50 protein-coding genes, 1 pseudogene and 1 riboswitch (1 of these 52 only partly in view) are annotated in these 57,230 nt (G+C 72.4%); of the genes and pseudogenes, 34 read left to right on the top strand and 17 right to left on the bottom strand.

Features of this window, described 5'->3' with window-relative positions; translation table 11 throughout:
• Positions 1-226: 226 nt before the first annotated feature.
• Complete coding sequence (locus ACZ7G3_RS09995; protein WP_470924593.1) at positions 227-1,003, top strand: endonuclease/exonuclease/phosphatase family protein; 777 nt, start codon at positions 227-229, stop codon at positions 1,001-1,003.
• 22 nt (positions 1,004-1,025) lie between these two features.
• On the opposite strand, the gene ACZ7G3_RS10000 is transcribed toward ACZ7G3_RS09995, so the two are convergent.
• Positions 1,026-1,649 carry a hypothetical protein gene (locus tag ACZ7G3_RS10000; RefSeq protein WP_470924595.1) on the bottom strand — a complete coding sequence of 208 codons (624 nt, stop codon included), beginning with the start codon at positions 1,647-1,649 and terminating at the stop codon, positions 1,026-1,028.
• The gene (locus ACZ7G3_RS10005) at positions 1,642-2,445 is read right to left on the bottom strand and encodes an alpha/beta hydrolase (protein WP_470924597.1); all 804 of its coding nucleotides are present in this window, start codon (positions 2,443-2,445) and stop codon (positions 1,642-1,644) included. Before ACZ7G3_RS10005 ends, ACZ7G3_RS10000 begins: the two co-directional genes overlap by 8 nt.
• Before the next feature lie 223 nt (positions 2,446-2,668).
• On the opposite strand from ACZ7G3_RS10005, the gene ACZ7G3_RS10010 reads away from it, so the two are divergent.
• The 5 genes from ACZ7G3_RS10010 (at position 2,669) to ACZ7G3_RS10030 (ending at position 7,601) form a co-directional block, all read left to right on the top strand.
• Positions 2,669-3,454, top strand: coding sequence for a lysophospholipid acyltransferase family protein (locus tag ACZ7G3_RS10010; protein ID WP_470924941.1), 786 nt, complete (start codon positions 2,669-2,671; stop codon positions 3,452-3,454).
• Positions 3,455-3,498: 44 nt separating this feature from the next.
• Positions 3,499-4,740: a MacS family sensor histidine kinase gene (gene macS, locus ACZ7G3_RS10015; protein ID WP_470924598.1), complete on the top strand. Its 1,242-nt coding sequence runs from the start codon at positions 3,499-3,501 to the stop codon at positions 4,738-4,740.
• Complete coding sequence (locus ACZ7G3_RS10020) at positions 4,737-5,414, top strand: response regulator (RefSeq protein WP_426598410.1); 678 nt, start codon at positions 4,737-4,739, stop codon at positions 5,412-5,414. Before macS ends, ACZ7G3_RS10020 begins: the two co-directional genes overlap by 4 nt.
• A gap of 57 nt (positions 5,415-5,471) precedes the next feature.
• Positions 5,472-6,500: a 6-phosphofructokinase gene (locus tag ACZ7G3_RS10025; protein ID WP_426598409.1), complete on the top strand. Its 1,029-nt coding sequence runs from the start codon at positions 5,472-5,474 to the stop codon at positions 6,498-6,500.
• 105 nt (positions 6,501-6,605) lie between these two features.
• Complete coding sequence (locus tag ACZ7G3_RS10030; protein ID WP_426598408.1) at positions 6,606-7,601, top strand: 2-hydroxyacid dehydrogenase; 996 nt, start codon at positions 6,606-6,608, stop codon at positions 7,599-7,601.
• Here ACZ7G3_RS10030 and ACZ7G3_RS10035 read toward each other — a convergent pair.
• Together ACZ7G3_RS10035 and ACZ7G3_RS10040 are read right to left on the bottom strand one after the other, a co-directional pair.
• Entirely contained in the window at positions 7,553-9,445 is a 1,893-nt protein-coding gene (locus ACZ7G3_RS10035) for an anthranilate synthase family protein (protein ID WP_470924599.1), read from the bottom strand. The two genes, ACZ7G3_RS10030 and ACZ7G3_RS10035, sit on opposite strands and share 49 nt — an antisense overlap.
• 101 nt (positions 9,446-9,546) lie before the next feature.
• Positions 9,547-9,885: a trp operon leader peptide gene (locus ACZ7G3_RS10040; RefSeq protein WP_470924600.1), complete on the bottom strand. Its 339-nt coding sequence runs from the start codon at positions 9,883-9,885 to the stop codon at positions 9,547-9,549.
• On the opposite strand from ACZ7G3_RS10040, the gene ACZ7G3_RS10045 reads away from it, so the two are divergent.
• Both ACZ7G3_RS10045 and ACZ7G3_RS10050 read left to right on the top strand, forming a co-directional pair.
• Positions 9,840-11,195, top strand: a complete 1,356-nt coding sequence (locus ACZ7G3_RS10045; protein ID WP_426522952.1) for a class II 3-deoxy-7-phosphoheptulonate synthase — start codon at positions 9,840-9,842, stop codon at positions 11,193-11,195. The two genes, ACZ7G3_RS10040 and ACZ7G3_RS10045, sit on opposite strands and share 46 nt — an antisense overlap.
• A 179-nt stretch (positions 11,196-11,374) precedes the next feature.
• Complete coding sequence (locus tag ACZ7G3_RS10050) at positions 11,375-11,608, top strand: (2Fe-2S)-binding protein (protein WP_392144363.1); 234 nt, start codon at positions 11,375-11,377, stop codon at positions 11,606-11,608.
• On the opposite strand, the gene bfr is transcribed toward ACZ7G3_RS10050, so the two are convergent.
• A complete protein-coding gene (gene bfr / locus ACZ7G3_RS10055; RefSeq protein WP_019327969.1) occupies positions 11,609-12,112 on the bottom strand; it encodes a bacterioferritin in 504 nt (167 codons plus the stop codon).
• A gap of 182 nt (positions 12,113-12,294) precedes the next feature.
• Here bfr and ACZ7G3_RS10060 point away from each other — a divergent pair, with 182 nt between their 5' ends.
• Positions 12,295-12,942: a sulfite oxidase-like oxidoreductase gene (locus tag ACZ7G3_RS10060; RefSeq protein ID WP_426598404.1), complete on the top strand. Its 648-nt coding sequence runs from the start codon at positions 12,295-12,297 to the stop codon at positions 12,940-12,942.
• 16 nt (positions 12,943-12,958) lie between these two features.
• Here ACZ7G3_RS10060 and ACZ7G3_RS10065 read toward each other — a convergent pair whose 3' ends face one another.
• From ACZ7G3_RS10065 to thiO, 5 genes are all read right to left on the bottom strand, one after another.
• Complete coding sequence (locus ACZ7G3_RS10065; protein ID WP_470924603.1) at positions 12,959-13,855, bottom strand: deoxyribonuclease IV; 897 nt, start codon at positions 13,853-13,855, stop codon at positions 12,959-12,961.
• 47 nt (positions 13,856-13,902) lie between these two features.
• The gene (gene pknB, locus ACZ7G3_RS10070; RefSeq protein ID WP_470924604.1) at positions 13,903-15,849 is read right to left on the bottom strand and encodes a Stk1 family PASTA domain-containing Ser/Thr kinase; all 1,947 of its coding nucleotides are present in this window, start codon (positions 15,847-15,849) and stop codon (positions 13,903-13,905) included.
• Positions 15,850-16,070: 221 nt separating this feature from the next.
• Positions 16,071-16,868, bottom strand: coding sequence for a thiazole synthase (locus tag ACZ7G3_RS10075; RefSeq protein WP_470924606.1), 798 nt, complete (start codon positions 16,866-16,868; stop codon positions 16,071-16,073).
• Between the two features lie 2 nt (positions 16,869-16,870).
• Positions 16,871-17,071 (bottom strand): sulfur carrier protein ThiS, encoded by a 201-nt coding sequence (gene thiS / locus ACZ7G3_RS10080; RefSeq protein ID WP_055416502.1) that lies wholly within the window; start codon positions 17,069-17,071, stop codon positions 16,871-16,873.
• Positions 17,068-18,267 carry a glycine oxidase ThiO gene (gene thiO, locus ACZ7G3_RS10085; protein ID WP_470924607.1) on the bottom strand — a complete coding sequence of 400 codons (1,200 nt, stop codon included), beginning with the start codon at positions 18,265-18,267 and terminating at the stop codon, positions 17,068-17,070. The genes thiS and thiO overlap by 4 nt, the downstream gene beginning before the upstream one ends.
• Positions 18,265-18,376, bottom strand: a riboswitch (TPP riboswitch). Its footprint overlaps the gene before it by 3 nt.
• Positions 18,377-18,428: 52 nt before the next feature.
• On the opposite strand from thiO, the gene ACZ7G3_RS10090 reads away from it, so the two are divergent.
• From ACZ7G3_RS10090 to ACZ7G3_RS10115, 6 genes are all read left to right on the top strand, one after another.
• The gene (locus ACZ7G3_RS10090; protein WP_470924609.1) at positions 18,429-18,779 is read left to right on the top strand and encodes an avidin-fold protein; all 351 of its coding nucleotides are present in this window, start codon (positions 18,429-18,431) and stop codon (positions 18,777-18,779) included.
• A gap of 89 nt (positions 18,780-18,868) precedes the next feature.
• Positions 18,869-20,083 (top strand): NAD(P)/FAD-dependent oxidoreductase, encoded by a 1,215-nt coding sequence (locus ACZ7G3_RS10095; RefSeq protein ID WP_426598462.1) that lies wholly within the window; start codon positions 18,869-18,871, stop codon positions 20,081-20,083.
• 133 nt (positions 20,084-20,216) lie between these two features.
• Positions 20,217-20,582, top strand: coding sequence for an Rv2175c family DNA-binding protein (locus ACZ7G3_RS10100; RefSeq protein WP_055416498.1), 366 nt, complete (start codon positions 20,217-20,219; stop codon positions 20,580-20,582).
• Between the two features lie 274 nt (positions 20,583-20,856).
• A complete protein-coding gene (thiE, locus tag ACZ7G3_RS10105; RefSeq protein WP_426598397.1) occupies positions 20,857-21,513 on the top strand; it encodes a thiamine phosphate synthase in 657 nt (218 codons plus the stop codon).
• A gap of 186 nt (positions 21,514-21,699) precedes the next feature.
• The gene (gene metF / locus ACZ7G3_RS10110; protein ID WP_426598396.1) at positions 21,700-22,623 is read left to right on the top strand and encodes a methylenetetrahydrofolate reductase [NAD(P)H]; all 924 of its coding nucleotides are present in this window, start codon (positions 21,700-21,702) and stop codon (positions 22,621-22,623) included.
• A gap of 56 nt (positions 22,624-22,679) precedes the next feature.
• Complete coding sequence (locus ACZ7G3_RS10115; RefSeq protein WP_470924612.1) at positions 22,680-23,693, top strand: SCO2102 family sporulation regulator; 1,014 nt, start codon at positions 22,680-22,682, stop codon at positions 23,691-23,693.
• A 55-nt stretch (positions 23,694-23,748) separates the two neighbouring features.
• Here ACZ7G3_RS10115 and ACZ7G3_RS10120 read toward each other — a convergent pair whose 3' ends face one another.
• Positions 23,749-25,269: a phytoene desaturase family protein gene (locus tag ACZ7G3_RS10120; RefSeq protein WP_470924614.1), complete on the bottom strand. Its 1,521-nt coding sequence runs from the start codon at positions 25,267-25,269 to the stop codon at positions 23,749-23,751.
• Between the two features lie 490 nt (positions 25,270-25,759).
• Complete coding sequence (locus tag ACZ7G3_RS10125; protein WP_426598393.1) at positions 25,760-26,389, bottom strand: TetR/AcrR family transcriptional regulator; 630 nt, start codon at positions 26,387-26,389, stop codon at positions 25,760-25,762.
• A gap of 296 nt (positions 26,390-26,685) precedes the next feature.
• On the opposite strand from ACZ7G3_RS10125, the pseudogene ACZ7G3_RS10130 reads away from it, so the two are divergent.
• The 3 genes and pseudogenes from ACZ7G3_RS10130 to ACZ7G3_RS10140 form a co-directional block, all read left to right on the top strand.
• Positions 26,686-27,207 (top strand): annotated as a pseudogene (locus ACZ7G3_RS10130) (SAV_6107 family HEPN domain-containing protein); the annotation flags it as partial.
• Between the two features lie 541 nt (positions 27,208-27,748).
• A complete protein-coding gene (locus ACZ7G3_RS10135) occupies positions 27,749-28,576 on the top strand; it encodes a methyltransferase (protein WP_426598392.1) in 828 nt (275 codons plus the stop codon).
• A 277-nt stretch (positions 28,577-28,853) separates the two neighbouring features.
• Positions 28,854-29,255: a spore wall synthesis complex protein gene (locus ACZ7G3_RS10140; protein WP_019327988.1), complete on the top strand. Its 402-nt coding sequence runs from the start codon at positions 28,854-28,856 to the stop codon at positions 29,253-29,255.
• 541 nt (positions 29,256-29,796) lie between these two features.
• Here ACZ7G3_RS10140 and ACZ7G3_RS10145 read toward each other — a convergent pair.
• From ACZ7G3_RS10145 to ACZ7G3_RS10160, 4 genes are all read right to left on the bottom strand, one after another.
• Complete coding sequence (locus ACZ7G3_RS10145; protein ID WP_470924617.1) at positions 29,797-32,187, bottom strand: transglutaminase TgpA family protein; 2,391 nt, start codon at positions 32,185-32,187, stop codon at positions 29,797-29,799.
• A 115-nt stretch (positions 32,188-32,302) separates the two neighbouring features.
• Positions 32,303-33,667: a DUF58 domain-containing protein gene (locus tag ACZ7G3_RS10150; protein WP_470924619.1), complete on the bottom strand. Its 1,365-nt coding sequence runs from the start codon at positions 33,665-33,667 to the stop codon at positions 32,303-32,305.
• On the bottom strand, positions 33,667-34,740 hold the full coding sequence (locus tag ACZ7G3_RS10155; RefSeq protein WP_470924621.1) for an AAA family ATPase: 1,074 nt from the start codon (positions 34,738-34,740) through the stop codon (positions 33,667-33,669). Before ACZ7G3_RS10155 ends, ACZ7G3_RS10150 begins: the two co-directional genes overlap by 1 nt.
• A gap of 258 nt (positions 34,741-34,998) precedes the next feature.
• Complete coding sequence (locus ACZ7G3_RS10160) at positions 34,999-35,547, bottom strand: beta-class carbonic anhydrase (protein ID WP_470924622.1); 549 nt, start codon at positions 35,545-35,547, stop codon at positions 34,999-35,001.
• 424 nt (positions 35,548-35,971) lie between these two features.
• On the opposite strand from ACZ7G3_RS10160, the gene rsmH reads away from it, so the two are divergent.
• From rsmH to divIVA, 16 genes are all read left to right on the top strand, one after another.
• Positions 35,972-36,928, top strand: coding sequence for a 16S rRNA (cytosine(1402)-N(4))-methyltransferase RsmH (rsmH, locus tag ACZ7G3_RS10165; protein WP_426598387.1), 957 nt, complete (start codon positions 35,972-35,974; stop codon positions 36,926-36,928).
• Between the two features lie 67 nt (positions 36,929-36,995).
• Positions 36,996-37,475, top strand: a complete 480-nt coding sequence (gene ftsL, locus ACZ7G3_RS10170; RefSeq protein WP_470924624.1) for a cell division protein FtsL — start codon at positions 36,996-36,998, stop codon at positions 37,473-37,475.
• The gene (locus ACZ7G3_RS10175) at positions 37,472-39,436 is read left to right on the top strand and encodes a peptidoglycan D,D-transpeptidase FtsI family protein (protein ID WP_470924626.1); all 1,965 of its coding nucleotides are present in this window, start codon (positions 37,472-37,474) and stop codon (positions 39,434-39,436) included. Before ftsL ends, ACZ7G3_RS10175 begins: the two co-directional genes overlap by 4 nt.
• A gap of 213 nt (positions 39,437-39,649) precedes the next feature.
• Positions 39,650-41,170, top strand: coding sequence for a UDP-N-acetylmuramoyl-L-alanyl-D-glutamate--2,6-diaminopimelate ligase (locus tag ACZ7G3_RS10180; protein ID WP_470924943.1), 1,521 nt, complete (start codon positions 39,650-39,652; stop codon positions 41,168-41,170).
• A 37-nt stretch (positions 41,171-41,207) separates the two neighbouring features.
• Complete coding sequence (locus tag ACZ7G3_RS10185) at positions 41,208-42,623, top strand: UDP-N-acetylmuramoyl-tripeptide--D-alanyl-D-alanine ligase (RefSeq protein ID WP_470924628.1); 1,416 nt, start codon at positions 41,208-41,210, stop codon at positions 42,621-42,623.
• On the top strand, positions 42,623-43,717 hold the full coding sequence (mraY, locus tag ACZ7G3_RS10190; RefSeq protein WP_426598460.1) for a phospho-N-acetylmuramoyl-pentapeptide-transferase: 1,095 nt from the start codon (positions 42,623-42,625) through the stop codon (positions 43,715-43,717). The genes ACZ7G3_RS10185 and mraY overlap by 1 nt, the downstream gene beginning before the upstream one ends.
• Positions 43,718-43,728: 11 nt before the next feature.
• Positions 43,729-45,144 (top strand): UDP-N-acetylmuramoyl-L-alanine--D-glutamate ligase, encoded by a 1,416-nt coding sequence (gene murD, locus ACZ7G3_RS10195; protein WP_470924945.1) that lies wholly within the window; start codon positions 43,729-43,731, stop codon positions 45,142-45,144.
• A 75-nt stretch (positions 45,145-45,219) separates the two neighbouring features.
• The gene (gene ftsW / locus ACZ7G3_RS10200; RefSeq protein ID WP_426598382.1) at positions 45,220-46,590 is read left to right on the top strand and encodes a putative lipid II flippase FtsW; all 1,371 of its coding nucleotides are present in this window, start codon (positions 45,220-45,222) and stop codon (positions 46,588-46,590) included.
• 6 nt (positions 46,591-46,596) lie between these two features.
• Positions 46,597-47,691 carry an undecaprenyldiphospho-muramoylpentapeptide beta-N-acetylglucosaminyltransferase gene (gene murG, locus ACZ7G3_RS10205; RefSeq protein WP_426598381.1) on the top strand — a complete coding sequence of 365 codons (1,095 nt, stop codon included), beginning with the start codon at positions 46,597-46,599 and terminating at the stop codon, positions 47,689-47,691.
• Between the two features lie 25 nt (positions 47,692-47,716).
• The gene (ftsQ, locus tag ACZ7G3_RS10210) at positions 47,717-48,511 is read left to right on the top strand and encodes a cell division protein FtsQ (protein ID WP_470924630.1); all 795 of its coding nucleotides are present in this window, start codon (positions 47,717-47,719) and stop codon (positions 48,509-48,511) included.
• A gap of 288 nt (positions 48,512-48,799) precedes the next feature.
• Positions 48,800-50,002: a cell division protein FtsZ gene (gene ftsZ / locus ACZ7G3_RS10215; protein ID WP_470924632.1), complete on the top strand. Its 1,203-nt coding sequence runs from the start codon at positions 48,800-48,802 to the stop codon at positions 50,000-50,002.
• Positions 49,999-50,727 (top strand): peptidoglycan editing factor PgeF, encoded by a 729-nt coding sequence (gene pgeF, locus ACZ7G3_RS10220; RefSeq protein ID WP_470924634.1) that lies wholly within the window; start codon positions 49,999-50,001, stop codon positions 50,725-50,727. The genes ftsZ and pgeF overlap by 4 nt, the downstream gene beginning before the upstream one ends.
• Before the next feature lie 6 nt (positions 50,728-50,733).
• Positions 50,734-51,453 carry a YggS family pyridoxal phosphate-dependent enzyme gene (locus tag ACZ7G3_RS10225; RefSeq protein ID WP_426598377.1) on the top strand — a complete coding sequence of 240 codons (720 nt, stop codon included), beginning with the start codon at positions 50,734-50,736 and terminating at the stop codon, positions 51,451-51,453.
• Positions 51,454-51,582: 129 nt separating this feature from the next.
• Positions 51,583-52,224, top strand: a complete 642-nt coding sequence (locus ACZ7G3_RS10230) for a cell division protein SepF (protein ID WP_426522923.1) — start codon at positions 51,583-51,585, stop codon at positions 52,222-52,224.
• Positions 52,225-52,305: 81 nt separating this feature from the next.
• A complete protein-coding gene (locus ACZ7G3_RS10235) occupies positions 52,306-52,590 on the top strand; it encodes a YggT family protein (protein ID WP_007448661.1) in 285 nt (94 codons plus the stop codon).
• Positions 52,591-52,645: 55 nt separating this feature from the next.
• Entirely contained in the window at positions 52,646-53,839 is a 1,194-nt protein-coding gene (gene divIVA / locus ACZ7G3_RS10240) for an apical growth/hyphal branching protein DivIVA (RefSeq protein WP_426598376.1), read from the top strand.
• Positions 53,840-54,198: 359 nt separating this feature from the next.
• Here divIVA and ileS read toward each other — a convergent pair whose 3' ends face one another.
• Positions 54,199-57,230, bottom strand: the 3' portion of a protein-coding gene (ileS, locus tag ACZ7G3_RS10245; RefSeq protein WP_470924636.1) for an isoleucine--tRNA ligase. The gene runs 115 nt beyond the window's last position; only the last 3,032 of its 3,147 coding nucleotides appear in the window; its start codon lies off the right edge, out of view; the stop codon is at positions 54,199-54,201.

Consider the following 57,230-nt stretch of genomic DNA (forward strand, 5'->3'; position numbering starts at 1 on the left):
CGCAGCGGGGGGGGGCAGGGGTTCGAGCCGAGCCCCCAAACCGCCCCCACCTCACCCCTCACCCCCCCCCCCCCCCCCCCCTACCCCCCCCCCGGGGCCCCCCCCCCCCCCCCCCCCCCCCCCCCCCCCCGCGGCGCGAAGCCACCCGCAACCCGCCGGCCGTGCCCGGTCTCGCGTCCCGGGCTGCCGGGCGCCCCGACCCCGGTCACCGCGTAGATTGACCCCCATGGCAACGTCGCTGCGACCGCTCCCCAACTCCCGCACCGAGCCCGACGGTTCCGCCGTTATCCGGGTCCTCAGCTACAACATCCGCTCGATGCGGGACGACACCGACGCCCTCGCCCGTGTGATCGCCGCGTGCGCCCCCGACCTGGTGCTCGTGCAGGAGGCGCCCCGGTTCTTCCGCTGGCGCAAGAAGCTCACCCGGCTCGCGGCGGCATCCGGGCTGGTACTGCTGTCCGGCGGCGGCACCGCCGCCGGGCCCGCGCTCCTGTGCTCCCTGCGCGCCACCGTCGAACGCACGGAGGACGTGCTGCTCCCGCTCACCCCCGGCCGGCACCGCCGCGGCCTCGCGACCGCCGTGGTCCGCATCGGCGGGGCCCGCCTGGGCGTACTGAGCTGTCATCTCTCGCTGTGGCAGGACGAGCGGTACGAGCAGGCGGGCCTGCTCCTCGACCGGCTCGCCGGCCTCGGCGTGACGCACGCGGTGGCGGGCGGCGACCTGAACGAGCGCCCCGGCGGCCGCACCTTCCGGCGGCTCGGCGACGGTCTGCGGGACTGCTGGACCGCCGCACCCTGGGGCGGCGAGTACACCTTCTCCGCGGCCGCCCCCGACCGGCGCATCGACGCGGTCTTCGTCACGGAGGGCGTCGAGGTACTGGGCTGCGGGGTGCCGCTGGGTCTGCCCGGGGTGGCCGAGGACGACCTGAGGGCGGCCACGGACCACCTCCCGGTCCTGACCGCCCTCCGCGTACCCGCGTCGTCCACGGACCGGTCCGCCTGACGGCCCCGCGGGTCGACACCCCCTAGACCACCGCGCCCCGCCCCGGATCGTCGTCGTCCTCGTCACCCGTCCGCATCCGCATGACCAGGGTGGCGAAGCCCCCGAGGAAGCCGCCGACGCTCGCGGTCGCCAGCCACCAGCTCATGTCCCAGCCGAGCAGCACCGCCAGCAGAAGCAGCACCGGGCCGCCGAGCACGCCCAGCCAGGCGAACTTCGCGGTGGTGTCGGCCTCGGGCAGCGGCGGAGGCTCGGGCGGTACGAAGTGCCCCTCGCCGTCCTCGCCCGGATCGTCGTCCGACGGCTCGGCCAGGGTGTGGTCGCGGGGACCGACACCGGGGGCGAACGCCACGGAGCCCCCCAGCGGCCGGGCCGAGGCCGGCCGGTCCGCCTCGGGCTTGTCGTCGTTGGTCTCCGGCTCCAGGAGCGCCAGATCCTCCACCGACTTGAACGGCTTCGCGCCCGGCGGGTCCGGCGGCTCGTCCCCGTACCCGGCGACGATCGCGGCCCAGGCGGCGTCCTCGTCGAGGGGTACGCCCTGCTCCTCGGGCCCGCGGTCCGCCGCGCGCTCCCGTCCCTCGCGGTGCTCCCGCTCCCGCTCCAGGTCCCGCTCCTCGCGGTCCTCGCGGTCGGAGTCGTGCTCAGCCACCTGCGGCCGTCCCTTCCTTGCCGAGACCGGGCTCCGGCTCCCCGACGGAACCGGGCGCGAGCCGGCCGATGAACGCGACGCTCTCCGCGAAGATCCGGTCCGCGTCGTGGTCCAACGTCGCCACGTGGTAGCTCTGTTCCAGCAGCACCTCCGTCACGTCCGTCGACGACACCCGGCCGAGGATGCGGGCCGAGTCCACGGGCGGCACCACGTGGTCCTGCGGGCTGCGCAGCAGCAGCAGCGGCTGGGTCACCTGCGGCAGGTCGCCGTCGGCGAGACGGAAGAACGCGCGCAGCGAGTGCGCCGCCTGCAGCGGCACCCTGTCGTACCCCAGCTCCGTGCCGAGCGGCTTGGCGATGTCACTGGCGATGCCCTTCGTCGCCGGCAGCAGGTGGCGCAGGACCGGAAGGGCGTGCTGGGCGACGCCGTGCATCCGGTTCGCCGGGTTGACGACCACGACGCCCGACACGGCGTCGCCGTGCTTCGCCGCGAGCCGCAGCGCCAGCGCGCCGCCCATGGACAGGCCGGCCACGAAGACGCGCCCGCAGCGCTCCCGCAGGGCGCGCAGCTCGCGGTCCACCTCCGCGTACCAGTCCTGCCAGCCGGTGACCTGCATGTCCTGCCAGCGCGTGCCGTGCCCGGGCAGCAGCGGCAGCGCGACGGTCAGGCCGCGGGCGGCGAGGTACCGGGCCCAGGGGCGCAGCGACTGCGGGGAACCGGTGAACCCGTGGCAGAGGAGGACGCCGACCTCACCGCCCTCGTGGCGGAACGGCTCGGCTCCGGGCAGGACCGGCACGTCTCGGTCTCCTGTCGTCAGGGGGCCGGCACGGCCGGCACGTCGGGTGGGGTACACGCGGGCGCGGTACACGCGGAGGTAGTGCTTGCGGGTGCGGTACTTGCGGGTACTTCACCGTACGCGACCGCACTGACACCGACCAGGGCCGTCGGGGCCATTGACGGTGCCCCGGGATAGGGTCTGATCCACAGACACAGGAGGCACTCGCTTGTTGTACGGCGCGATGAAGGTCACCGTCGGAGGTTCGCTGAAGCTCGCCTTCCGGCCCTGGGTGGAAGGCCTGGAGCACATCCCGGCCGACGGCCCCGCCATTCTGGCGAGCAACCACCTGTCGTTCTCCGACTCGTTCTTCCTGCCCGCCGTCCTCGACCGCAAGGTGACCTTCATCGCCAAGGCCGAGTACTTCAACACCCCCGGGGTCAAGGGCCGGCTGACCGCCGCCTTCTTCAAGGGCGTCGGCCAGCTGCCCGTGGACCGGTCCGGGGCACGCGGCGCGGGAGAGGCCGCCATCAAGAGCGGCATAGAGGTCCTGGAGCGCGGCGAGCTGTTCGGCATCTACCCCGAGGGCACGCGCTCCCCGGACGGCCGCCTCTACCGCGGCAAGCCGGGCGGCCTCGCGCGCGTGGCGCTCGCCACCGGCGCGCCCGTCATCCCGGTCGCAATGATCGACACCGAGAAGATCCAGCCGCCCGGCAAGGTGGTGCCGAAGCTGATGCGGCCCGGCATCCGTATCGGCAAGCCCCTCGACTTCACCCGCTACCAGGGCATGGAGCACGACCGCTTCGTGCTCCGCGCGGTGACCGACGAGGTCATGTACGAGATCATGAAGCTCTCCGGACAGGAGTACGTCGACATGTACGCGACCGCCATGAAGCGGCAGCTCGCGGACGAGGTGAAGGCCGAGAAGGAGGCGGGCAAGGCGGCGAAGGCCGCGCTCGCGCAGGCGGAGAGGGAACAGGCCGCCAAGGAGAAGGAGGCGGCCGAGCAGGACCGGTCCGGCGACCGGTAGCGGCCGGACGGGACGGAAGACGTACGGGCCGGGGACGGGGGGACATGGCCAGGCGCGAGAGAGTCATGAGGATGTCGGTCGAGCAGCCGCTGTGGCGCGCGCTCGCCGGCTACCGCGTGCTCACCATGCTGTACGCGATCGGCTTCTTCGTCACCGCCCACTCCGGCTTCGCCCGCCCCTGGCTCGCCGTCGCCTACTACGCCGTCCTCTTCGTCTGGACCCTGGCCACCCTGCCCAAGGTCGCGAGTGCGGCGAGCTGCACCAAGCGGTTCCTCACCGCCGACCTCACCATCGCGCTGACCGGCATCCTGCTCACGCCGTTCGCCGACGCGCACGAGCGGGTCATGAACGGGGGCCCGACCCTGCCGTCGATATGGACGGCGGGCTCCGTCCTGGCCTTCGCCATCAAGGGCGGCTGGCGCTGGGCGGCCGTCGCCTCCACGCTCGTCGCCGTCGCCAACCTGGTCGAGCGCGGCAGCCCGGCCCGCGACACCGTGCACAACGTCGTCCTCGTCTGGGTCGCCTCCATCGCCATCGGCTACGTCGTCGAGGTGGCCCGCGCCTCCGAGCGCACCCTCGCCCGCGCCCTGGAGATCGAGGCGGCGACCAGGGAACGGGAGCGGCTCGCCCGGGACATCCACGACAGCGTGCTCCAGGTGCTGGCGATGGTGCAGCGGCGCGGCGCCGTCATCGGCGGCGAGGCGGCCGAGCTGGGCCGGATGGCCGGTGAGCAGGAGGTGGCGCTGCGCACGCTGGTCTCCGGCGGCCTGGTGCCCGTCTCCCGCGTGTCGGAGGACACCGCCGAGGGCGCGGTCGTACGGGCCGTGGAGGAACCGGAGGGGGACGATCCGGACGGTCCCGTGGACCTGCGCGCCCTGCTGGCCCCGTACGCGGGCTCCCTCGTGAACCTCGCCGAGCCCGGCGCGCCGGTCCTGCTGACCCCGCTGGCGGCCCGGGAGCTCGCGGCCGCCGTGGGGGCCGCCCTGGACAACGTGCGCAAGCACGTCGGTGAGCAGGCGCGGGCGTGGATCCTGGTCGAGGACGAGCCGGACGAGGTGATCGTCTCCGTCCGCGACGAAGGGCCCGGCATCCCGGAGGGGCGGCTCAGCGAGGCGGAGGGCGAGGGGCGGCTCGGCGTGGCCCTGTCGATCCGGGGCCGGCTGCGCGACCTCGGCGGCACGGCCGAGCTGATCTCGGTGCCCGGCCAGGGCACCGAGGTCGAACTGAAGGCACCGAAGAAGGCGACCAGCAGTACCAGCGCGCGGGGGAAGGCAGCGGAGCGATGACCGAACGACACGAACCGATCAGGGTCATGGTGGTCGACGACCACCCGATGTGGCGCGACGCCGTCGCCCGGGACCTGGCCGAGTCCGGCTTCGACGTGGTCGCCACCGCCGGCGACGGCGACCAGGCGGTGCGCCGCGCGCGGGCCGTCGCGCCCGACGTCCTCGTGCTCGACCTCAACCTGCCCGGCAAGCCCGGCGTCCAGGTCTGCAAGGAGGTCGTCGGCGCGGACCCGAAGCTGCGCGTCCTCGTGCTCTCCGCGAGCGGGGAACACGCCGACGTGCTGGAGGCGGTGAAGTCCGGGGCGACCGGATACCTGCTGAAGTCGGCCTCCACCGAGGAGTTGCAGGACGCGGTGCGCCGCACGGCCCTCGGCGACCCGGTCTTCACCCCCGGGCTGGCCGGCCTGGTCCTCGGCGAGTACCGGCGCCTCGCCTCCGAACCGGCTCCCGCCGCGGAGACCGGTGAACCCGGGGCGCCGCGGCTCACCGACCGGGAGACCGAGGTGCTGCGCCTGGTCGCCAAGGGACTGAGCTACAAGCAGATCGCCGAACGCCTCGTCATCTCCCACCGCACCGTGCAGAACCACGTCCAGAACACCCTGGGCAAGCTCCAGCTGCACAACAGGGTGGAGCTGGTGCGGTACGCGATAGAACGGGGTCTGGACGACGCGTGACCCGCGCGGGACAGTGGCAGTGGCCTGAACCACCCGCTGTGGCAAGGGAGTTGCGCGATGAAGGTCGGAGTGCTGACCGGAGGCGGTGACTGCCCCGGGCTCAACGCCGTCATCCGGGCCGTCGTCCGCAAGGGCGTACAGGAGTACGGCTACGACTTCACCGGCTTCCGGGACGGCTGGCGCGGTCCGCTGGAGGGCGACACCGTCCGGCTCGACATCCCGGCCGTCCGCGGCATCCTGCCCCGCGGCGGCACCATCCTCGGCTCCTCGCGCACCAATCCGCTGCAGCACGCGGACGGCATCCGGCGTATCAAGGAGAACCTGGCCGAACGGGGTGTCGAGGCGCTCGTCGTCATCGGCGGCGAGGACACCCTGGGCGTCGCCGCCCGCCTCGGGGACGAGTACGGCCTGCCGTGCGTCGGTGTGCCCAAGACGATCGACAACGATCTGTCCGCCACCGACTACACCTTCGGCTTCGACACGGCCGTCGGCATCGCCACCGAGGCCATCGACCGGCTGCACACCACCGCCGAGTCCCACATGCGCGTGCTGGTCGTGGAGGTCATGGGCCGGCACGCCGGCTGGATCGCCCTCCACTCCGGCCTGGCCGGCGGCGCCAACGTCATCCTCATCCCCGAGCAGCGCTTCGACACGGAGCAGGTGTGCGCCTGGGTGACGTCCCGGTTCCGGGCGTCGTACGCGCCGATCGTGGTCGTCGCCGAGGGGGCGATGCCGCGGGACGGCGACATGGTGCTCAAGGACCAGTCGCTGGACTCCTTCGGGCACGTCCGGCTGTCCGGGGTGGGCGAGTGGCTGGCGAAGGAGATCGAGAAACGCACCGGCAAGGAGGCCCGGACCACCGTCCTCGGCCACGTCCAGCGCGGGGGCACGCCCAGCGCCTTCGACCGCTGGCTCGCCACCCGGTTCGGCCTGCACGCCGTGGACTGCGTCCGCGACGGCGACTTCGGCACCATGGTCGCCCTGCGCGGCACGGACATCGTCCGCGTGCCGATCGCGGACGCCACGGCCCGGCTGAAGACGGTCGACCCGAAGCTGTACGAGGAGGCCGGGGTGTTCTTCGGCTGACCGCTGACCGCTGACCGCTGACCGCTGACCGCTGACCGCTGACCGGCGCAGGATGCCGCGGCGCCGTATATTCGGCTCCCGGAGCCCAGCAGAACGGGAGCGGTCATGGAGATCCTGGCCTTCGGCGTCCAGGCCGACGAGAAGCCCCTGATCGAACAGGCCTTCCGGGGCCACGACCAGGTCCGCTGCCTCGACGTCTTCCTCAACGAGGACACCGCCCCCATCGCGGCCGGCCACGAGATCGTCTCCACGTCCGTCAACGCCGACCTCGGCGCGGCCGTCCTGGAGATCCTCGCGGCCGGCGGCACCCGGATGGTGGCCCAGCGCTCCACCGGCTTCAACAACATCGACCTCGACACGGCCGAGCGGCTCGGCATGACCGTCGCCCGGGTGTCGTACTACTCCCCGTACTCGGTCGCGGAGTTCGCCTGGACCCTCGCCATGGCCGTCAACCGGCGGATCGTGCGCGCCTCCACCCGCACCCGGGACTTCGACTTCCGCCTGCACGGCCTGATGGGCCGCGACATGCACGGCCGCACCGCCGGTGTCCTCGGCACCGGCAAGATCGGCGAGGCCTTCGCCCGGATCGCCCACGGCTTCGGCATGCGGCTGCTGGGCTGGGACGTCGCCGAGAACCCCGCGTGCATGGAGCTGGGCATGCGCTACGTCCCCAAGGACGAGCTGCTCGCCCGCTCCGACCTGGTCTCCCTGCACCTCCCGCTCATGCCCGCGACCCAGCACCTGATCGACGCCGCCGCCCTGAAGGAGATGCGGGACGACGCGATCCTGGTCAACTCCAGCCGCGGCGGTCTGATCGACACCGCCGCCCTGGTCACCGAGTTGCGCGCGGGCCGCTTCACCGGTGTGGGCCTGGACGTGTACGAGGCGGAGGCGGGCCTGTTCTTCCTCGACAAGTCCCTGGAGGCCATCGCCGACGACACCCTGGCCCGCCTCGTCACCTTCCCGAACGTCCTGGTCACCTCGCACCAGGCGTACTACACCGAGGACGCGGTAGGGCAGATCGTCGACGCCACGGTGCGCAACGTCCTCGACTACATCGAGGGCCGCCGCTCGGAGAACGTGCTCGTACCGCGCAGCTGACCGGTCAGCTCCCGTACGATCGCCGCCCCGTTCAGCGTCAGCACCGACTCGGGGTGGAACTGCACCCCCGCGAAGCCCTCGCCGCGCAGCGCGTGCACCTCGCCGCCCGCCGAGCGGCTCACCTCCACGCCGTGCGCGGCCAGCTCACCGGCCGTCTCGTCGTCGCAGCGCGCGGTGAAGCTGTTGTAGAAGCCCACGGTCTCGCGCCGCCCGAACAGGTCGATCTCCGTCTGCGCGCCCTGGTAGGGCACCTCCTTGCGGACGATGTCCAGCCCCAGCTCCGCCGCGATCAGCTCGTGCCCGAGGCAGACGCCGAGGACGCCGTGCCGGTTCTCCCCGATCACCTCGGCGGTCAGGGCGCGCAGAAGGCGCATCTTCGGGTCGTCCGGATCGGACGGATCACCGGGACCGGGCCCCAGCACCACCGGCCCCCCGTGCCCGAGCACCGCCTCCCGCAGCCCCGGCCCGTCGTACCGCCGCACGCTCACGGTGAGCCCCGACGAACGCAGTACGTGCGCGAGCATCGCCGTGAAGGTGTCCTCCGCGTCGACGACCAGGGCATGGCCCTCCAGCGCGTCCGACGGCTCCTGCATCCGCAGCCAGAACGGCGCCAGCGAGGCCCGGCGCCCGTCCAGCGCCGACCGCACGCGCGGGTCGTCGGCCAGCTTCGGCCGCCCGGCCTCCGCACGCGGCCGGGACGGACGTACGCCCAGAGCGGCCAGCACCCCGGCCGCCTTGGCGTGGGTCTCCGCGACCTCGCCGGCCGGGTCGGAGCCCCGTACCAGCGTGGCGCCGACCGGCACCCGCAGCCGCCCGGCGGCGTCGATGTCGGCGGTGCGGATGAGGATGGGGGAGTCGAGGGTCTGGGCGCCGCCCGAGTCCCGCCCCAGCAGCGCCAGCGCGCCCGCGTAGTAGCCCCGCCCGCCGACCTCGTGCCGCTCGATGACCCGGCAGGCGTTCTGCACCGGCGACCCGGTGACCGTCGCCGCGAACATGGTCTCCTTCAGCACCTCCCGCACGTCCAGCGAGGAACGGCCGCGCAGTTCGTACTCGGTGTGCGCGAGGTGGGACATCTCCTTGAGCCGCGGCCCGACGACCACCCCGCCCATGTCGCCGACGGTGCACATCATCTTGAGCTCCTCGTCGACCACCATCGACAGCTCCTCGATCTCCTTGCCGTCGGCGAGGAAGCGGAGCAGGTGCTCGGGGGTCGGCCCTTCGGCGGGATAGCGGTACGTCCCGCTGATCGGGTTCATCACGACCGTGCCCCCGGACATCCGGACATGCACCTCGGGGCTGGCCCCGACCAGCGTCCGGTCCCCGGTGTGCACGACGAACGTCCAGTACGCGCCCCGCTCGCCCTCCAGCAGCCGCCGGAACAGCGCCAGCGCGTCGGCCCGCCCGAACCCGGGGATCCGCCCCTCGTACGTCCGCCGGATCACGAAGTTGGCGCCCTCGCCGGCCCCGATCTCCTCGTCCAGCACGCGCCCGACGATCCGCGCGTACTCGTCGTCGCCGACGTCGAAGCCGCCGCCCTCGACCCGGACGTCGTGCGCGGGGAGGGCGGCGAGGGCATCGGCGAGCGGGATGTCGTACCGCTCCTCGGGGGTCAGCACCAGCAGCGGCGTGCCGTCGTCGCGGACGTCGAAGCCGCGCTCGCGGATCTGCCGGAAGGGGACGAGCGCCAGTCCCTCGTCGGGCAGGCCGGCGAGTCTGTCGTGCTCGGTCACCGGGCCGAGCAGCAGTTCCACGGTGGTCCCGTCCCCGGTGGCGCGGCCCGGGGTGCGGCGGCGGAGCAGGGCGAACGGGCGGGGGTCGGCCAGGAGGCCGTCGAGCGGTGTCATGGTCCGGATCCTTCTCGGTTCGTCGGAGAGGAACGGACCCCGGTCGCAAACGCCGAAGGCCGCCCCTCGGGCGGCCTTCGCGAAGTCTTGCGTACGCGCAGTCAGTGGGCCGCCGAAGGAGCGGTCCACCACCAGTTCTGGGTCGAGTGCGCGAACATGGCACGGACGGTACACCATGAGTGCCGTGTCCCGGGGCCCCATCGCGTCATTGACTGATCCTGTCGTGCTCCCGCCGGTGCGGGGGCGGCGCGCAGCTCACGACACCGCCGCCACGGGGCGCTGACCGCTCCCGGCACCGGTGGGGCCGTCGGGGGTGTTCCGCCCGCGGAGTACGCCTGTCTCACGGACTGGTCGGGGTCATGGACGCCGTAACCGACCGCGTACTGTTGAGCACGTGACCGTGAACGCTGATTCCCGAAGCGTCGCCGCTCAGGCGACATGGCGAGACCTGCCCGCGGCGCAGCAGCCCGAGTACCCGGATGCCGAGGCTCTGCGCGATGTGATCGCCGAGCTCGAAACGTATCCCCCGCTGGTGTTCGCCGGCGAGTGCGACCAGCTGCGCGCGCGCATGGCAGCGGTCGCCCGGGGAGAGGCTTTCCTGCTCCAGGGCGGTGACTGCGCCGAGTCGTTCGACGCCGTGTCCGCCGAGCACATCAGGGCGAAGCTCAAGACCCTCCTCCAGATGGGCGCCGTCCTCACCTACGCCGCGTCCGTGCCGGTGGTGAAGGTGGGCCGGATCGCCGGCCAGTACTCCAAGCCGCGCTCCAAGCCGACCGAGACCCGGGACGGCGTGACGCTGCCGACGTACCGCGGCGACTCCGTCAACGGCTTCGACTTCACCGAAGAGGCCCGGATCCCGGACCCCGAGCGGCTCAAGCGCATGTACCACGCGTCGGCCTCCACGCTGAACCTGGTGCGCGCCTTCACCACCGGCGGCTACGCCGACCTGCGCCAGGTGCACGCCTGGAACCAGGACTTCGTGAAGTCCTCGCCGTCCGGCCAGCGCTACGAGCAGCTCGCCCGGGAGATCGACAACGCGCTGAACTTCATGCGGGCCTGCGGGACGGACCCGGCCGAGTTCCAGACGGTCGAGTTCTTCTCCTCGCACGAGGCGCTGCTGCTCGACTACGAGTCGGCGCTCACCCGCGTCGACTCGCGCACCGGGCAGCTGTACGACGTCTCCGGGCACATGGTGTGGATCGGTGAGCGCACCCGGCAGATGGACCACGCGCACATCGAGTTCGCCTCGCGGATCCGCAACCCGATCGGCATCAAGCTCGGCCCGACCACCACGGCCGAGGAGGCGCTCCAGTACATCGAGCGTCTGGACCCCGAGCGCGAGCCCGGCCGGCTGACCTTCATCGTCCGCATGGGCGCGGACAAGATCCGCGACAGGCTCCCCGAGCTGGTCGAGAAGGTCACCGCGTCCGGCGCGACCGTCGCCTGGATCACCGACCCGATGCACGGCAACACCTACGAGGCGGCCTCCGGCCACAAGACCCGCCGCTTCGACGACGTGCTCGACGAGGTCAAGGGCTTCTTCGAGGTCCACAAGTCGCTGGGCACCCACCCGGGCGGCATCCACGTGGAGCTGACCGGTGACGACGTCACCGAGTGCGTGGGCGGCGGCGACGAGATCTTCGTCGACGACCTGCACCAGCGCTACGAGACGGCCTGCGACCCGCGGCTCAACCGCAGCCAGTCGCTCGACCTGGCGTTCCTGGTGGCGGAGATGTACCGGGACCAGTGACGGCCCGCCCGTCGGACGACGCGGACGGGCGGCAGGGACGAGGAATGGGGCGCGGGTCACACACGATCCGCGCCCCTTCCGCTTTTGCCGCCCCCGCCCGATGGGTAAGGTTAGGTTTGCCTCACCGAGTCGGGCCCTCCGCTCACCGGTACGGCACGACCTTGTACCCCGCCCGGGAGGTGAACCGCGTGTTCGTCTGCAGCTGCTTCGGTGTCACCGAGGAACAGGTGAAGAGCCACGCGGAAGCCGGCGCCTGCACGCCCCGGCAGATCGCCTCCGCCTGCAAGGCGGGCACCGACTGCGGCGGCTGCGTACGGCGCATCCAGGCGCTGCTCGGCCGCGGTGCCTGCCCCCGCCGGCAGCTGGCCGACCAGGGCGGACCGGTCCTGGCGGAGCTCCCGGAAGCGGCCTAGCTAGAGCGAGCCGGGACCCGACGCGTCCGGCTGGGACTGCTCGATGACCGTCGACAGGTAGAGCGACTCGCCCAACTTCTCGATCAGCTCCAGCTGGGTGTCCAGGTAGTCGATGTGGTGCTCCTCGTCGGCGAGGATCGCCTCGAAGACGTTGGCCGACGTGATGTCGTTCTTGGCCCGCATCACCTCGACGCCCCGGCGCAGCCGGTCGATCGCCTCGACCTCGATCTCCCGGTCGGCCTGGAACATCTCGGTCACGCTCTGGCCGACCCGCACGTGGAAGAGCCGCTGGTAGTTCGGCAGGCCGTCCAGGAGCAGGATGCGGTCGGTGAGCACCTCGGCGTGGCGCATCTCGTCGAAGGACTCCGCGCGCGTGTACTTCGCGAGCTTGGTCCAGCCCTTGTGGTCCTGCAGCTTCGCGTGCAGGAAGTACTGGTTGATCGCCGTGAGCTCGGCGGTCAGCTGCTCATTGAGGAACTCGATGACCTCGGGGTCGCCCTGCATCGCTTGACGCTCCTTCGAACGGGAACTGGCGTGTTGCGCCGCATGATTGCACCGGCACCGAAGATCGTCCAGTAAGTCTCGACTTAGTAAGTAAGTACAGGCTTAGTGGAATCTGTTCCTGTTTGCCCGAATGTGCGGAGGGCGGGTCGGGGGCATCGGTCCAGGTCTGTCAGGATGGAGGCATGGGTCAGCCGGCGGGAAGCGAATCGGGAGAAGGCGGTGCGGAAGGAGCATCGCGGTTCGAGCTCCCACCGGGGCAGCGACTGCAGCGCGGCTGGCCGGTCACGCACTACGGGCCCGTCCCCAAGTTCCGCCCGGAGCGCTGGGAGTTCCGGGTCTTCGGCGCCACCGCCGACGGTGAGAAGCAGGGCTGGACGCACGAGGAGTTCACGGCCCTCCCGTACACCACGGTCGTCGCCGACCTGCACTGCGTCACCAAGTTCAGCATGCTCGGCTCCGAGTGGGGCGGCGTTCCGGCCGCCGCGATCCTGGAGCTCGCCCCGCCGGCGCCCGCCGTCACCCATGTGATGGTGTGGGCCGAGTACGGCTTCAGCTCCAACCTGCGGCTGTCCGACTTCGCCGCCGAACGCACCCTCTTCGCCACCCACAAGGACGGCGAGCTGCTCACCGCCGAGCACGGCTTCCCGCTCCGGCTGGTCGTCCCGCACCTGTACGCCTGGAAGGGCCCCAAGTGGGTCCGCGGCATCGAGTACATGACCGCCGACCGCCGCGGCTTCTGGGAGGAGCGCGGTTACCACAACATCGGCGATCCGTGGCAGGAGCAGCGCTACTCCTACCAGGAGGAGCCCGGGGACGGCCCCGAGCTCTGACCGGCGTTCGCGGGGATCAGCAGTCGCGCAGCTTCTTCAGCCGCTCCACGTCCGCCGCGTGCCCCTCCTTGCCGCCCGGGGTCTCGATGACCAGCGGCACGCCCTCGGTCGCGGGGTGGGTCATCAGCGCCCGGAACGGGTCCTCGCCGATGTGGCCGGAGCCGATGTTCTCGTGCCGGTCCTTGTGCGCCCCCGCCACGTCCTTGGAGTCGTTGGCGTGGATCAGCCTGAGCCGGCCCTCGCCGACCGTGTCCACCAGCAGGTCCAGGGTCTGGTGCATGCCCGACGGGCCGGTCAGGTCGTGCCCCGCCGCGAAGATGTGGCACGTGTCCAGGCACACCCCGAGCCTCGGGTGGGCGTCCAGCGCCTCGAAGTACGGCCCGAAGTCCCAGGTCCGCGAGCACAGGGAGGCGCCCTGTCCGGCGGTCGACTCCAGGAGCAGGTACGGGTCGTCGTCGTGGGTGAGCTCGTCGAGCAGCGGAAGCATGTACTCCCGTACCTGCTTCAGCGCCACCGCCCGGTCCCGTCCGCCGGTCGCGCTGCCGGTGTGCACGACCACGCCGAGCGCCCCGATCGCCCGCCCGCGCCGCAGCGAGTGCCGCAGCGAGTCCACCGACCGCTCCACCGTCGCCTCGGTGTGCGAACCGAAGTTGATCAGGTAGGGCGCGTGCACGTAGGCCGGGATCGACCCGGCCGCGCAGGCCTCCCGGAACGCCTCGTCCTGCTTCGGGTTGCCCGCCGGGGTGGCCCAGCCGCGCGGGTTGGCGACGAAGACCTGCACGGCCTCCGCCTTCAGCTCACGGGCGTAGGACAGGCCCACGGAGTGCAGGCCGCCGGCCACGGGGACGTGGCCGCCGACGGGGTTGCGGGGGAGGCCGGAGGCGGGGGAGGGGGCGGACTGTTGACTGTTCACCCATTCAGGGTGTCACGCGCTCCCGCCCGTCCGGACCGTGAGAGCCGTCACCTGATGGTGATCTTGATGGTGGAGCCCTTGGGCGCCGTGTCCCCGCCCTCCACGGACTGCTCCTTCACGGTGTCGCCGAACAGTCCGAGCAGACCGCGGTCCTCCTCGACGTCGAAGCCCGCGTCCTTCAGCGTCCGCTTGGCGTCGCCCACGCTGTCGCCGACCACGTCCGGGACCTCGATCATCTCGGGGCCCTTGGAGACCGTGAGGGTCACCGTGTCGCCCTCGGCGGCCCGACTGCCGGAACCCGGCGTCTGACGGGCGACCCGGCCCTTGTCGTGCTCGGAGTTCACCTGCTCGTCGGCGACCTTCACCTTCAGCCCGGCCTCGGTCAGCTCGGCCCTCGCGTCGGCCAGGTCGTCGCCGGTGACGTCCGGGACGTCGATCGGGCTGCCCTTGCTGACGACCAGGGCGACCGCGGAGCCGGCGCGCACCGTGGTGCCCGTCCTCGGCTTCGTGGAGATCACGAAGCCCTTCGGCACCTCCTCGCTGAACGCCCGGGTCACCATGCCCGGCTCCAGCCCCTCGCCCTTCAGCACGGTCCGCGCCCGGTCCAGCTTGTAGCCCTCGACGTCCGGCAGCTTCACGGTGTCGGGGCCGTCGGAGACCGTGAACGACACCGAGTCGTTCTTGCGGATGCGGGCGCCCACCCCGGGATCGGAGCTGATGACCTTGCCGCGCTCCACGGTGTCGCTGTAGGCGTGCTCGACCTTGCCCACGTCCAGGCCCGCCTCGTCCAGCCGGTCCCGGGCCTGCGCCTCGGTCTTGGACAGCAGCGCGGGCACCTTGGTGAACTGGCCGGAGTTGATGTACCAGACACCCGTGCCGACGCCGAGCACCAGCAGGACGGCCACGACGACCGCCATCGGGCCGCGCCGCAGCTGCGGCCGCCGGCGCCGGGGCGGGGCCGGCTCGGGAGCCGCCAGCCGACTGGTGCGGTTCACCCCGTCCGCGGGGAACGCGCCGTCCGGGCCGTCGCCCTCGTTGACGGGGAGCGGCCGGGGCAGGGTCAGCGCGCGGGGGATCACGCTCGTGCGGTCCTCGGCGTTGTCGTGCTCCCCGGTGAGCGCCTGCGGCGGCACCGCGTCCAGCTGGTCCCCGCTCAGCGCCCCGCGGGCCTGGCGGGTCTGCGAGAGCAGGGCCACGGCGTCGTGCGGACGGATCTCCGGGTTGCGGGCGGTCGCCGAGGCGACCAGCTCGTCCAGCTCGTACGCCATCCCCGGCACGGCGGCCGACGGCGGCGGCACGTCCTCGTGCAGATGCTTGTAGAGCACCTGGGCGGGGGAATCCCCCTCGTGAGGCTTGGCGCCGGTCAGCATCTCGTGCAGCACCACGCCGCACGCGTACACGTCGACCCTCGGATCGGCGGCGCCGTGCTCGATCTGCTCGGGCGCCAGGTAGGAGACGGTGCCGAGGACGGCTCCGGTGGTGCTGGTGACCGTGTCGACGGCCCGGACCAGTCCGAAGTCGGCGACCTTGACCCGGCCGTCGTCCCCTATCAGCACGTTCTCCGGCTTCATGTCCCGGTGCACGAACCCGGCCCGGTGCGCGGCGCCCAGCGCGGCCAGCACCGGCTCCAGGATGTCCAGCGCGGCCCGCGGCCGCAGCGCCCCGCGCTCGCGCAGCACGTCGCGCAGGGTGCAGCCGGCGATGTACTCCATGGCCAGGTAGACGTACGCTCCCTCGGCCCCTTGGTCGAACACCTGTACGACATTGGGGTGGTCGAGGCGGGCCACCGACTTCGCCTCGCGGATGAACCGCTCCACGAAGGTGGCGTCGGCCGCGAGCGTCGGGTGCATCACCTTCAGCGCGAGCACGCGGTCCAGGCGGGTGTCCACGGCCCGGTAGACCGTGGCCATCCCGCCCACCGCGATCCGCGCCTCGACGCGGTACCGGCCGTCGAGCACCTGCCCGACGAGAGGGTCCTGAAGGGTCGTGTCCACGCAGGCGAGTCTACGAGTCACCACGGACACCCGGCGCCGCCGCCGAGCAGCGGGGGCGGTACTGCAGCCCATCTGTGACGTGCCCGACGCGGAGCCGGGCCCATGCCCGCGCACGGCAGGCCCCGGACGGCGACGGACCCCGAGGGCGGAACCCCCCGCCCTTGCGCGACGGGAAACGGGTGGTGCGCCGGACGGAGACGAAACGGCAGGTCAGCACCGGGTCACTGGAAAGCGGGCCGCTCAGGGTCCAGGACGGCCAGGCCCTCCGAGGGAGACGACGCCTGCGCGAAACGCCGCCGCGGGATCCGCCCGGCCCGCCGGGCCAACCGCCCCGCCTCCACCGCGCACCGCATCCCCTCCGCCATCAGCACCGGCTCCTGCGCCCGCGTCACCGCCGAGGCGAGCATCACACCCGCGCACCCCAGCTCCATCGCCAGCGCCACGTCCGACGTCGTACCGGCCCCCGCGTCCAGAATCACCGGCACGCGCGCGTGCTCCACGATCAGCTCGAAGTTGTGCGGGTTGCGGATGCCGAGCCCCGACCCGATCGGCGAGCCGAGCGGCATGATCGCGGCGCACCCGACGTCCTCCAGCTTGCGTGCGAGGACCGGGTCGTCGTTCGTGTACGGCAGCACCGTGAACCCGTCGTCGACCAGCGTCTCCGCCGCGTCCAGGAGCTCGATCGGGTCGGGCAGCAGGGTGCGCTCGTCGGCGATGACCTCCAGCTTGACCAGGTCCGTGCCGAGGGCCTCGCGCGCGAGCCGGGCGGTGAGGACGGCCTCCCCGGCGGTGAAGCAGCCGGCCGTGTTCGGCAGCACCCGGATGCCGAGCTTCTCCAGCACCGACAGCACGGACCCGTGCACCGAGGCGTTCACCCGCCGCATCGCGACGGTCGTCAGCTCCGTCCCGGCCGCCACCAGCGCCCGCTCCAGGACGTCGAGGCTGGGCGCCCCGCCGGTGCCCATGATCAGGCGGGACCCGTAGGCCGTACCGCCGAGGACGAACGGATCGTCGGCCATGGTCAGCCTCCTTGGACGGCGGTGAGGACTTCGACGCGGTCGCCGTCGGCCAGCGCGGTGGCGGACCACCGCGCGCGCGGGACGACGGTTTCGTTGAGGGCGGCGGCCACCCCGGACGGCGCCGCGGTGAGCGTGCCCACCAGGGTGTCCAGGGCGGTGCCGGGAGCCACCTCGCGCGGCTCGCCGTTGACGGAGATGTTCATGCGGGCTGCTCCGAGAGTTCCGGGAGTGCGGGGGCGGCGCCGAAGCGCCGGGGGGTGAAGGGGCGGGCCTCGGCCGGCAGCTCCCCGGTGGTCAGGACGTCCGCCATGACGTCGCCGGTGACCGGGGTGAGCAGGACACCGTTGCGGTGGTGGCCGGTGGCCAGCAGCAGGCCGTCCAGAGCGGTCGGGCCGAGTAGCGGGGCGTTGTCCGGGGAGCCGGGGCGCAGACCCGCCCGGGTCTCCGCCAGGGGCAGCTCGGTGATGCCGGGTACCAGCTCGTGGGCGTCGCGCAGCAGCTCGTACACGCCGCCCGCGGTGACCGTCGTGTCCCAGCCCAGTTCCTCACTGGTGGCGCCGACGACCAGCTCGCCGCTCTCCCGGGGCACCAGGTAGACGTGGTTGCCGCGCACCACGGCGCGCACCGTCCGGTTCAGCAGCGGCCCGTGCGTCCGCGGCATCGTCAGCCGCAGGACCTGCCCCTTCACCGGCCGCACCGGCGGCAGCACGTCGTCCGGTACGCCCGTGAGCCGCCCGCTCATGCTGCCCCCGGCCAGCACCACCCGCCCGGCCTCCAGCGCGGTGCCGTCCGCCGTGACGACGCCCGTGGCGCGTGCGCCGCCGCGCCCGACGGTGAGCCGGTCGGCCCACACCCGGTGGAAGACGACGCCCGCGCGTTCGCAGGCGGCCACGAGCGCGCCGGCGAGGCGCCGGGGGTCGATCTGATGGTCGCCGTCCACCCGGAGCCCGCCGCGCACACCGGGCGCGAGCATCGGCTCCAGACGCCGGCACTCGCGCCCCGGCAGCCACTCGGACTCCAGGCCCGAGCGCTGCTGGAGCGCGTGCAGTTCCCGCAGGTGGGCGCGGTCGTCGGCGTCCAGGGCGACGGCGAGGGTGCCGCACCTGCGGTAACCGAGGTCGTGGCCGGTGAGGTCGGCCAGCTCCGCCGCGAAGTCCGGGTACCGGCGGGCGGAGGCGAGGTTCAGGGCGAGCAGCGTCTGCTCGCCGTAGTGCAGTTCCGTGACGGCGGCCAGCATCCCGGCCGCCACCTGGGCGGCGCCACCGCCCGGTTCCGGGTCCACGAGCGCCGTGACGAGCCCGCGCTGCGCGGCCCGCCAGGCCGTGACCAGGCCGATGATCCCGCCCCCGACGACGAGGACGTCGGGGGTACGTGACGACGTGTGTGGCGGAGACGACATGGGCGTCCAGCCCCTCCCTTCGCCGGCATGACCCGGATCAGGTTCGTACGGTCGGAGGCCGCCAGCCTCCCTCTCAGCCCGGTGCGTCCGGGCTCCCGCGAGTGCTTTACGTTGGCCACCCTAGCCCGCAGCGCACCGCACTCGTAAGGGAGCCTCCTCCCATGGCACGTTCACTCGACGGTCTCGTCCTCGCCCCCGTCGCCGACCAGGCGCCCGGCCAGGTGGGCACGCGCACCCGCTTCACGTATCACGAGGAGGACGGCGCCGTATGGGCCGAGTACGCGGGCGGCGACGTCGTCCGCGGCCGCCTGGTGGGAAGCAGGGAGGGCGACCGTCTCGACTTCCGTTACGTGCAGCTCAAGACCGACCGCAGCACGTCGTCGGGCCACTGCGTGTCGACCGTCGTCGAGCTGCCGGACGGGCGGGTGCGCCTGGAGGAGACCTGGGAGTGGGAGTCGCAGCGGGGCAGCGGGACGAGCGTTGTGGAGCAGGTCACCGCGCACGGGCACTGACCGGCGAGCCGCCGGGTGTCTAAGGTGATCAGGTGAGCGAGCAGACGCAGGAGCAGACCCGGGAACGGGGAGCGGACGCGGAGCGCCGCGTGGTCGTCGTGGGTGCGGGCATGGCGGGGGTGCAGACCGCCGTCGCCCTGCGGGAGCAGGGCTTCACCGGCGCCGTGACGCTGATCGGCGCGGAGCCGCACCAGCCGTACGACCGCCCCCCGTTGTCCAAGGCCGTCCTGCTCGGCACGGCCGAGGGCTCCGCCTTCGACGTCGACTTCGAGGCGCTCGGCATCACCCTGCGGCTCGGCTGCGAGGCCCTGGGCGTCCGCCCCGGAGCGCACGTCCTCGACACCTCCGCGGGGCCCGTGCCGTACGACGTCCTCGTCCTCGCGACCGGCGCCGAACCGATCCGGCTCCCCGGCGCGGAGGGCGTGCCCGGCGTGCACCTGCTGCGCACCCTGGACGACGCCGAACGGCTGCGCCCGGTGCTCGCCCGGCAGCACGACATCGTGGTCGTCGGCGCGGGCTGGATCGGCGCCGAGTTCGCCACCGCCGCGCGTGAGGCGGGCTGCGCGGTGACCGTCGTGGAGGCCGCCGACCGGCCCCTCGCCGGTGTGCTGCCCGACGAGGTCGCCGCGAGGATGGCGGACTGGTACGCCGGTGCGGGCGCCGTACTGCGCACGCACGCGCGCGTGGAGCGCGTCGAGCCCGGTGCCCCCGGGGAGCCCGGCCAGGTGGTCCTCGACGACGGCTCACGGCTGCCCGCGGGCGCGGTCGTCGTCGGCATCGGCGCCCGGCCCGCCACCACGTGGCTCGCCGGCTCCGGGATCGGCCTCGGCGCGCACGGGGAGGTTCTGGCCGACGACCGCCTGCGCACTTCGGCGCCGGACGTCTACGCGGTCGGCGACTGCGCCTCCTTCCCCTCCCGACGCTACGGCGAGCGGCTGCTCGTGCACCACTGGGACAACGCCCTCCAGGGCCCGCGCACGGTCGCCGCCAACATCGTCGGCGCCGCCACCGACGAGCCCCCGGCGGCCTACGACCCGGTGCCGTACTTCTGGTCCGAGCAGTTCGGCCGCTTCGTCCAGTACGCCGGTCACCACACGGCCGCCGACCGCACCCTGTGGCGCGGCGACCCCTCGGGGCCCGCCTGGACGGTCTGCTGGCTGCGCGAGGACCGCCTGGTCGCCCTGCTGGCGGTGGGCCGCCCCCGGGACCTCGCCCAGGGCAAACGCCTGATCCAGGCGGGCACGACGATGGACCCGCGGCTGCTGGCCGATCCGGCGAGGCCGCTCAAGGCGGCGACGGCGTAGGCCTCCCGTCCGGGTTCTCCCGCCGTCCGCGCTCCCGGTCCGGTTCGCCGGCCCGGGGCGTGGGCCCGGTTCGCCGGCCGGGGTCGGACGGGTCCGGTTTCCGACTGTCAGTGCCAGATGGCAGGCTGGAGCTGTGACCGAGATTGACGCAAAGATCGATGCTCTCGTGCCTGCCTGGCTCACCGTCCCCGACATCGCCGAGATGCTCGGTGTCGAGGTGACCCGCGTACGCCAGCTGATCAAGGAAGGCCAGCTCATCGCCGTACGCCGCGGTGAGAACCGCGCGCTGCACATCCCCGCGGCCTTCATCGACGAGGACAAGGTCGTCAAGGGCCTGGTCGGGACCCTGACGCTGCTGCGGGACGACGGTTTCACGGCCGAGGAGATGCTGGAGTGGCTCTTCACGCCCGACGAGACCCTGCCCGGCACCCCCGCGCAGGCGCTGAGCGAGAACCGCGGCACGGAGGTGAAGCGCCGCGCCCAGGCGCTCGCCGTCTGACCTGACACCCGCTGCCCGGCGTGCCGGCACGCGGCCCGCACGCCGGGGCCGTGGCCCGGCACGCCCCATGCCCCACGGGCCGTGTGCTGCCCGCAGTACCGTTCGACGCACGGGCCGTGTGCTGCCGTGCATCCGTTCGCGCACGGGCCGCGTGCTGCCCGAGCACCTGTTCTCCGCACGGGCCGCGTCGCCACCGCGGCCCGTGTGCCAGAGCCGTGCGGCCCACGCGGCCCACGCCACCGACCTGCCGACCTGCCGACCTGGGGGAACCCGCATGCCCGACACCGACGCCACCGCCCGCGCCCGGCTCGCCGACGCCAGGCTCTACCTGTGCACGGACGCCCGCCGCGACCAGGGCGACCTGCCCGAGTTCCTGGACGCGGTGCTGGCCGGCGGCGTCGACATCGTGCAACTGCGTGACAAGGGCATGGAGGCCGGGGAGGAGCTGGAACACCTCGAGGTCTTCGCCGACGCCTGCGCCCGCCACGGCAAGCTCCTCGCGGTGAACGACCGGGCGGACGTCGCCCACGCGGCCCGCGCCGACGTGCTGCACCTCGGGCAGGGCGACCTCCCGGTGCCCGCCGCCCGGGCGATCCTCGGCGACGACGTCCTCGTCGGCCGTTCCACGCACGCCGAGTCCGAGGCCGCCGCTGCCGCCGTCCAGGACGGCGTGGACTACTTCTGCACCGGCCCGTGCTGGCCGACCCCCACCAAGCCCGGCCGCCACGCACCCGGACTCGGCCTGGTCCGTCACACGGCGTCCCTCGGCACCGAGCGCCCCTGGTTCGCCATCGGCGGCATCGACCTCGGCAACCTCGACGAGGTGCTGGAGGCCGGTGCCCGGCGCGTCGTCGTCGTCCGCGCGATCACCGCGGCGGACGACCCGGGCGCGGCGGCCGCCGAGTTCGCGAAGCGACTGCGGCAGGCATAGGGCTCGCGTCGGCGTGGCCGGCGGTCGGTGGGTCGGTGGGTCGGTGGGTCGGTGGGTCGGTGTGGCCGGGGGAGCCGGAGGCATGTGTCCGGCGAGTATGTCCAAGGGGTGGACAACAAATCGACAATACGGACAAATACCCTGCATCCGGTTGGGCGACCGCCGCCCCCTGGCTAACCTGCCCGTATGGCCCTCGGAACCGCATCCACCAGGACTGATCGCGCACGCACCGTGCGCGACATGCTCGCGTCCGGCAAGACGACGTACTCGTTCGAGTTCTCCGCGCCGAAGACGGCCAAGGGCGAGAAGAACCTGTGGAGCGCGCTGAGGCGGGTGGAGGCGGTCGCGCCGGACTTCGTCTCCGTGACCTACGGCGCCGGCGGGTCCACGCGCGCGGGGACGGTCAAGGAGACCCAGCAGATCGTCGCCGACACCACGCTGACCCCCGTGGCCCACCTCACCGCCGTCGACCACTCCGTCGCCGAACTGCGCAACATCATCGGCCAGTACGCCGACGCCGGGATCCGCAACATGCTGGCCGTGCGCGGCGACCCGCCCGGCGACCCCACGGCCGACTGGGTCCCGCACCCGCAGGGCCTGACCTACGCGGCCGAACTGGTCCGGCTCATCAAGGAGTCGGGCGACTTCTGCGTCGGCGTCGCGGCGTTCCCCGAGATGCACCCGCGCTCCGCCGACTGGGACACGGACGTGAGGCACTTCGTCGACAAGTGCCGGGCGGGCGCCGACTACGCGATCACGCAGATGTTCTTCCAGCCCGAGTCCTACCTGCGCCTGCGCGACCGGGTCGCCGCGGCCGGCTGCGAGACCCCGGTCATTCCCGAGGTCATGCCGGTGACCAGTGTGAAGATGCTGGAGAGGTTGCCAAAGCTCAGCAACGCCTCGTTCCCGGCCGAGCTGAAAGAGCGGATCCTCACAGCCAAGGACGATCCGACCGCTGTACGCTCCATTGGCATCGAGTTCGCCACGGAGTTCTGCGCGCGGCTGCTGGCCGAGGGTGTGCCCGGACTGCACTTCATCACGCTGAACAACTCCACGGCGACCCTGGAAATCTACGAGAACCTGGGCCTGCACCACCCACCGCGGGCCTAGACCGGTCGCACATACTTACGACACACTGCGTAGCGGCCACTGGGAGAGGGGCGTACATGGGCTGGACGGTCCTCTACATCGCGTTCGGCGGCGTCGCGCTGTGGCTGCTCGGTGAGGTGCTGCTGCAGTACAAGGCGCGGCTGCGCTGGCGGCTGCTCGCGTTCGGCGGCTTCCTCGGTGTCGTGATCGGTGTCCTGATCCCGTCCGTCATCGTCATCGGGCTGGGCGCGGCCGCCTTCGCGGTCGGCCAGACCTACGTCACGCTGTCGTTCCGCCGCGGCTTCGAGGCCGGCTGGGCGGTCAACGCCCCGACGGGCCTCACCGGCAGGCGCAGCCGCCCCCAACGGGGCCGCCAGGAACCGACGTTGGAGGTCTCCGGCCTCGAAGCGGCCGAGGGCGGCCCGGACGACCACGACGGTCACGACGGCTACGACGACCGTACGCGGGACCACGCGCCCGGTCAGGACGGCCTCTCGTACGGCCCCGACGACTACGACCGCGACGACGTCTTCACCCCGGCCCGCCCCGCCGACCCCGCGGCCGCGGAGACCACCGCCGTCTACGAGCCGCAGCCCATGCCGGACGACACCGGCTCCTACGGTGTGTACGCCGACGCCGACGCCGGCTACGGCCACGACCAGCAGGCCCAGGCCCAAGCCGCGGCCGCGCAGGGCACCGACCAGTCCTACGCCTACGACTACTCGGGTTACGGGCAGCAGCAGGGGTACGGCTACGACACCGGCGGCCAGCAGCAGTACGCCGCCTACTCCGACCCGTACATCGGCACCCACACCTACGGCGGGACGTCGTACGACACCGGCTCCTACGACCCGGCCGCCGGGCAGCAGTACGGCCGGCAGGACTACGGGCAGGACCAGTACGCCACCGGCACGCCCGGCGGTTACGGCGGCGAGACACCGGCCGGCGGGGTGTGGGTGCCGCAGCAGCGCAGCACCGACGAACCCCAGGGCGGCGAACTCCCGCAGGAGCAGACGTATCCGTACCAGGGCAACGGCCAGACACAGGGTCAGAGCCAGGGCCAGGGCTACGACGAGCAGTACCGCTTCTGACGGCGCGTCCGGGGACAGGCCACCGGTCCCCGACCGGTCACCGGCCCCCTGCCGGTCACTGAGAACCCCGGAACTCCGGTCCCTCCACGACGAGTCCGGCGACCAGCGCGCCCGACATGCCCGCGTGCGGCAGACCCCCGCCCGGGTGCGACCAGCCGCCGACCGTGAACAGCCCGCCGGTGCGCGTGCCGTTCGCCGCGTGCAGCAGGCGCCCGCCGGCCCCCGCCAGGGCCGGCACCGGAACCGCGCCGTCCGCCACACCGGTCCCCGCCGCGACATCGGCCGGGGTGCGTACCTCGTGCCACAGAAGACGGTCGCGCAGATCCGGTATCGCACGCTCGGCGACGCCGACCAGGTACTCGGCGTGGCGGGCGGACGCATCTGCCGCGGTCCAGTCCGGCCCGGCGCCCAGGGCGGGCACCACGGCGGTGAGTGTGACCGCCTCGTGGTCCGCGTCCGGGACCAGTCCCGGGTCGTCGGGGCGCAGAACCGTGACGGTCGGCCGCGCGGCCATACCGGGCGTGGCGCCGAACAGGCTGTCCAGCTCGGTCTCCCGGTCCTCCGCGTGCACCACCGTCCGGTGCGCCGTGCCCTCGGGACGGCCGCCCCGCAGCGCCAGCAGCACCGTCAGCCGGCTCGCCCCGCCGCGCTGCGGCGGCACCTCGCCGTCGCCCCGTACCGCCGAGCCCCCGCAGAGGCGGTCCAGCACACCGGGCGCCACACCGGCCACCACGAACTCCGCCTCCGCGACGCCGCCTCCGGCCAGCTCCACGCCCGCCACCCGGCCGTCCTTCTCGACGATTCCCGCGACCTCGGCACCGAAGTGGAACTCGACCCGGCGGGCCAGGCACCGCTCGTACACCGCCCGCGCCAGCTCCCGCAGACCGCCGCCACGCACGTACCACATACCGAACGCGTACTCCATGTACGGCAGCACCGCGGTGTTCGCCGGAGCGGTCCGGGGGTCCAGGCCGTACCCGAGCGCGTGGCTCTCCAGGAGGGCGGCGAGCCGGGCGTCCCGCAGCTCCCAGGCACCGACCTCGGCGAGCGTGCCGGCCCGGCGGGTGCGCAGCAGCCGCTTGTGCGGCACCGCCGGATAGGGCTCGCGCTCGGCCAGCACCTCCCAGTTCGGCCACAGCGGCTCCTCGAGGAGCGGGCGGCGCGTCCGGTCCCAGGTCTCGCGGGCCCGCACCAGGAAGTCGCCCCAGCGCTGCCCGGCGGCCGGGCCGAGCGCCCGGTCCAGGGAGGCTACGACCCCCGCCCGCGAGGCGTTCGGCAGTGAGACCTCCGTACCGTCCGCGAACACGTGCCGGGACGACGGGTCGACCTGCACCAGCTCGACACACGCCTCCAGCGGCTCCTTGCCGGTCTTGACGAACAGGTCGCGCCAGACCGCGGGCAGCGGGAGCAGACCGGGTCCGGTGTCGAAGGAGAAGCCGTCCCGCTCGAAGCGGCCCAGGGCGCCGCCGTACGTCCGAGTCCGCTCGTACACCGCCACCCGGTGGCCCGCGACGGCCAGCCGGGCGGCGGCCGCCATCGCGCCCATCCCGGCGCCGATCACCGCAATCCGTGCCATGCCAGGGACTTTATCCGCCGCCACCGACAGTCCGGGTCCAGGGGCCGGGCCGTGCACCTGCGGGAACGGCCGACGGCGGGCCGCGGCTGAGTACCGGGACGGGCGCGCGCGTGACCGGCCGGTGACGCGCCGCCCTGAGCCGGGGCGCGCACGACTGAGTATCCGTACCTAGCCCGGTAGATGAGTACGCACGCGGATGGGGTGCGACCTGCGGGAACGAGAGAGTGGAGACACGGAGAGGGGCACGGCTCCAAACCGGCGACACGGGGCGCCGGATCGGAGCCGGGCCCGCGATCCGCTCCTTCCGCCGGCCGCGGTCGGCGGGAGCGAGGCACGGGGGAGCCCGGGGGACCGACCGAGAACGGGGGTTCCAACGGGGGGACGTACGGGGGAGCAGGAGAAGGCGCCGGTCCGACGGTGGCCCGCGGGGGACGCGGCCACCGCGGGCCGGCGCTCTTCGTGCGCGTCCGGCGGCCCGTGCGCGATCGCTTCAGGGGCGGCCGCTCACACGTCCCTGGAGCAGGCGGGACAGGGCCGCGTGCACGTCGTCGAGGGAGCGCTCCGCCTGGAACGACTTCCAGTCCAGCGCCGCCACCAGGACCATGCCGACCAGGGCCGCGGCGGTCAGCGGTACGTCGATCTCCTCGCTGAACTCACCGCTTGCCACCCCCTCGCGCAGTACGCCCTCCACCACCGCCACGGCCTCCTGCCGGACCACCAGCAGCGTGGACTGCCAGGCCCGGTTGGTACGCCACAGCTCGGCCACGTACAGCTGGGTGAAGGCCGGGTAGCGGTCGATGAAGACCAGCCCCGCGCGGATCATCTCGTCCAGGGCGTCGACCCGGCCGCGGCCCTCCCGCGCCGTCCGCTCCGCCGCCTCCCGCAGCGATGCGGTGAGGAGCCCGACACCATGGCGCAGCAACTCCTCGAAGAGGACGGACTTGCTGGCGAAGTTGTAGTAGACCGTGCCCTTCGCGACCCCGGCGCGTTCGGCGATCTCGTCCACGGTGGTGGCGGAGAAGCCCTGCTCGGCGATGAGGGTGACGGCCGCCTCGTAGAGCTTCTGCCGGGTGGCCTCGCGACGGCTGCTGCCCTGCGAGACGGCGCTGCTGCTTTCCATGGTCCTGATTGTCACAGCCCCCTCCCCGCGGACGTCACCGCAGGGCCCGCGGGGGTCGAGGGCTCGAGTTCCGGGGACGGCCGGGTCGGGCACCTCGGGCCGCACCTCGGCCCGCACCTCGGCCGGGACCGGCGTGCCGGGCTCCGCGTCGGCCTGGTCGGCACGCATCGCGAACCGAACCTTTGATCGAGGTGAAACCCCAGGTCGGGATGGATTGTCAGTGGCATACCTCACGATGGGCACATACGGCACCTCTTGCCAGGGCGTGCCGTCACGGAGACGACAGGAGGATCGTCATGGCCCACTCGTCCGCAGCCGCCGCCCGGTGGCGCCGCGCAGCCGGCCCTGCACCCTCACTGACCGGCCCGGCGAGCGACGTGCACCCCGTGCTCCGCCGGACAAGCGCCCCGCCCGCCGCCCTCGACCTGCTCTCCCAGGCCCGGTCCGGACTGGAAGAGGCCGCCGTCCTCGAAACACCGAACGAGCGGTACGCGACGGCCCATCTCGCCGCCCTGCGCGCAGCGGCCGCGGTGCTCGCCGCACGAGGCCGCCCCGAGACCACCCCGCGGGCCCGGGCCCGCATCCGCAGCGCCTGGGAGGTGCTCCCCGAGATCGCGCCCGAGCTCTCCGACTGGAGCGCGCTGTTCGCCTCGGGCGCCCCGCGCCGGGCGCGGGCCGAGGCGGGCATCCGGGGCGCGGCCAACCGGCGGGACGCCGACGACCTGATACGCGACGTGGCGGTGTTCCTGCGCCTCGTGGAGCGGATGCTGGCCCTCCAGCCGGTCCTGCCCCAGCCCCGGCCCGACTCGGGCCAGCCGGCCACGGACCGCCTGGACGCCGCTGGGCCGGGCGCCGCCGGGCCGGGCTTTGATGGACCGGGCTTTGATGGACCGGGTTCCGCCGGGCCGGGCTTCGATGGACCGGGTTCCGTCGGGTCGGGCCCTGCCCGCCCGAGGGACGCCCGTCCCGACTCCGGATACCCGGACGCCGACCGATCCGGTTCCGGGCGGGGCCGCTTCGACCGCTCGGGTGCGGGCCGTCCCGGTTTCGACCGCCCCAGTTTCGACCATCACGGCCGTGACCGCCCCGGCCGTGACCGCCCCGGCCGTGACCGGCCGGGCGGTGACCCGCCGGGGGACGGCCGGACCGGTCAGCACCTGCCGGACGCGGGATGAGCACCTCGGGCAGCGGGAGCACAGGGCACCTCCGGGGCCGGTGGTGCGCGATGGCCGGTCGGCTCACCGGAGGCAATAGGGTGGGGGGCGCCTGAAGCCTGCCCCTTCCCGCACCCGGGCCGGGGCGGCAGCCCGTTCGCTCCGCCCCTGCCCGAGGCGGTGCCGCGCCGAGGAGTCAACTGCCGTGTCGGAGCCGATGCGCCCGCCCGTCTCCCCCCACAGCCCGCAAACGGCGTCGCCGCGCTCCGACCCGTCTCGTTCCCGCGCCGCCCTGCGTACCGCTGTGGTCTGGGACGTCCTTCAGGACGCCCTCGACCGTCGGGTCAAGGCCACGGGCCGCCAGGCGCTGGACGTCCTGGACACCGGTGGCGGCAGCGGCAACTTCGCGGTGCCCGTGGCCCGCCTCGGCCACCGCGTCACCGTCGTCGACCCGAGCCCCAACGCACTGTTCGCCCTGGAACGCCGCGCCGCCGAGGCCGACGTCGCCGACCGCGTCCGGGGCGTCCAGGGAGACGCCCACGGCCTCTTCGACGTGGTCGAGCGCGGCGGCTACGACGTCGTGCTGTGCCACGGCGTCCTGGAGTACGTGGACGACCCCGCTGAGGGCATCCGCAACGTGGTGGCCGCCCTGCGCGCCGAGGGCGTCCTCAGTCTGCTCGCCGCGGGCCTCGGCGGGGCCGTGCTGGCGCGTGCCCTCGCCGGCCACTTCACGGAGGCCCGGCAGGCGCTCGGTGACCCGGACGGCCGCTGGGGCACGGGTGACCCCGTGCCGCGCCGGTTCACCGCCGAGCAGCTCACCGGACTGGTCGAGGCCGCGGGGCTCCGGATCGGCGCCGTGCACGGCGTGCGGGTCTTCGCCGACCTCGTCCCGGGAGTGCTGGTGGACACGGAGCCCGGTGCCATGGAGGCGCTGCTGAAGCTGGAGGCCGCGGCGGCCGAACTCGCCGCGTTCCACTCCGTGGCCACACAGCTTCACGTGCTCGGTGAGACGCGAGGGGCCCAGGAGACCTGAGCCGCCCGGTGGGGTATGGCGCTGATCAGGGGCGCGACTGCAGATGGAGTACGCCACAGGCCCCCCGAACGGGGGCCAGTCGCCGTATGATCGAGGGAGACCGCCCGGCATGACGGGTCGGCCGCTGGGGAATGGGAACTTCAGCAGCCGGCACGGCCATGACGGAAACCGGTTGGCCAATTGGCGTAGAGGGGCGGGTTTCACGGGGGCGATTCCCTGCCTATCCTGAAGGGACCCCCCCGGGTCGCCCCGGCGACTGCACGATGAGGAGGACTCCGTGCCGCTCTCGGAGCACGAGCAGCGCATGCTCGAGCAGATGGAGCGAGCGCTGTACGCCGAAGATCCCAAGTTCGCGACAGCGCTCGAGGGAAGCGGGCTGCGTACGTACACCCGGCGACGGGTCTACCAGGCGGTCGCGGGCTTCCTCGTAGGTATTGCGCTCCTCATGGCCGGTATGGTCGCCCAGCAGGTCTGGCTCAGCGTGGTGGGCTTCCTCGTCATGCTGGGCTGCGCGGTCCTCGCCGTGACCGGCTGGCGCAAGGCACCGAAGCCGGGCGAGCAGCCCGCCGCCGGTGCGGGACCACAGGCGCGCCGCCAGGGGCGGCAGAAACGCTCCATGATGGACCGCATCGACGAGCGCTGGCAGCGCCGCCGGGATGAGCAGCAGGGCGGCCAGTAGCTTCCGGGGCCGCTCATCAGGACATCCGTGTGAGGGGGTGACCACCGTCCGGGTGGTCACCCCCTCACACGTGCCCATGCGTGCCCGGAGTCCGGAGATCCGGGCTGGAGCCAGTGGTCACCGGGTGGGGCAGGGACGGTGGGTACCGGACCGGAGGACGCCCGGCGCTCCCGCGCGGCCCCGGCCCGCCTGACCTGCTGTCCTGTGCGCCCCGGCCCGCCCGACTCGCCCTCCGCGCCCCGGCCCCGCGCCTCTGCCCTCCGCACCCGCGACGCCGCGCGCGCCCTGTCTCTTCGCGTCCGGGCCCCGTACGGCCGCTGTGTCTCAAGCCCGGGTCACGAGTGGCTGTGGCTCTGAATCCGGTGCCGAGCGGCTGCTCGGTGTCCGGGGCCCGGGCGGCTGTGGCTCCGGGCCCCGGCCCGGCGCCCTGTCCTCCGAGCCCCGCCCCCGCGTGGCCGTGTCCCCGCGGGGCGGGCCCGCGTGGCCGTGTCCCCGCGTGGCCGTGTCCCCGCGGGGCGGGCCGTGCCCCGCTGGGCCCCGCTCAGCCCTGCTGCCCCGATGCCTTCCGGAACGTCGGCCGGGCCGCCGCGGCACGCTGTTTCAGCTCCGCCCACCTGGCCGACACCGCCCAGGACACCCGCACGGTCGAACGCGGGGCGAACCGTGCACGCAGCCGCGTGCCCCGGCCGGCCGTGGCACGCAGACCGGCGCTCGCCCGGTGGACGTCCTCCGTGAGGCCCGCCGCCGGGCGGGGCCGGGGCGCGTACAGAACCTGCTCCACCGCATCCGCCACCCGGTGCACCGCCGCCGCGGCCGTCGGATCGAGCTGCCCGAGCCGGACGATCCGGGCCGCCGCCTTGCGCGGGGTCTGCGACTCCTCCGGCAGGATTCCGAAGTCCCATGCCGTGTCGGTCAGCTCCTGCCAGACCGCGAGGGTGTGCGGCCCCGCGTCCGCCTCGGTGCGGCCGTGCGCCCCCAGCCGTACCGACCGGGTGCGCAGCCGCCACAGCATCGGTGCGAGCGGGACCAGCAGCACCGCGAGCCCTCCCAGGACCCAGGCCGGCACCACGTACCACTTCGGTCCGTTCCCGCCCGCGACCGGTGCGGCCGCCGCGGACTCGCTGGCGCAGGCGTCCAGCTTCTTGTCCTGGGCCGTGCAGCTCTCGCTCGCCGAGGGCGCCGCCGAGGGCTCCGTCTCCGGGTTCCGGGACGGCAGCTCGGGGTCGGGCACCGAGCTGCCGGGCGTCTCCGTCAGCGTGTACGACGGGGTCGACCCACGCGTCGGCGTCGGCTCGAAGCGGGTCCAGCCCACTCCCTCGAAGTACACCTCGGGCCAGGCGTGGGCGTCCCGCAGCCCCACCGACACCGTGCCGTCCGCCTGGGGGGAACCCGGCGCGAAGCCGACCGCGACCCTGGCCGGGATGTCCAGGGAACGGGCCATCGCCGCCATGGCGAAGGAGAAGTGCACGCAGAAGCCCTGCTTGTCCGCGAGGAAACGGGCGATCGCCTGCGAGCCGCTGCCGACCTTGACCTTGGTGTCGTACTCGAAACCGCCGTTGACCGCGAAGTACTCCTGGAGCTTGACCGCCTGCTCGTAGGGGTTCGCCGCGCCGGCGGTGACCTGGCGGGCGGTTCGGGAGACCACGTCGGGCAGCGAGTCCGGCAGCTCGGTGTACTCCCGCCTCAGCGCCGAGGGCGGCTGCGGGGCGGCGGCGAGCTGGTCCGCCGTCGGCTGCACGTTCAGGCTCCGTACCTCGTACGCCACACCGCGGGTGTTCTGGCCGTGGTCGCCGACCAGGGTCATGCCGACCGGTTCGTAGCGCCAGTTGCCCGCCACCCGTACGCCGCTCGGCGGGTACGGCATGGGCAGCCAGTCCTGGGCGTACCAGTCCGCGGCCCTGATGGCGGTCCGGGTCTCCGTGCGCTCGATGCCGGGACCGAGGCCGACCGGCGTGGGGAACGTGCCGTCCGGCACGGCGGTGATGTCCCGCTTGGACGGCTTCCAGGTGGTGCCGTCGAAGTCGTCCAGCGACACGATGCGCAGGTACAGGTTCGACAGGTCGTTCGCGTCGGTCTCGACGGAGAGGACCTGCCGGTTCTCGTCGACGTTGAGACTGTCGCGCAGGGAGACCAGCGGGTTCACCGCGGAGATCGTGCCGCCACCCCCGGTCCCGGAACCGGCGCCTGTCCTGGCGCTGTCCAGCAGCCCGCCGTCCATCGCGGGCAGGGCCAGCGGTACCACCAGGGCGACGCCCAGTGCGAACGCGCCGATGCGCCGCCCGGTACGGACCGGGGCGACCGCGCCGCTCTGCTCCCCGCCCGGGGTGCGTGGCGTGCCGCCGAAGACCCGGCCCCACTGCGAGAGCCGGTCACGTCCCTCGGCCAGGAGCAGCATCAGGTAGCCGGCCGCCGCGACGAGGAACCACAGCCAGTCGGTGCCGCCCTCGGACAGCCCCGCGGCCACCGAGTACAGCGCGAGCAGCGGCAGTCCGGCGGGGGCGGCGCTGCGGAAGGTCACCGCGAGGGTGTCCACAAGCAGCCCGATCACCAGGACACCGCCGACCAGCATCAGCCGGATGCCGTCGGACTCCAGCGGCGCCGGGATCGCGTACCGGGCGATGTCGTCGCCACCCTGTTGCAGCAGGTCGGCGAAGCGCTGAACGGCCTGTGGGCCGGGGATCAGCCCGGCGAGCGCCTGCTGCCGGGCGAAGACCAGGGTCAGGAGCACCAGCGTGACCAGGGCCTGCGCGGCGATGGTCAGCGGCCGGGCCAGCGGGACCCGGCGGGCCGCCGCGCCCACCCCGGACTGGACCGCCAGCAGGAGTGCGGCCTGCAGGATCCAGGTGGCCGGGTCGACCAGGGGCAGCAGCGCGCACGCCGCCATCAGCGTGGCCGCCCACGCACACAGAGCCAGCCGCGCCCGCCCACTCATCGCGTGCCCTCCCGGCCGGTGGCCGTCGTGGAACCGGCGTGCCCGCGGCCCGCCGGTCGCTCGTGTCGTTCGGGTGCGGCCGCCGAGGCGCTCGGCGCCGGTCGTGCCGGTGCGTTCATCGCGTGCCCTCCCCGCCGCCCGCCGTCGCGAGGCCGGCGCGTTCATGGTCCGCCAGGCGCCAGAGCTCCTCCAGGGGGGCGCCCCGCGGCACGTTCACTGCCGTCCAGCCCGCATCGCGCAGCATCCGGAGCCGCTCCGCGCCCCTGTCCGACGGACCGGTCGCGTCGGCCGGCTCCCGCGCCCAGGCCGCGGAGTCCAGGACGAAGGCGACGGCGCCGCCGCTGCGCTGCCGCATCTTGGCGGCCACCGCGGCCTGCTCCTCGTCCAGGTCGCCGAGGAACGCCACCAGCAGCCCCTCGTTCCCGCCGCGCAGCACGTCGTACGCCCGGGACAGGCCCGTGCCCTCGGAGTGGTCGATCACCGCGAGGGTGTCCATCATCAGCCCGGCCGCGTCGGCCGCGCCCTGGCTCGCACCCGCGAAGCCGTCGGCGCCCTCGCCCGGCACCGAGTTCCCGGCGTCGGTGAGCAGCCGGACCGAGAAGCCCCGCTCCAGCATGTGCACCAGCACGGACGCCGCGCCCGACACCGCCCACTCGAAGGCCGAGTCGGGGCCCGCGCCCTCGAAGGCCCCGCCCCGGGTGTCCAGCAGCACCGTGCAGCGGGCGCGCTGCGGCTGCTCCTCGCGGCGCACCATCAGCTCGCCGTACCGCGCGGTGGAGCGCCAGTGCACGCGGCGAAGGTCGTCCCCGTAGCGGTACCCGCGCGGGATCACGTCGTCGTCGCCCGCCAGCGCCAGCGAGCGCTGCAGGCCCTCCCCGTACCCCTTCGCCTCCCCGCTCAGCCGCACCGGCGGCAACGCCTCCACGCGCGGGATCACGGTCAGGGTGTCGTACGTCGAGAAGGACCGGGTCAGCTCGCACAGCCCGAAAGGGTCGGTCAGGCGCAGTTGGAGCGGGCCCAGCGGATAGCGGCCGCGCAGGTCGGAGCGGACCCGGTAGGACACCTCGCGGCGACCGCCCGGCTCCACCCGGTCGAGCACGAAGCGGGGGCGCGGTCCGAGCACGTAGGGCACCCGGTCCTGGAGCATCAGCAGGCCCGTGGGCAGCCGCGAGACGTTGTCGATCCGCAGGTGCACCCGGGCCTCGCTGCCCGCGGGCACCCGCCCGGGGGAGAGCCGGCGGCTGCCCGCGACCCGGTACCGGGTGCGGTAGAGCACGGTCGCGCACAGCAGCGGCAGCACACCCAGCAGCAGTCCGACGCGCAGCAGGTCGCTCTGGCCGAGGACGTAGGCACAGACCGCGGCGGCGATACCGGCGGCCAGGAAGGAGCGCCCGCGGGTGGTCAGACCGGCCAGGGCGGTGCGGATGCCGCCGCCCTCGCCCCGGTCGTCCTGGGACCGGCCCGCCCCCCCGGCGTCCATCACAGCCTCCGCGGCGGTTGCCGGTCGTACGCCGACGAGCCGTGGCCCACGCCGAAGCCCGCCGGCTGCTGCGCCGCCGCGGGCACCGGGGTGCGCTGCAGGATCTCCTGGACGACCTGCTCGGCGGTGCGGCGGTTGAGCTGGGCCTGGGCGGTGGGCAGCAGGCGGTGGGCCAGGACGGCGACCGCGAGGGCCTGCACGTCGTCCGGCAGCGCGTACTCCCGGCCGCTCAGGGCGGCGGATGCCTTCGCCGCGCGCAGCAGATGCAGCGTGGCGCGCGGCGAGGCGCCGAGTCTGAGGTCCGGGTGGGTACGCGTGGCGGCGACCAGGTCGACGGCGTACCGCCGCACCGGGTCGGCGACGTGGACGCCCCGGACCGCCTCGATCAGCTTCAGGATGTCGTGCGCGTGTGCCACCGGCTGCAGGTCGTCCAGCGGGTTCACCCCGCCGTGCACGTCGAGCATCTGCAGCTCGGCGTCCGGGCTGGGATAGCCGATGGAGACCCGCGCCATGAAGCGGTCGCGCTGCGCCTCCGGCAGCGGGTAGGTGCCCTCCATCTCGACCGGGTTCTGCGTCGCCACCACCATGAAGGGGCTGGGCAGCTCGTAGGTCTGGCCGTCGATGGTGACCTGGCGCTCCTCCATCGACTCCAGCAGCGCCGACTGCGTCTTCGGCGAGGCGCGGTTGATCTCGTCGCCGATCACCACCTGCGCGAAGATCGCGCCCGGTTTGAACTCGAAGTCACGGCGCTGCTGGTCCCAGATGGACACCCCGGTGATGTCCGAGGGCAGCAGGTCCGGCGTGAACTGGATCCGGCGCACGGAACAGTCGATCGACCGCGCCAGCGCCTTGGCCAGCATGGTCTTGCCGACGCCCGGGACATCCTCGATCAGCAGGTGGCCCTCGGCGAGCAGCACGGTCAGCGAGAGCCGTACGACCTCGGGCTTGCCCTCGATCACGCCCTCCACCGAACCGCGCACCCGCTCCACCACAGCGGTCAGATCATCCCCCACGCTCGAATACGCTCGCGCGGGGGCACCCCCCTGGCTCGCTCGATCGTCATAGGTCGTCACCGGCCCTCCTCGGCCTTTCCCCGCGCTCCCTGGGAAGCGGGAGTACCCCAACTTGCCGGGCAGGCCCCCGCGTCGCGGACCGGCCCACCCCGAATCACGGACAGCGCGCGGAAAAAGTTCCGCGCGACACCACTTCACGCATTCTTGCTGCCGTTACCGATTCGTGTCACTCGCCTGTGGACAACTGGCCGCGGTATGTCGGGCCTTGCGGCCTTTGCGGCGCTTGCGCGGTGGGAGTCATCGGGGCGGGCGACCGGATCAGGCGGGAGTGATCTCCCGCAGCAGACCCGTCTTCACGTCGAAGACGAAGCCGCGCACGTCCTCGGTGTGCAGCAGGAACGGCGAGGTGCGCACCCGCTCGATCGACTGCCGCACGTCCTGGTCGGCGTCCCGGAAGGCCTCCACCGCCCACGCCGGGCGCTGGCCGACCTCCAGCTCCAGGTCGTGCCGGAACTCCTCGGTGAGGGACTCCATGCCGCACCCGGTGTGGTGGATGAGGACCACGCTGCGGGTGCCGAGCGCCCGCTGGCTGATGGTGAGCGAGCGGATCACGTCGTCGGTGACGACACCGCCCGCGTTGCGGATGGTGTGGCAGTCACCGAGCTTCAGGCCGAGCGCGGCGTGCAGGTCGAGGCGCGCGTCCATGCAGGCCACGACGGCGACGCGCTGGACGGGACGGGCGTCCATCCCGGGGTCGGTGAACGCGGCGGCGTAGCGCTCGTTCGCCTCGACGAGCCGGTCGGTGACGGTGCGGTCGCCGGCCTTCGCGGATTCGGAGCCGGTGGGTACCGATGCAGAAGTCGTCATATCCATGACGTTACTGTCCGACTTCCACCGCGGCCCGCTGCGAAGCGGGACAAAGAACGTCATCGAGGCTGGGTGTGAGCCAACCCACAGGGTGGTGCGAACGCGTCCGTACGAGTGAAAAGCCGCGCGGGACCGGTTTGCGGACGCCGGCGGCCGCGACGCGCAGGCCGGTTGATTGACCGGGCGACAGGGTGGACTAAAGTGACGCGAAGCGGGAGGCGAGGCTCTCACCGCTGGACTGAATTCCCCGGAGACCTGGGCGACGTCCCGCCAGATCTCCCCACGTGCGCGGCGCGTACGTACGGCTCGGCCTCCTCCCGCTCCCGGCCGGCCGACGCTCCCGGCGCCGGCAGGCCTCCCCTTCACGAGCGGGAGGGGACCCGGCGGTGCGTGACGCCGCGCCGGACCTGAGAGGCCGCCCCACTTGAGCCAGAGTCGACACGTCCCGGTGATGCTCCAGCGGTGTCTGGACCTGCTGGCACCCGCCCTGACGGAGCCGGGGGCCGTGGTCGTCGACTGCACGCTGGGACTCGGCGGGCACAGCGAGGCCCTCCTCGAGCGCTTCCCCGAGGCCCGGCTCGTCGCCCTCGACCGGGACAAGGAGGCCCTGCGCCTGTCCGGCGAGCGGCTCGCGCCGTACGGCGAGCGCGCCACCCTCGTGCACGCCGTGTACGACGAGCTGCCCGACGTACTGGACCGGCTCGGCGTCCCGCGCGTCCAGGGTGTGCTGTTCGACCTCGGTGTCTCCTCCATGCAGCTCGACGAGGCGGACCGCGGCTTCGCCTACGCCCAGGACGCCCCGCTCGACATGCGGATGGACCAGACGACCGGCATGAGCGCCGCCGAGGTCCTCAACACCTACCCGCCGGGCGAACTCGTCCGCATCCTGCGGGCGTACGGCGAGGAGAAGCAGGCCAAACGGATCGTGTCCGCGATCGTCCGCGAACGCGAGAAGGAGCCGTTCAGCAACAGCGCACGGCTCGTGGAGCTGATCCGCGCGGCGCTGCCGCAGGCCGCCAAGCGCACCGGCGGCAATCCGGCCAAGCGCACCTTCCAGGCCCTGCGCATCGAGGTCAACGGCGAACTGTCCGTCCTGGAACGGGCGATCCCGGCGGCCGTCGAGGCGCTCGCCGTGGGCGGCCGGATCGCGGTGCTGTCGTACCACTCCCTGGAGGACCGGCTGGTCAAGCAGGTGTTCGCCGCGGGCGCGGCCAACACCGCGCCGCCCGGACTGCCGGTCGTCCCCGAACGCTACGCGCCCCGGCTCAAGCTGCTCACGCGCGGTGCCGAACTTCCCACCGAGGAGGAGATCGCCGAGAACCGGCGGGCGGCACCGGCACGGCTGCGCGGAGCCCAGCGCATCAGGGAGTCCATCGAGTGAAGCGAGTGAGCGAGTGAGGCAGGGCAGGCGCGGGGACGGACGGCCCGCCCCGGCCGGGGGAGGGCGTGTGAGCAGGAAACCCGAACTGAGGGGGAGGGCGGCCCGGCTGGCCCGGCTCCTCCCGCCCGTCGGCGGACGCGGCCAGGCGGCCCGGGCCCCGTTCGTCCTCCTGGTGGTCGTCCTCCTCGGCGGCGGCCTGATCGGGCTCCTGGTGCTGAACTCCGCGATGAGCGAGGGCTCGTTCCAGCTGGAGGACCTGAAGCAGGAGACGAAGGAGCTCACCGACGAGGAGCAGTCGTTGCAGCGGGACATCGACGCCTACTCCGCCCCCCGCGCCCTCCAGCGCCGCGCCCGTGAGCTGGGCATGGTGCCCGGCGGCGATCCCGCCTTCCTCGCTCCCGACGGCACGGTCAGGGGTTCGCCGAGCCCCGCGTCCGCCGCGGCCACCCCGCTGGTCATCGCCCCCGAGGCGCTCACGGCACCGCGTACCACCGCGCCCCCCACCACCGCGGCCACCCCCGCCCCGAACCCGACTCCCGGCAGGTGACGGAAGTGTCCGACAGGGAACCGCCGCGCCGCCGAGTGCCCGGACCCGCGCGGCCCGTCCGCCCGGGCGGACGGCAGCCCGGCCCGGGCGGACGGCCCACCCGCAGGCCGTCCGCGCCCCCGGCGGCCCCGCCCCGCGCCCTCCGGCTGGGCAGCCCGCGCCCGCGCCTGCGCATGATCGGCCTCGTGCTGACCCTGGTGCTCTGCGCCTTCGTCGTACGGCTGCTCCAGGTGCAGGCCGTCGACGCCGGCACGTACGCCGCCAAGGCCGAGCAGAACCGCTACGTCGTCCACACCCTGCCCGCCGAGCGCGGCGGGATCACCGACCGCAACGGCGTGGCCCTCGCGACCACCGTGGACGCCTACGACATCACCGCCGACCCCACGATGTTCACCCGGGAGCAGCTGGAGATCGGCGACGGTCCCGAGCAGGCGGCGGCGCTCCTCGCGCCGATCCTCGGCGAGGACCAGGAGGAACTGGTCGACCGGCTCCGCCCCGAGAACGAGGGACTGCGCTACGTCCGTCTCGCCCGCCGGCAGACCCCGCAGGTGTGGAACCAGATCAAGGACCTGAAGACCGCGCTGACGAAGAAGACGGAGACGGACAAGTCCGTGGTCAACGTCCTCGCGGGCGTCTTCGCCGACCCCAGCAGCAAGCGCGTGTACCCCGGCGGCGACCTCGCCGCCGGCATCATCGGCTGGGTCGGCGCGGACGGCAAGGGCGGCGGCGGCCTGGAACGGAAGCTGAACGACACGCTGGCCGGCAAGGACGGCGAGATCCGCTACGCGCAGTCCGGCGGACGCCAGGTGCCCACCGTCGGCTCCACCGAGACGCCGGCCGTGCCCGGCAGCGACGTCGAGCTCACCATCGACCGCGACATCCAGTGGGCCGCGCAGCACGCCATCAGCGAGCAGGTGAAGAAGTCCCAGGCGGACGGCGGCTACGTCATCGTCCAGGACACGGCCACCGGCGAGATCCTCGCCATGGCCAACTCGCCCGGCTTCGACCCGGGCGACCTCGCCCACGCCGACCCGGACGCGCTGGGCAACGCCGCCCTCCAGGACGCCTTCGAGCCCGGCTCCACCGCCAAGGTGATGTCGATGGCCGCCGTACTGGAGGAGAACGCCGCCACGCCGATGACCCACCTCACCATCCCGAACCGGCTCAAGCGCGGCGACCGGCTGTTCAAGGACGACGTCGACCACCCCACCTGGTACCTCACGCTCAACGGCGTGCTCGCCAAGTCCAGCAACATCGGCACCATCATGGCCACCGGCGAGCTGGGCAGGACGCAGGAGGAGGCCAACAAGGTGCTCTACTCCTACCTGCGCAAGTTCGGCATCGGCGGCTACAGCGGGCTCGGCTTCCCCGGCGAGACCAAGGGCATTCTGGCGCCGCCCGACCAGTGGTCGACGTCGCAGCAGTACACGATTCCTTTCGGCCAGGGCGTCTCCGTGAACGCGCTGCAGGCGGCCTCCGTGTACTCGACCATCGCCAACGGCGGCGTCCGCGTCGAACCCACCCTGGTACGCGGTACCAAGGGGGACGACGGACGCTTCACCCCGTCCCCCGAGCCCAAGAAGACCCGTGTGATCAGCGAGAAGACGGCGAAGACCCTCTCGCAGATGCTGGAGTCCGTCGTCGACGACGAGGAGGGCACGGGCACCAAGGCCCGTATCCCCGGCTACCGCGTCGCGGGCAAGACGGGCACGGCCAACCGGGTGGATCCGGCCACCGGCAAGTACCACGGCTACACCTCGTCGTTCGCCGGGTTCGCCCCCGCCGACAAGCCCCGCGTCACCGTCTACTGCGCCATCCAGAACGCCACCGAGGGCAGCTACTTCGGCGGCCAGATCTGCGGCCCCATCTACAAGCAGGTCATGGAGTTCACCTTGAAGACCCTGCAGGTCCCGCCGACCGGGGCCGCCCCCGCGAACCTCCCGGTCACCTTCAAGCCCTGACCCGCACGACGAACCCGACCAGCACCGAGCCAGTACCGAGCCAGCGCCGATTCAGTACCGAGCCACCAGGAACCACCCGTGACAACGATCACCCCCGATCCCGGGAACCAGAGCAGCCCCCGCCCCTCACTTCGCCCGGAAGCGGGTACGCCCGGTACGCTCACCGCCGTGCCACACGCTGATCAGTCCCGAACCACCCAGAAGGGCCACCCCGTGACCTACCCGGGACCGCCCCGGCCGGCGCGGATCTCCGCCACACCCCTCGCGGAACTCGCCGGTCAGCTGGGTGTCACCGCGCCGGACAGTACCGCCCGGGTCACGGGTGTCACCCACGACTCGCGCGCCGTCCGCCCCGGTGACCTGTACGCCGCCCTTCCCGGAGCCCGCGCCCACGGCGCCGACTTCGTCACCCAGGCCGCCGGCCTCGGCGCCGTCGCCGTGCTGACCGACCCGGCCGGCGCGGAGCGCGTGGCCGCCGCCGGCCTGCCGGCGCTCGTCGTCGACGACCCGCGCGCGCGGATGGGCGAGCTGGCGGCCACGATCTACGGCCACCCCGGCCGCGACCTCCTCCAGATCGGCATCACCGGCACCTCCGGCAAGACCACCACCGCCTACCTCGTCGAGGGCGGCCTGCGCACGGCGAAGTCCACCGGGCTCATCGGCACGGTCGAGATGCGCATCGGCGACGAGCGCATCAAGTCCGAGCGCACCACGCCCGAGGCCACCGACCTCCAGGCCCTGTTCGCGGTGATGCGCGAGCGCGGCACCGAGGCGGTCGCCATGGAGGTCTCCAGCCACGCCCTGGTGCTCGGCCGGGTCGACGCCTGCGTCTTCGACATCGCGGTCTTCACCAACCTCAGCCCGGAGCACATGGAGTTCCACTCCGGTATGGAGGACTACTTCCAGGCCAAGGCGCAGCTCTTCACGCCGGAACGCAGCAGGCTCGGCGTGGTCAACGTCGACGACGAGTACGGGCGCCGCCTCGCGAACGAGGCCACCGTCCCGGTCGTCACCTACTCCGCCGAGGGCCACCCGGACGCCGACTGGCGCGCCGACCGGGTCGAGGTCGGCCCGCTGGACTCGACGTTCACCGTGCTCGGCCCGAAGGGCGAGCGGATCGCCGCCAAGTCGCCGCTGGCCGGTCCGTTCAACGTGGCGAACACCCTCGCCGCGATCGTCGCCCTCGCCGCCGCCGGCCTCGACCCGCAGGCCGCCGCCGACGGCATCGCCGCGGTGCCGGGCGTGCCCGGCCGCCTGGAGCGCGTGGACGAGGGGCAGCCCTACTTCGCGGTGGTCGACTACGCCCACAAGACGGACGCCGTCGAATCCGTCCTGAAAGCGCTGCGCAAGGTCACCGAGGGCAAGCTGCACGCCGTGCTCGGCTGCGGCGGCGACCGGGACACCACCAAGCGGGAGCCGATGGGCGCCGCCGTGGCCCGGTTCGCCGACACCGCCGTACTGACCTCCGACAACCCCCGCTCCGAGGACCCCCTCGCGATCCTGGCCACCATGCTCCAGGGCGCGGCGTCCGTACCCGCGTACGAGCGCGGTGAGGTGCAGGTCTTCGAGGACCGGGCCGCCGCGATCGCCGCCGCCGTCGCCCGGGCCGAGCCCGGCGACACCGTGCTGGTGGCGGGCAAGGGGCACGAGCAGGGCCAGGACATCGCCGGGGTGGTCCGTCCCTTCGACGACCGCCAGGTGCTTCGCGAAGCCATTCAGAAGACCCAGGGATGAGATCCCGAATGATCCAGATGATCCAGGGGATGAACTTGTGATCGCCCTCTCTCTCGCCGAGATCGCAGAAGTCGTCGGCGGGCAGATGCATGACATACCGGACGCGTCCGCGCAGGTCACCGGTCCGGTCGTCCGGGACTCCCGGGAAGCGGGGCCCGGCTGCCTCTTCGTCGCCTTCGTCGGCGAGCGGGTGGACGGCCACGACTTCGCTTCCGCGGTCGTCGGGGCGGGCGCGGTGGCCGTCCTCGGCTCCCGCCCCGTCGGGGTGCCCGCGATCGTCGTGGACGACGTCCAGACCGCCCTCGGCGCCCTCGCCCGGCACGTCGTGCGGCGCCTCGGAGCCACCCTCGTCGCCCTCACCGGGTCCGCCGGCAAGACCAGCACCAAGGACCTCATCGCCCAGGTGCTGCGCCGCGAGGCACCCACGGTGTTCACGCCGGGCTCCATGAACAACGAGGTCGGGCTGCCGCTCACCGCGCTCACCGCCACCGAGGAGACGAGGTTCCTCGTCCTGGAGATGGGCGCCCGCGGCATCGGCCACATCCGCTACCTCGCCGAACTGACCCTGCCGAAGGTCGGACTCGTCCTCAACGTCGGCTCCGCGCACATCGGCGAGTTCGGCGGCCGGGAGCAGATCGCCCAGGCCAAGGGCGAGCTCGTCGAGGCGTTGCCGCCGGCCGAGGAGGGCGGCACCGCGATCCTCAACGCGGACGATCCCCTCGTACGGGCCATGGCCTCCCGAACGAAGGCGAAGGTGATCCTTTTCGGAGAGTCCGACGAAGCGGACGTACGCGCCGAGAATGTGCGACTCACGGACAGCGGACAGCCCGCCTTCAGGCTTCACACACCCTCCGGTGCAAGCGATGTGACCATGCGCCTGTACGGTGAGCACCACGTGTCGAACGCGCTCGCCGCGGCCGCCGTCGCCCACGAGTTGGGCATGTCCGCAGACGAGATCGCCACCGCGCTCTCCGAGGCGGGCTCCCTCTCCCGCTGGCGGATGGAGGTCACCGAGCGCCCGGACGGCGTGACGGTCGTCAACGACGCCTACAACGCGAACCCCGAGTCCATGCGAGCCGCCCTGCGCGCGCTCGCGGCGATGGGCAAGGGACGCCGTACGTGGGCGGTGCTCGGTCGGATGGCCGAGCTCGGGGACGAGGCGCTCGCCGAGCACGACGCGGTCGGGCGGCTCGCCGTCCGGCTCAACGTCAGCAAGCTCGTCGCGGTCGGGGGCAGGGAAGCCCGATGGCTGCAACTGGGCGCATATAACGAGGGTTCGTGGGGTGAGGAGTCGGTGCACGTGTCCGACGCACAGGCGGCGGTCGACCTGTTGCGCAGCGAGTTGCGCCCAGGGGACGTCGTGCTCGTGAAGGCGTCCCGTTCGGTGGGTCTGGAGAGCGTCGCCGCGGCGCTGCTGGAGACCGGCGCCGAGGGTGAGGTTGCCGCCCGATGATGAAGCAGATCCTGTTCGCAGGAGTCATTGGCCTGTTCCTGACGCTGGTCGGCACGCCGCTGCTGATCAAGCTCCTGGCCCGCAAGGGCTACGGCCAGTACATCCGCGACGACGGCCCGCGCGAGCACGCAAGCAAGCGCGGTACGCCGACCATGGGTGGTATCGCCTTCATCTTCGCGACGGTCGCCGCGTACTTCCTCGCCAAGGTGATCACCGGCTACCTGGAAGAGCCCGGCGTCGACACCGCGCCGACCTTCTCGGGCCTGCTGGTGCTCGGCCTGATGGTGGGCATGGGCCTGGTCGGCTTCCTCGACGACTACATCAAGATCGTCAAGCGGCGTTCGCTGGGCCTGCGGGCCAAGGCGAAGATGGCCGGCCAGCTGATCGTCGGCATCGCCTTCGCCGTGCTCTCGCTGCAGTTCGCGGACAACCGCGGCAACACCCCGGCGTCCACGAAGCTGTCGTTCATCACCGACTTCGGCTGGTCGATCGGCCCGGTGCTCTTCGTCGTCTGGGCGCTGTTCATGATCCTCGCGATGTCGAACGGCGTGAACCTGACCGACGGCCTGGACGGCCTGGCCACCGGCGCCTCCGTCCTGGTCTTCGGCGCCTACACCTTCATCGGCGTCTGGCAGTTCCAGGAGTCCTGCGCCAACGCGCTGACCCTGACCAACCCGGGCGCCTGCTACGAGGTGAGAGACCCCCTCGACCTGGCCGTGGTCGCCTCCGCGCTGATGGGTTCCTGCCTCGGCTTCCTGTGGTGGAACACCTCACCGGCCAAGATCTTCATGGGCGACACCGGTTCGCTCGCGCTCGGCGGTGTGCTCGCGGGTCTGGCGATCTGCTCGCGCACCGAACTGCTGATGGCCATCCTGGGCGGCCTGTTCGTGCTGATCACCATGTCGGTGGTCATCCAGGTCGGCTCCTTCCGCCTCACCGGCAAGCGCGTCTTCAGAATGGCGCCACTCCAGCACCACTTCGAACTCAAAGGCTGGTCCGAGGTCCTTGTCGTGGTCCGCTTCTGGATCATCCAGGGCATCTGCGTGATCGTCGGACTGGGCCTCTTCTACGCGGGATGGGCAGCGGACAAGTGACCTCCTCCTCGGTGCCTTTCGACTTCCAGGGCAAGCACGTCACCGTCGCCGGACTCGGCGTCTCCGGAGTCCCGGCGGCCAGGGTCCTGCACGGCCTGGGCGCGCGCGTCACCGTCGTCAACGACGGCGACGACGAGCGCGCGCGGGCGCAGGCGGCCGAGCTGGAGGCGCTCGGCGTCACCGTGCGCCTCGGTGACGGTGCGACCCTGCCCGAGGGCACCGAGCTGATCGTCACCGCGCCCGGCTGGAAGCCGGACAAGCCGCTGTTCACGGCGGCGCGCGAAGCCGGCGTCCCCGTCTGGGGCGACGTCGAACTGGCCTGGCGCCTGCGCGGCCCCGACGCCGCGCCGTGGCTGGCCGTCACCGGCACCAACGGCAAGACCACCACCGTCCAGATGCTGGCGTCGATCCTGAAGGCCGCGGGCCTGCGCACCGCGGCCGTCGGCAACATCGGCGTCTCGCTGCTGGACGCGGTCACCGGCGAAGAGGACCACGACGTCCTGGCCGTGGAGCTGTCCAGCTACCAGCTCCACTGGGCGCCCTCCCTGCGCGCCCACTCGGCCGCCGTGCTCAACCTCGCCCCCGACCACCTCGACTGGCACGGCTCCATGGAGGCCTACGCCGCCGACAAGGGCCGTGTCTACGAGGGCAATCAGGTCGCCTGCGTCTACAACGCGGACGCCCCCGGCAAGCCGTCCACCGAGGACCTGGTCCGCGAGGCCGACGTCGAGGAGGGCTGCCGGGCCATCGGCTTCACGCTGGGCACCCCCGGTCCCTCCCAACTCGGCGTCGTGGAGGGCATCCTGGTCGACCGCGCCTTCGTCGAGAACCGGCAGAAGAACGCCCAGGAACTCGCCGAGGTCTCCGACATCGACCCGCCGGCCCCGCACAACATCGCCAACGCCCTCGCCGCGGCGGCCCTCGCCCGTGCCTACGGCGTGCCCGCCGCCGCCGTACGGGACGGACTGCGGGCCTTCACGCCCGACGCCCACCGCATCGCGCACGTGGCCGACGTCGACGGCGTGGCGTACGTGGACGACTCCAAGGCCACCAACACCCACGCCACCGAGGCCTCCTTGGCGGCGTACGACTCGATCGTCTGGATCGCCGGCGGGCTCGCCAAGGGCGCGACCTTCGACGAGCTGGTCACCGGGGCGGCCGAGCGGCTGCGCGGGGCGGTGCTGATCGGTGCCGACCGCGCCCTGATCCGCGAAGCCCTGGCGCGACACGCCCCCGAGGTACCCGTGGTCGACCTCGACCGGACCGACACTGGGGCGATGCTCCAGGCCGTTCAGGAGGCCCAGCGGCTCGCCCGGCCCGGCGACACGGTCCTGCTGGCCCCGGCCTGCGCCTCCATGGACATGTTCACCAACTACAACAAGCGCGGCGACGCGTTCGCGGAGGCCGTTCGCGAACTCGGCGCCTGACCCGGCACCTCCTGCGCCGGGCGACTTCGGGAGGACGTGTGGGCCGGTCCATGCCGACGTACAGCGGAGGCCCGCATGCCGGGTAGTCCCCAGAGCCGTACCGGACGTCCGCCCGTACAGCGGACCGTCAAACGACCCGCCGCGCCGGGCCCGCGGCACGAGAACCCCGCGCTCCGCCTCTACCAACGCGTCCGCCGCGCCTGGGACCGGCCGCTGACCGCGTACTACCTGATCTCCGGCGGCAGTGCGCTGATCACCGTGCTCGGCCTGGTGATGGTCTACTCGGCCTCCCAGATCACCGCGCTCCAGCTGTCGCTGCCGGGGTCGTACTTCTTCCGCAAGCAGGCCCTGGCCGCGCTGATCGGCGCCGGGCTGCTGGTGGCCGCCATGAAGATGCCGGTGAAACTGCACCGGGCGCTGGCGTACCCGATCCTCGCCGGTGCCGTCTTCCTGATGATCCTCGTGCAGGTGCCGGGGATAGGGATGGCGGTCAACGGCAACCAGAACTGGATCTCGCTGGGCGGCTCCTTCCAGATCCAGCCCAGCGAGTTCGGCAAGCTGGCCCTGGTGCTGTGGGGCGCGGACCTGCTGGCCCGCAAGCAGGACAAGAGGCTGCTGACGCAGTGGAAGCACATGCTGGTGCCGCTCGTGCCGGCCGCGTTCATGCTGCTCGGGCTGATCATGCTCGGCGGCGACATGGGTACGGCGATCATCCTGACGGCTATCCTGTTCGGCCTGCTCTGGCTCGCGGGCGCGCCCACGCGGCTGTTCGCCGGTGTGCTCTCGATCGCCGTGCTGCTCGGCTTCATCCTCATCAAGACCAGCCCCAACCGCATGGCCCGGCTCGGCTGCCTGTTCGCCGCCGACCCCGGTCCGAACGACTCCTGCTGGCAGGCCGTGCACGGCATCTACGCCCTCGCCTCGGGCGGACTGTTCGGTTCGGGGCTCGGCGCCAGTGTGGAGAAATGGGGCCAACTCCCCGAGGCCCACACCGACTTCATCTTCGCCGTCACCGGTGAGGAACTGGGCCTGGCGGGGACGCTGTCGGTGCTCGCCCTCTTCGCGGCTCTAGGCTATGCGGGTATCCGCGTGGCCGGACGCACGGAGGACCCCTTCGTGAGGTATGCCGCGGGAGGCGTGACCACCTGGATCACGGCCCAGGCCGTGATCAACATCGGTGCGGTCCTCGGGCTGCTGCCGATCGCCGGTGTCCCCCTCCCGCTGTTCTCCTACGGGGGTTCCGCCCTGCTGCCGACCATGTTCGCCATCGGACTGCTGATCGCCTTCGCGCGCGACGAGCCCGGTGCGCGGGCGGCGCTTGCGCTGCGGCAACCTCGCTTTGGTAGAAAGCGGGGGGCCGGGGGTACCGGCTCCAAGCGGAGCCCCCGGAGTTGGAACACGATGCGACGGCGTGCCTCAGCGGCGCGCTCGTCCGGAGAGCGGTGAATTTCGGTGCATGTCGTACTCGCCGGCGGAGGAACCGCGGGCCACATCGAGCCCGCGCTCGCCCTCGCGGACGCCCTGCGCAGGCAGGATCCGACCGTGGGGATCACGGCCCTGGGCACGGAACGCGGCCTCGAGACCCGCCTCGTACCCGAGCGCGGGTACGAGCTGGCGCTGATCCCGGCCGTCCCGCTGCCGCGCAAGCCCACCCCCGAACTGATCACCGTCCCGGGCCGGCTGCGCGGCACCATCAAGGCGGCCGAGCAGATCCTGGAGCGCACCAAGGCGGACGCCGTGGTCGGCTTCGGCGGCTACGTCGCCCTGCCCGGCTACCTCGCGGCCAAGCGGCTCGGTGTGCCGATCGTCATCCACGAGGCCAACGCCCGCCCGGGTCTGGCCAACAAGATCGGTTCGCGGTACGCCGCGCAGGTCGCCGTCTCCACCCCCGACAGCAAGCTGCGCAACTCCCGCTACATCGGCATCCCGCTGCGCCGCTCCATCGCCACCCTCGACCGGGCCGCCGTGCGCCCCGAGGCCCGGGCGGCGTTCGGGCTCGACCCCAATCTGCCGACGCTGCTGGTCACCGGCGGCTCGCAGGGGGCCCGGCGGCTCAACGAGGTGATCCAGCAGGTCGCCCCCTGGCTCCAGCAGGCGGGCATCCAGATCCTGCACGCGGTCGGCCCGAAGAACGAACTGCCGCAGGTACACCAGATGCCGGGGATGCCCCCGTACATCCCGGTAAGTTACCTGGACCGGATGGACCTCGCGTACGCCGCGGCCGACATGATGCTGTGCCGTGCGGGCGCGATGACCGTCGCCGAACTCTCCGCCGTCGGGCTCCCGGCCGCCTACGTTCCGCTGCCCATCGGCAACGGCGAACAGCGGCTCAACGCCCAGCCGGTGGTCAAGGCGGGCGGTGGACTGCTGGTGGACGACGCGGAACTGACGCCCGAGTGGCTGCAGCACAACGTCCTGCCCGTGCTCTCCGACCCGCACCGGCTGTACGAGATGTCCCGTGCCGCCGCCGAGTTCGGCCGCCGGGACGCCGACGACCTGCTCGTCGGCATGGTGTACGAGGCGATCGCCGCCCGTGCGCACCGCTAGTCAGGAATGACGGAGGGCAGGGAGCGTGGCCGGACCGACCGCCGCCGAGCGCGGTGTACGCCAGCGGAAACCGTCCGGCCCGCCCCGGGCGCGGCGGTTCGGCCCGCCCCGTCTTCGTACGATCATCATCCTGGCGGTCGCCCTCGTGTTCGTCGCGGGCGGGACCGTCTGGCTGCTCTACGGCTCGAACTGGACGCGCGTGGACAGCGTGTCGGTCTCGGGGACCCGTGTCCTGACACCCGCGCAGGTGCGTGAGGCCGCCGACGTGCCCGTCGGCGACCCGCTGATCTCCGTCGACACCGGCGAGCTCGAGGCACGGCTGCGACGGGAATTGCCCCGTATCGACGAGGTCGGCGTGGAGCGTTCCTGGCCGCACGGAATCGAGCTCGAAGTGACGGAGCGTACCCCGGTCCTGATTGCCCAAAAGGGCCGAAAGTTCGTGGAAGTGGACGACGAAGGCGTCCGTTTCGCCACGGTTTCCCGGGCGCCGAAAGGCGTTCCCACGCTGAAATTGGAGCCCGCCCGTTCCGGAACGGCGGCGGCGAGTCTGCGCCGCTTCGACGAGGACCGTCTGGTGCGTGAAGCGGTGCGGGTGGCCGGCCGCCTTCCGGACGCGGTCGCGAAGGACGCACGGGTCGTCAAGGTCCGTTCCTACGACGACATCTCGCTGGAGTTGAGCGGCGGCCGGACGGTGGCGTGGGGGAGCGGTGAGCAGGGTGTGCGGAAGGCGCGTGTGCTCACCGCGCTGATGAAAGCGACGCCCGACGCGCGGCACTTCGACGTGAGCGCGCCCACCGCCCCGGCGTCATCAGGGAGTTGACGGGTATACGCGCAGGCCAGCACCCTGGTTGGGCAGCGCTACGGCTGATCACATAGGGTGAAAAGAAAAACGGGAGGTTCGGCGTGTTCGTTGAACGTGCGCCACTTGTCGACTTAGTGTCCTGTTCAGAAGACTCCAAGGAACGGACACACTGGTAACCCTAAACTTCAGCGTTAGGGTTCGGGTCGGCGCTACGGACCGTCCCATTCGGCATCAGTCGTCGGGTCGCGGGGGCAGCAGTGCTCCGGCGCATCGACGACACGTAACTCGAGGCGAGAGGCCTTCGACGTGGCAGCACCGCAGAACTACCTCGCAGTCATCAAAGTCATCGGTGTCGGCGGCGGTGGTGTCAATGCCATCAACCGGATGATCGAGGTCGGTCTCAAGGGCGTCGAGTTCATCGCCATCAACACCGACGCGCAAGCTCTGTTGATGAGCGACGCCGACGTCAAGCTCGACGTCGGCCGCGAACTCACCCGCGGACTCGGCGCCGGAGCCAACCCGGCCGTCGGCCGCAAGGCCGCCGAGGACCACCGCGAGGAGATCGAGGAGGTCCTCAAGGGGGCCGACATGGTCTTCGTGACGGCCGGTGAAGGCGGCGGCACCGGCACCGGCGGCGCGCCCGTCGTGGCCAACATCGCCCGCTCGCTGGGCGCCCTCACCATCGGCGTGGTCACCCGCCCGTTCACCTTCGAGGGGCGGCGCCGCGCCAACCAGGCCGAGGACGGCATCGCCGAACTCCGCGAAGAGGTCGACACCCTCATCGTCATCCCCAACGACCGGCTGCTGTCCATCTCGGACCGCCAGGTCAGCGTGCTCGACGCGTTCAAGTCCGCCGACCAGGTGCTGCTGTCCGGTGTGCAGGGCATCACCGACCTCATCACCACGCCGGGCCTGATCAACCTGGACTTCGCCGACGTGAAGTCGGTCATGTCCGAGGCCGGTTCGGCCCTCATGGGCATCGGCTCGGCCCGCGGCGACGACCGTGCGGTGGCCGCGGCCGAGATGGCGATCTCCTCGCCGCTGCTCGAAGCCTCCATCGACGGCGCCCGGGGCGTGCTGCTCTCCATCTCCGGCGGCTCCGACCTCGGCCTGTTCGAGATCAACGAGGCCGCCCAGCTGGTCAGCGAGGCCGCCCACCCCGAGGCCAACATCATCTTCGGCGCGGTCATCGACGACGCCCTGGGCGACGAGGTCCGGGTCACCGTGATCGCGGCCGGCTTCGACGGGGGCCAGCCGCCGTCCAAGCGGGACAACGTCCTCGGTTCCTCCTCCGTCAAGCGCGAGGAGCCCGCCCCGGTACGGCAGACCGAGAGCCGTCCGTCCTTCGGCTCGCTCGGCAGCGTCAAGCCGAAGGAGGACCCGGAGCCGGCCCCCGCCCCGGAGCCGGTGAGCGACCTGCCGCCGGTCTCCGCGCCGCCGGTGCCGCCGTCCCGGACCTACTCGGACAGCGCCGCCGAGGAACTGGACGTGCCGGACTTCCTGAAGTGATAGGACAGCGCGACACCGTGAACGGCGCGCACTTCGGCTTCACCGACCGGTGGGGCGGGGTGAGCGCCGTTCCGTACGAGGAGCTCAACCTCGGCGGCGCGGTCGGCGACGACCCCGGCGCCGTCATGGCCAACCGGGAGCTGGCGGCCAAGTCGCTGGGCGTCGAGGCGGCCCGGGTCGTCTGGATGAACCAGGTGCACGGCGCCGACGTCGCCGTGGTCGACGGGCCCTGGGGGGACGGCCCGGTTCCGCGGGTCGACGCGGTCGTCACCGCGGAACGGGGTCTCGCCCTGGCCGTCCTCACCGCCGACTGCGTGCCCGTCCTGCTGGCCGACCCCGTCGCCGGCGTCGTCGCCGCGGCCCACGCGGGCCGGCCCGGCCTGGTCGCCGGGGTCGTCCCCGCCGCCGTACGGGCCATGACGGAACGCGGCGCCGACCCGGCCCGGATCGTCGCCCGCACCGGACCCGCCGTGTGCGGCCGGTGCTACGAGGTGCCGGAGCGGATGCGGGCCGAGGTCGCCGACGTCGAACCGGCGGCGTACGGCGAGACGAGCTGGGGCACACCGGCGGTCGACGTGAGCGCCGGCGTGCACGCGCAGCTCGAACGCCTCGGGGTGTGCGACCGGGCGCAGTCGCCGGTGTGCACCCTGGAGTCGAAGGATCACTTCTCGTACCGACGCGACCGCACCACCGGGCGGCTCGCCGGCTACGTCTGGCTGGACTGATGGGGCATGACGGACCGTAAGCAGGAACTCGCCGCGAATCTGGCGAAAGTGGAGGAGCGCATCGCCGCCGCGTGCGCGGCCGCGGGGCGCCGCCGCGACGAGGTGACCCTGATCGTGGTCACCAAGACCTACCCGGCGGACGACGTGCGCCTCCTCTCCGGACTCGGCGTCCGTCACGTCGCCGAGAACCGCGACCAGGACGCGGCGCCCAAGGCCGCCGCATGCTCGGATCTGCCGCTTTCGTGGCATTTCGTCGGCCAGTTGCAGACCAACAAAGTGCGCTCCGTGGTCGGTTACGCGGACGTCGTGCAGTCCATCGATCGTGCCCGGCTCGTCACGGCCCTGTCGAAGGAAGCCGTGCGGGCCGGGCGCGAGGTGGGCTGCCTCCTCCAGGTCGCGCTCGACGCGGGGGAGAGCGAGCGGGGCGAGCGCGGTGGTGTCTCGCCCGCGGGAATCGAAGAGTTGGCCGACCTGGTCGCCCGGTCCGAGGGGCTGCGGCTCGACGGGCTGATGACCGTGGCCCCGCTGACCGGCGAGTATGCGGGGCGCCAACAGGCGGCGTTCGAGCGCCTCATGGATTTGTCGACCTACGTGCGCCGAACCCATCCGGCTGCGAACATGGTCTCCGCAGGGATGAGTGCGGATCTCGAGCAGGCCGTGGCCGCCGGAGCGACACATGTGCGCGTCGGCAGTGCGGTACTCGGAGTCCGCCCAAGGCTCGGGTAACGTCGCCAAGAAGTCGGACCACAGCAGAAAATATGGTCATTACCGCCGAAAGGCGGAGGCAACGACCTCGTGGATCGCGGGCATTTGGCAGTCGTCAGCCGATCCACCACAGAGCGGAGGACTCAGAGCATGGCCGGCGCGATGCGCAAGATGGCGGTCTACCTCGGCCTCGTGGAGGACGATGGGTACGACGGCCGGGGGTTCGACCCCGACGACGACTTCGAACCGGAACTGGACCCGGAGCCCGAGCGGGATCACCGGCGGCACGAACCGGCGCACCAGCCGCTGGGTTCACATCAGCCCCTAAGGGACGAAGAGGTACGAGTCGTACAACCGCCCGCACAGCGTGAGCCGGTGCCCCGTGCCACTTCGCTCGCGGCGGAATCGGGGCGCCCGGCGCGTATCGCGCCCGTGGCATCCATCACACAAGAACGCGCAAGCCTGGAAAAGAGCGCACCGGTCATCATGCCCAAGGTCGTGTCCGAACGAGAGCCCTACCGGATCACCACACTTCACCCCCGGACCTACAACGAGGCCCGTACCATCGGGGAACACTTCCGTGAGGGCACTCCGGTGATCATGAATCTCACTGAGATGGATGACACAGATGCGAAGCGACTTGTCGACTTTGCGGCCGGTTTGGTGTTTGGTCTTCACGGCAGTATCGAGCGGGTGACACAGAAGGTGTTCCTGCTGTCTCCTGCTAACGTCGATGTCACGGCGGAGGACAAGGCCCGCATCGCAGAGGGCGGGTTCTTCAACCAGAGCTGAGACGCACCACCGGTACAGAGCAAGAACGCGGATCCGACAACGGGTCCGAGAGATGGTTCAGGGGAGAGGGAAGCACAGGTCATGAGCGTGGTCCTGGATGTCGTCTACATCGCGCTGATGTGCTTCCTCATCGTGCTCATCTTCCGGTTGGTCATGGACTACGTCTTCCAGTTCGCCCGCTCGTGGCAACCCGGCAAGGCGATGGTGGTCGTTCTGGAGGCCACCTACACCGTCACAGATCCACCGTTGAAGCTTCTGCGGCGGTTCATCCCGCCGCTGCGTCTCGGGGGCGTGGCGCTCGACCTGTCCTTCTTCGTACTGATGATCATCGTCTACATCCTGATCTCGATCGTGAGCCGGCTGTGATCGATGAGAGAGATACGGGCTTGCCGAATGCCGACGACAACGTTGAGGTGAAGAGATGCCGTTGACCCCCGAGGACGTGCGGAACAAGCAGTTCACGACCGTCCGCCTCCGAGAAGGCTATGACGAGGACGAGGTCGATGCCTTCCTCGACGAGGTCGAAGCCGAACTGACCCGACTGCTCCGCGAGAACGAGGACCTGCGCGCCAAACTGGCCGCGGCGACGCGCGCGGCCGCGCAGAACCAGCAGAACATGCGCAAGCCCCCGGAGTCTCCGCAGGATCAGCAGCAGCAGCACCAGCAGCAGGGGCCGCCGCAGCAGGGCGGCATGCCCCAGCAGGGCATGCGAGGTCCCGGCGCTCCGGTGCCCGCCGGCATATCGGGCCCGCCGCAGCAGCAGATGGGTGGCCCCATGGGTGGTCCGCCCCAGCTGCCGAGCGGTGCCCCGCAGCTGCCCGCCGGCCCCGGCGGACAGGGTGGCCCGCAGGGTCCCGGCCCGATGGGCCAGGGTCCGGGGCCGATGGGCCAGGGCGGCCCCGGTCCGATGCAGGGCCAGATGGGCCCCGGCCCGATGGGCGGCCCCATGGGCGGCCCGCAGGGGCACGGCGGCCCCGGTGGTCCCGGTGGCATGCCCGGTCAGGGCGGCCCCGGTGGCGACAGTGCCGCCCGGGTCCTCTCGCTGGCCCAGCAGACCGCCGACCAGGCGATCGCCGAGGCCCGTTCCGAGGCCAACAAGATCGTCGGCGAGGCGCGTTCGCGTGCCGAGGGTCTGGAGCGGGACGCCCGTGCCAAGGCCGACGCCCTGGAGCGGGACGCGCAGGAGAAGCACCGCGTCGCGATGGGCTCCCTGGAGTCCGCCCGCGCCACGCTGGAGCGCAAGGTCGAGGACCTGCGCGGCTTCGAGCGCGAGTACCGGACGCGGCTGAAGTCGTACCTGGAGTCGCAGCTGCGTCAGCTGGAGACCCAGGCGGACGACTCGCTCGCCCCGCCGCGTACGCCCGCGACGGCCTCCCTGCCGCCGTCCCCGGCGCCTTCCATGGCACCGGCCGGCGCGAGTGCCCCGTCGTACGGCGGCGGCAACCAGTCGATGGGCAACGGGCCGAGCCAGAACGGGCCGTCCTACGGCGGTCAGCAGCAGATGTCGCCGGCGATGACCCAGCCGATGGCTCCGGTGCGGCCGCAGGGCCCGTCGCCGATGGGGCAGGCGCCGTCGCCGATGCGAGGGTTCCTCATCGACGAGGACGACAACTGACAGGTTGACGAACGGTAGTACGGCGTAGCAGTCGGCAGCGTTCAGGGCGGGCCCCGGGTTTTCGACCCGGGGCCCGCCCTTCTGCATGCCTGCCCGGCTGCGGGCAGTCGTGCCTCCCCCAGTGCCTGAACGGCCTGGGAGGTACCCCCCAGGGCGGCACGGGTGGGCGGTGGGGGCACCTCCCGCTCATGGGGCCCCTCCCGCGCGAGCGCAGCCGAGAGTGGGGGAGAAGCCGAGAGTGGGGGAGGCACCCCGCCGGCGCCGGCGAGTGACACCCACCCTTCGGCCCGCACCGACAGACAGCACTGGGCCCGGCGCCCCTCGCGTGGAGGGAGCCGGGCCCAGGTGCCGCTGGGCGGCTACTGCTTGCGGAGCCGGAAGGTCAGGGACAGGCCCTCGTCCGTGAACGGCTGCCCGTACGTGTCGTCCGCCTCGCCCTGTGCGAAGTCCGTGGCGAGGACCTCGTCGGAGATCAGGCCCGAGTGGTCGCTCAGGGCGGCGATCGTCGCCGGGTCGGTGGCCGTCCAGCGCAGGGCGATCCGGTCGGCCACGTCGAGGCCGCTGTTCTTGCGGGCCTCCTGGATCAGGCGGATCGCGTCCCGGGCGAGGCCCGCGCGGCGGAGCTCCTCCGTGATCTCCAGGTCGAGGGCCACCGTCGCGCCCGAGTCGGAGGCGACCGACCAGCCCTCGCGCGGCGTCTCCGTGATGATCACCTCGTCGGGGGCGAGGGTGATCGTCTCACCTTCGACCTCCACCGACGCCGTGCCCTCGCGCAGGGCGAGGGAGAGCGCCGCGGCGTCCGCGTTCGCGACGGCCTTCGCGACGTCCTGGACACGCTTGCCGAACCGCTTGCCCAGCGCCCGGAAGTTGGCCTTCGCGGTCGTGTCGACCAGGGAGCCGCCGACCTCGCTCAGCGACGCGAGCGACTCGACGTTCAGCTCCTCCGTGATCTGCGAGTGCAGCTCGGGGGAGAGGGCGTCGAAGCCGGTCACGCCGATCAGCGCGCGACTGAGCGGCTGGCGGGTCTTGACGCCCGACTCCGCTCGCGTGGCGCGGCCCAGCTCGACCAGGCGGCGGACCAGCGCCATCTGCTTCGACAGCTCCGGGTCGATCGCCGACAGGTCCGCCTCCGGCCAGGAGGACAGGTGCACGGACTCGGGGGCGCCCGGGGTGACCGGCACGACCAGGTCCTGCCAGACCCGCTCGGTGATGAACGGCGTCAGCGGGGCCATGAGCTTGGTGACCGTCTCGACGACCTCGTGCAGCGTGCGCAGCGCCGCCTTGTCGCCCTGCCAGAAGCGGCGACGGGAGCGGCGGACGTACCAGTTGGACAGGTCGTCGACGAACGCGGACAGCAGCTTGCCGGCGCGTTGGGTGTCGTAGGCGTCCAGCGCCTGCGTGACCTGGTCGGTGAGCGCGTGCAGCTCGGAGAGCAGCCAGCGGTCCAGGACCGGGCGGTCGGCGGGGGCCGGGTCGGCCTCGCTCGGGGCCCAGGCCGAGGTGCGGGCGTACAGGGCCTGGAAGGCGACCGTGTTCCAGTAGGTGAGGAGCGTCTTGCGGACGACCTCCTGGATGGTGCCGTGGCCGACGCGGCGGGCCGCCCACGGGGAGCCGCCGGCCGCCATGAACCAGCGGACGGCGTCGGCGCCGTGCCGGTCCATCAGCGGGATCGGCTCCAGGGTGTTGCCCAGGTGCTTGGACATCTTGCGGCCGTCCTCGGCGAGGATGTGGCCGAGGCAGACGACGTTCTCGTAGGACGACTTGTCGAAGACCAGCGTGCCGACCGCCATCAGCGTGTAGAACCAGCCGCGGGTCTGGTCGATGGCCTCGGAGATGAACTGCGCCGGGTAGCGGCTCTCGAACAGTTCCTTGTTCTTGTGCGGGTAGCCCCACTGCGCGAACGGCATCGAACCCGAGTCGTACCAGGCGTCGATGACCTCCGGCACGCGCACCGCTTCGAGGGAGCAGCCCTCGTGGGCGCAGGTGAAGGTGACGTCGTCGATGTACGGGCGGTGCGGGTCCAGGGCGGACTGGTCGGTGCCGGTCAGTTCGGTCAGTTCGGCGCGGGAGCCGACGACCGTGAGGTGGTCGTCCTCGCAGCGCCAGATGGGCAGCGGGGTGCCCCAGTAGCGGTTGCGGGAGAGCGCCCAGTCGATGTTGTTGTCCAGCCAGTCGCCGTACCGGCCGTGCTTGACCGAGTCCGGGAACCAGTTGGTCTTCTCGTTCTCCTGGAGGAGGCGGTCCTTGACGGCGGTGGTGCGGATGTACCAGGACGGCTGCGCGTAGTAGAGCAGCGCGGTGTGGCAGCGCCAGCAGTGCGGGTAGCTGTGCTCGTACGGGATGTGCTTGAAGAGCAGGCCCCGGGTGTCCAGGTCCTCCGTCAGCTTCTCGTCGGCCTTCTTGAAGAAGACGCCGCCGACCAGCGGGACGTCCTCCTCGAAGGTGCCGTCCGGGCGGACCGGGTTGACGACCGGCATGCCGTAGGAGCGGCAGACCCTGAGGTCGTCCTCACCGAAGGCGGGGGACTGGTGGACCAGACCCGTGCCGTCCTCGGTGGTGACGTAGTCGGCGTTGACCACGTAGTGCGCGGGCTCCGGGAACTCCACCAGCTCGAACGGACGCCGGTACGTCCAGCGCTCCATCTCGGCGCCGGTGAAGGACTGCCCGGTGGTCTCCCAGCCCTCGCCGAGGGCCTTGGCGACCAGCGGCTCGGCGACGACGAGCTTCTCCTCGCCGTTCGTCGCGACGACGTAGGTGACCTCGGGGTGCGCGGCGACCGCGGTGTTGGACACCAGGGTCCAGGGGGTGGTCGTCCAGATCAGGAGCGCGGCCTCGCCGGCCAGCGGGCCGGAGGTGAGCGGGAGGCGGACGTAGACGGACGGGTCGACGACCGTCTCGTAGCCCTGCGCCAGCTCGTGGTCGGACAGGCCGGTGCCGCAGCGGGGGCACCAGGGGGCGACGCGGTGGTCCTGGACCAGCAGGCCCTTGCCGAAGATCTCCTTCAGCGACCACCAGACGGACTCGATGTACTCCGGGTCCATCGTGCGGTACGGGTCCTGGAGGTCGGCCCAGTAGCCCATGCGGGTCGTGAGCTCTTCGAACGCGTCGGTGTGGCGGGTCACCGACTCGCGGCACTTGGCGTTGAACTCGGCGATGCCGTACGCCTCGATGTCCTGCTTGCCGGAGAAGCCGAGCTCCTTCTCCACCGCCAGCTCGACCGGCAGGCCGTGGCAGTCCCAGCCGGCCTTGCGGCCCACGTGGTAGCCGCGCATGGTGCGGAAGCGGGGGAAGACGTCCTTGAAGACGCGGGCCTCGATGTGGTGGGCGCCCGGCATGCCGTTGGCGGTGGGCGGGCCCTCGTAGAACACCCACTCGGGGCGGCCCTCGGACT

It is taken from the genome of Streptomyces sp. NPDC037271 (assembly GCF_055603605.1).

What these genes read in the sequence shown, in the direction of transcription:
- ACZ7G3_RS10225 (WP_426598377.1), top strand. Translation starts at nt 50,734, where the DNA reads ATGACGGACCGTAAGCAGGAACTCGCCGCGAATCTGGCGAAAGTGGAG.
- ACZ7G3_RS10115 (WP_470924612.1), top strand. Translation starts at nt 22,680, where the DNA reads ATGGGCTGGACGGTCCTCTACATCGCGTTCGGCGGCGTCGCGCTGTGG.
- ACZ7G3_RS09995 (WP_470924593.1), top strand. Translation starts at nt 227, where the DNA reads ATGGCAACGTCGCTGCGACCGCTCCCCAACTCCCGCACCGAGCCCGAC.
- thiE (WP_426598397.1), top strand. Translation starts at nt 20,857, where the DNA reads ATGCCCGACACCGACGCCACCGCCCGCGCCCGGCTCGCCGACGCCAGG.
- ACZ7G3_RS10075 (WP_470924606.1), bottom strand. Translation starts at nt 16,868, where the DNA reads ATGGCCGACGATCCGTTCGTCCTCGGCGGTACGGCCTACGGGTCCCGC.
- thiS (WP_055416502.1), bottom strand. Translation starts at nt 17,071, where the DNA reads ATGAACATCTCCGTCAACGGCGAGCCGCGCGAGGTGGCTCCCGGCACC.
- ACZ7G3_RS10160 (WP_470924622.1), bottom strand. Translation starts at nt 35,547, where the DNA reads ATGACGACTTCTGCATCGGTACCCACCGGCTCCGAATCCGCGAAGGCC.
- ACZ7G3_RS10040 (WP_470924600.1), bottom strand. Translation starts at nt 9,885, where the DNA reads ATGTCGCCTGAGCGGCGACGCTTCGGGAATCAGCGTTCACGGTCACGT.
- ACZ7G3_RS10025 (WP_426598409.1), top strand. Translation starts at nt 5,472, where the DNA reads ATGAAGGTCGGAGTGCTGACCGGAGGCGGTGACTGCCCCGGGCTCAAC.
- ACZ7G3_RS10120 (WP_470924614.1), bottom strand. Translation starts at nt 25,269, where the DNA reads ATGGCACGGATTGCGGTGATCGGCGCCGGGATGGGCGCGATGGCGGCC.
- ACZ7G3_RS10010 (WP_470924941.1), top strand. Translation starts at nt 2,669, where the DNA reads ATGAAGGTCACCGTCGGAGGTTCGCTGAAGCTCGCCTTCCGGCCCTGG.
- ACZ7G3_RS10145 (WP_470924617.1), bottom strand. Translation starts at nt 32,187, where the DNA reads ATGAGTGGGCGGGCGCGGCTGGCTCTGTGTGCGTGGGCGGCCACGCTG.
- ACZ7G3_RS10150 (WP_470924619.1), bottom strand. Translation starts at nt 33,667, where the DNA reads ATGGACGCCGGGGGGGCGGGCCGGTCCCAGGACGACCGGGGCGAGGGC.
- ACZ7G3_RS10230 (WP_426522923.1), top strand. Translation starts at nt 51,583, where the DNA reads ATGGCCGGCGCGATGCGCAAGATGGCGGTCTACCTCGGCCTCGTGGAG.
- metF (WP_426598396.1), top strand. Translation starts at nt 21,700, where the DNA reads ATGGCCCTCGGAACCGCATCCACCAGGACTGATCGCGCACGCACCGTG.
- ACZ7G3_RS10235 (WP_007448661.1), top strand. Translation starts at nt 52,306, where the DNA reads ATGAGCGTGGTCCTGGATGTCGTCTACATCGCGCTGATGTGCTTCCTC.
- macS (WP_470924598.1), top strand. Translation starts at nt 3,499, where the DNA reads ATGGCCAGGCGCGAGAGAGTCATGAGGATGTCGGTCGAGCAGCCGCTG.
- ACZ7G3_RS10035 (WP_470924599.1), bottom strand. Translation starts at nt 9,445, where the DNA reads ATGACACCGCTCGACGGCCTCCTGGCCGACCCCCGCCCGTTCGCCCTG.
- divIVA (WP_426598376.1), top strand. Translation starts at nt 52,646, where the DNA reads ATGCCGTTGACCCCCGAGGACGTGCGGAACAAGCAGTTCACGACCGTC.
- mraY (WP_426598460.1), top strand. Translation starts at nt 42,623, where the DNA reads ATGAAGCAGATCCTGTTCGCAGGAGTCATTGGCCTGTTCCTGACGCTG.
- thiO (WP_470924607.1), bottom strand. Translation starts at nt 18,267, where the DNA reads ATGTCGTCTCCGCCACACACGTCGTCACGTACCCCCGACGTCCTCGTC.
- ftsW (WP_426598382.1), top strand. Translation starts at nt 45,220, where the DNA reads ATGCCGGGTAGTCCCCAGAGCCGTACCGGACGTCCGCCCGTACAGCGG.
- ACZ7G3_RS10125 (WP_426598393.1), bottom strand. Translation starts at nt 26,389, where the DNA reads ATGGAAAGCAGCAGCGCCGTCTCGCAGGGCAGCAGCCGTCGCGAGGCC.
- ACZ7G3_RS10090 (WP_470924609.1), top strand. Translation starts at nt 18,429, where the DNA reads ATGGCACGTTCACTCGACGGTCTCGTCCTCGCCCCCGTCGCCGACCAG.
- bfr (WP_019327969.1), bottom strand. Translation starts at nt 12,112, where the DNA reads ATGCAGGGCGACCCCGAGGTCATCGAGTTCCTCAATGAGCAGCTGACC.
- ACZ7G3_RS10020 (WP_426598410.1), top strand. Translation starts at nt 4,737, where the DNA reads ATGACCGAACGACACGAACCGATCAGGGTCATGGTGGTCGACGACCAC.
- ACZ7G3_RS10030 (WP_426598408.1), top strand. Translation starts at nt 6,606, where the DNA reads ATGGAGATCCTGGCCTTCGGCGTCCAGGCCGACGAGAAGCCCCTGATC.
- ACZ7G3_RS10060 (WP_426598404.1), top strand. Translation starts at nt 12,295, where the DNA reads ATGGGTCAGCCGGCGGGAAGCGAATCGGGAGAAGGCGGTGCGGAAGGA.